Genomic DNA, 55,613 nt, shown 5'->3' with positions numbered 1-55,613 from the left:
CCGGCGCTGTGGACTACACCAATCCCGGGGCCGGCCGCGCACTCCTTTACTCGGATCGTCCGGCACGTTCCTGCCGGTGAAGGGACACACCATGGCATCGGTCACCTACGACCAGGCGACCCGGGTCTACCCGGGCGCCGACAAGCCCGCCGTCGACAAGCTCGACATCGCCATCGAGGACGGCGAGTTCCTCGTCCTCGTCGGACCCTCCGGATGCGGGAAGTCCACCTCGCTGCGGATGCTCGCGGGGCTGGAGGACGTCAACGAGGGCGCCATCCGCATCGGCGACCGGGACGTCACCCATCTGCCGCCCAAGGACCGGGACATCGCCATGGTGTTCCAGAACTACGCGCTCTACCCGCACATGACCGTCGCCGACAACATGGGCTTCGCCCTCAAGATCGCGGGCGTGCCGAAGGCCGAGATCCGGCAGAAGGTCGAGGACGCGGCGAAGATGCTCGACCTGACGGAGTACCTGGGCCGCAAGCCCAAGGCGCTCTCCGGCGGTCAGCGGCAGCGGGTCGCGATGGGGCGCGCGATCGTGCGCGAACCGCAGGTCTTCCTGATGGACGAGCCGCTGTCCAACCTCGACGCCAAGCTGCGCGTCCAGACCCGTACCCAGATCGCCGGCCTCCAGCGCCGCCTGGGCATCACCACGGTCTACGTCACCCACGACCAGGTCGAGGCGCTGACCATGGGCGACCGGGTCGCGGTCCTCAAGGACGGGCTGCTCCAGCAGGTCGACTCGCCGCGCAACATGTACGACCGGCCGGCCAACCTCTTCGTCGCCGGCTTCATCGGCTCGCCGGCCATGAACCTCGTCGAGGTGCCGATCACCGACGGCGGCGTGAAGTTCGGCAACAGCGTCGTCCCGGTGAGCCGGGAGGCGCTGGCCGCCGCCGAGGGCGACCGGACGGTGACGGTCGGCATCCGGCCCGAGCACTTCGACATCGTGGCCGGGAGCGGCGGGGCCGCCGCGTCGCTGGCCAAGGAGTCGCCGGACGCCCCGGCCGGCCTGGCGGTCACCGTCAACGTCGTCGAGGAGCTGGGCGCCGACGGCTACGTGTACGGGACGGCCGAGGTCGGCGGTGCGATGAAGGACCTCGTCGTACGGGTCAACGGCCGCCAGGTCCCGGCCAAGGGCACCGAACTGCACGTCGTGCCGCAGCCGGGCGAGACCCACGTCTTCTCCACCTCGACAGGCGAGCGGCTGACCGACTGACGGACGCGGCAGCCGCCCGGTCGGTGTTCGGCGCGGCGGCGGTGCGGGGTAGGCACGCCCCCGCACCGCCGCCGCGGCGCGTAACGGGGCCGCCGCGGGCCCGTGTTCCCGGCCCGGACGCGGGGTTCCGCGCGCCGTCGCGGAACCCCCTGAAACCGGTCCGGGAAGCGGCTTTTCGTACCAGTGCGTCAACCCAACAACCGCACCGACGAGCCATTCCGTCCCCCGATAAGGTGACCAAATGTCGCCAAATCATCACTCCTCGCTACCATCACGACCGTGAACTCCGCAGCCCGCCGTATCGGCCGAACTCTCGCCCTCGTCCTGCCCGTGGTCCTCGTGCTCTCCGGGACGCTCGCGGTCACCCGCGTCCCGTGGTCGTCGAAGGCCGCCGAGTCGCAGGTGCTCGCCGCGTCCTCCGGGAAGGTCTCCACCAAGGCCGGCACCCGGACCGCCCAGGACGTCCTCCGGGACCGCCTCCTGGTCGAACTCCAGGAGAAGGACCCCGGCGTCGCCCTGACGCACCTCCAGGAGGCCACCACCGCCCGGCCCTCGCTGGCCAGGCACTGCGCCTCCATCGCCCGTGCCCTCGGCCGCGCCGCGGTCGCCAAGTACGGGGCCGCCCACCGCGCCCAGGCGTACTCCCGCCCGGTCTGCGACACCTCCTTCGCGTCCGGCGTGGCCGCCGCCCAGTGACCGCTCCTTCGCACCGCATAGGGTGCGAACCATGACCGGCACTTCGCATCCGCACCCCACGCAGGCCGTGGTCCTGGCCGGCGGCCAGGGCTCGCGCCTCCGCCCGTACACCGACGACCGACCCAAGCCGATGGTCGAGATTCCCGGTACCGGAACCCCGATCATCGGCCATCAGCTGACCTGGCTCGCCGAGCAGGGCGTCACCGACGCCGTGATCTCCTGCGGCCACCTCGCCGAGGTCCTCCAGGAGTGGCTGGACCGCACCGAACTCCCCCTGCGGGCCACGACCGTTGTCGAGACCGAGCCGCTGGGCCGCGGCGGCGGCCTGAAGTACGCCGCCGGTTTCCTGCCCCGCCCGGACGAGCCCTGGTACGCCACCAACGGCGACATCTGGACCCGCTTCCCGCTCCGTGAGATGGCCGACTTCCACCACGAGCGCGACGCCACCGCCACCCTGGCACTGGCCCGCCCGCGCATCCCCTGGGGCGTCGTCGAGACCGACGCCTTCGGCCACGTCCTCGACTTCATCGAGGCGCCGCCCTCCCCGTACTTGATCAACGCGGGCGTCTACGTCTTCTCCGCCGCCTTCACCGCGCTGCTGCCGGACCGCGGTGACCACGAGCGCACCACCTTCCCGCGCCTGGCCCGGGAACGCCGGCTGGCCGGCTACCCGCTCCCCCAGGGCGCCTACTGGCGCGCCATCGACACCGCCAAGGACCTCACCGAGGCGGCCAAGGAGCTGGCGGCCCAGGGCCTTTGACGGCCGTCCGCCGACCGCCCGCGCCCGCGGCACCGGGCTCACCGGCGCACCGGATGCACCGGGCGCACCGACGACGCCCACCAGCACGGACGCCCCGACGCCGGCCCCTGAGCGCCCCGCGAGCCGCCTCCCCGGCGCCACGGAGGCCCCGCGTCCCCCGCCCGGCCCCCCCGGCCCCCAGCGGCCGCCCGGCCCCCCGGACGCGCCCCTACCGCCTCCCGACCCCCTCCCCCCCCACACACCGATGCCGCACCCCACCTCCTCGGTGCGGTGCGGCATCAGCCGTGGCCCGGGTGGGCCGGGGCTCGGTCACCTCACCCCAGCAGGCCGCCCAGTGTGCTGCCGCGGCCGGAGTCGCCGCCGGGGGTGCCGCTGCTGGAGCTGCCGGTGCTGCCGCTGCCGGTGCCGCCCGAGGTGGCCGGGGCCTGGCTGCGGGGCGGGACGCGGGTGGTCGGCGCCGACTGCTGCGGGGCGCTGGTGGTCGCGCCGGGGCGGCGGGTGGAACCGCCGGTGCGGCTGCCGGCCGTCGGCGTCCCGGGGGCCGACGCGGACGGCGTACCCGGCGTGTGCGCCTTCTGGGAGGCGCTGGTCGACGGGGTGCCGTGGCGGCCGGGGGTGTGGTGGCCGGGGCGCGGGGCGCGGTGGCCGGGGGTGGGCAGCGGCGAGCCGGGGAGGTTGTTGATCGCGGGCTCGCCGGGCCGCGGCACGGTCGGCACCCGCGCGGTCCGTACGGCGCCGCCCAGCAGCGAGCCGACGAGCAGGGTCAGCCCGACCACCATCGTGGTCATCACGGCCCCGCGGCGCAGCACCCGGCGGCGCAGCGCGCCGATCTCGACGCGCGGGCCCAGCCGCCGCCACGCCTCCCCGGCGAGCCGGGCGTCCATGGAGTAGACCGGGGCACCCGCGATGATCAGCGGGCTCCAGGCGGCGAGGTAGATGATGTCGGGCGCGTCGTAGGCGGGGACGGTGCGCCAGCTGACGGTCATCAGCAGCGTGGCGGAGAGCAGCGCGCCGAACGAGGCGGCGACCCGCTGCCACAGTCCGCAGATCGTCAGCACGCCCACCACGACCTGGAGGAACGCCACGGTCAGCCCGGCGCCGACCGGGTGCGCGACCGCGAAGTCCCGCAGCGGGACGGCCAGTTCCCAGGGGTTGAGGGAGAGCAGCCAGGTGACCATCGAGCCGCGCCGGCCGCCGTCGAAGTAGACGGGGTCGCAGAGCTTGCCCATCCCGGCGTAGACCGAGATCAGGCCGAGGAAGATGCGCAGGGGGAGAAGGACGACGCCGAGGTTCATCCGGCGGCCGGGGTAGTACGCGTGCCGGACGCTGTCGCCGCCGCGGCGCCGGGAGCCGGTGTCGTAGAGGTCGCGGGCCTCGAACCGGTCGTCGTCGCGGCCGTCGTCGGCGTCGTCGTAGCGGCGGACGGCGAGCGGGCCGGGGAGCGCGCGGGTGCCGCGCGGCAGGGTGTCCTCGCCGTCGGCGGGGCCGCGCTGGCCGACGACCGTGGAGGCGGGGGAGTCGCCGAGCCGGATCCGGGGCAGGACCTGGGTGGTGCCGACGTCCTCGGCCGGTACGGGGTCCGGGCCGTTGCCCGCCTCGCGGACCGCGTGCAGGAGCTGGGTCGTGGCGCCGCCGGTGCCGCCCGGTCCGGTGCGACCGCTCCAGACCACGGGCGTGCGGCGTCTGGGCGGCGCTCCGCGGAGGGCGGGGACGCGCGCGGTCTCGGCCAGCGGGCGGGCCGCCGCGGGGGCGGCGAGCTGTACGCGGAAGCTGGCGTGGTTGACGATGACCTGCGCGGGATCGCACGGCACCTTGACCGAGCTCAGGACCGGCTCGTCGTCGAAGCCCGACGAGCGTCCCCCCGTAGGTGTGCGGGGTGTTCTGGTGTCCACGCTCATCTAACCGAGTGACCCCCGGTTAAGACACTGCCTTGACCCGCCCGATCTGTCCGAGACCCGTCAAAAGATCACGGGACAGGGCGGGGACGCACGGAGCGTGACCGTCTGCCCCGGGCCGGGCGGCGGCGGGCCGACCCGGCCGGGGCGTCGTGCCGGGTGCACCGGCGGGCGGCCGTCAGCCGCGGCGGCGGGCCGCCTCCCACAGGACGACACCGGCCGCGACGCCGGCGTTCAGCGACTCCGCACCGCCCGGCATCGGGATCCGCACCCGGACGTCGCAGGTCTCGCCGACCAGCCGCGACAGGCCCTTGCCCTCGCTGCCGACGACGATGACGACCGGACCGTCCAGCACCTGGAGGTCCTGGAGCTCCACCTCGCCGTCCGCGGCCAGGCCGACCACCGTGAGCCCGGCCTTCTGGTACGACTCCAGGGCGCGGGTGAGGTTGGTGGCGCGGGCCACCGGCGTACGGGCGGCGGTGCCCGCCGAGGTCTTCCAGGCGCCGGCGGTCATCCCGGCCGCCCGGCGCTCCGGCACCACCACGCCGTGCCCGCCGAACGCCGACACCGACCGGACCACGGCACCGAGGTTGCGCGGGTCGGTGACGCCGTCCAGGGCGACGATCAGCGGGTCCTCGCCGTCGTCGAAGGCGGCCGCGGCGAGGTCCTCCGGGTGCGCGTACTCGTACGGCGGGATCTGGGCGACCAGGCCCTGGTGGTTCAGGCCGTTGGTCATCCGGTCCAGCTCGGGGCGCGGGGCCTCCAGGAGGTTCAGTCCGCGCTCGGTGGCGAGCTGGAGCGCCTCGCGGACCCGCTCGTCGTTGTCGATGAACTGCTGCACGTACAGCGTGGTCGCCGGGACGCCCTCGCGCAGCGCCTCGACGACCGGGTTGCGGCCGACGACCAGCTCAGCGGTGCCCTTGGCGCCGCCCCGGCGCGGCGCGGGCCGGCGGTTGGCGGCCTGCTTGGCCTTGGCGTTGGCGGCGCGGTTCTTGACGTGTCCCTTGCGCGCGGACGCGGGCGGGGTCGGGCCCTTGCCCTCAAGAGCCCGGCGCCGCTTACCGCCACTGCCGACCTGAGCGCCCTTCTTGTTCGACGTGCGGCGGTTCCTGCGCTGGCTGTTGCCGGCCATGGGTCACCTGTTTCTTCACTGCTCTCGACGTCTCGCGACGTGGAGTGGGTACGTACGTATGGTCGTAAGTGTCGCCCGCGGCCACGGGGAAGGGCGAATCCGGCTGGTGGCCGGGGGTGTGTCCGTCCCCGGGGCGGTGCCCGGGGGCGGTCTCAGGACAGCGACCAGCGGGGGCCGGAGGGGGTGTCCTCGATGCTCAGGCCGGACTGCTGGAGCTGGTCGCGGATGGCGTCGGCGGTGGCGTAGTCCTTGCGGGCGCGGGCGGACTGCCGCTGCTCCAGGACGAGCCGGACCAGGGAGTCCACGACCCCGTGCAGGTCCTCGCCGCGGTCGGTGCCGCCGCCGGTCCAGCGCTCGTCCAGCGGATCCAGGCCCAGCACGCCGAGCATCGCCCGCACCTCCGCCAGCCGCGCCACCGCCGCTTCCTTGTCATCCGCGGTCAGTGCGGCATTGCCCTGCCGCACCGTGGTGTGCACGATCGCCAGCGCCTGCGGAACACCCAGGTCGTCGTCCATCGCCTCGGCGAACGCCGGCGGCACCTCCGCCGCGGGCGCAACGGCCTCACCGGCCTTCTCCACCACCCGCTGCACGAAGCCCTCGATCCGCGCGAACGCCGACTCGGCCTCCCGCAGCGCCTCCTCGCTGTACTCGATCATCGAGCGGTAGTGCGGGGTGCCCAGGTAGTAGCGCAGCACGATCGGCCGCCAGCGCTTGACCATCTCCGAGACCAGCACCGAATTGCCCAGCGACTTCGACATCTTCTCGCCGCTCATCGTCACCCAGGCGTTGTGCGCCCAGTACGCGGCGAAATCGTCACCGAACGCCTTGGCCTGCGCGATCTCGTTCTCGTGGTGCGGGAAGACCAGGTCCACCCCGCCGCCGTGGATGTCGAAGGCGGAGCCCAGGTACTTGTGGGCCATCGCCGAGCACTCCAGGTGCCAGCCGGGGCGGCCGCGGCCCCAGGGGGTCTCCCAGCTGGGCTCGCCCTCCTTGGCCGCCTTCCACATCGCGAAGTCCCGCGGGTCCCGCTTACCGGTCTCGCCCTCCCCCGACGGCTGCCGGAGGTTGTCCAACTCCTGCTTGGACAGCTGGAGATACCCGGGGAAGGATCGCACGTCGAAGTAGACGTTGCCGTCGGCCGCGTACGCGTGGCCGCGCTCGATCAGGCCCCGCATCATCTCGATCATCTCGGGGACGTGGCCGGTGGCCCGCGGCTCGTAGGTGGGGCGCAGGCAGCCCAGGACGTCGTAGGCCGCGTTGAAGGCGACCTCGTTCTCGTAGCCGATCGACCACCACGGGCGGCCCTGCTCCGCCGCCTTCTGGATGATCTTGTCGTCGATATCGGTGACGTTGCGGACGAACGTCACCTCGTAGCCGCGGTAGGCGAACCAGCGGCGCATGATGTCGAAGTTGAGTCCGGACCGGATGTGCCCGATGTGCGGAGCGGCCTGCACGGTCGCACCACAGAGGTAGATCGAGACACAGCCCGGCCGCAGCGGGGTGAAATCACGGATCTGCCGGGCGCTGGTGTCGTACAGGCGAATCGTCACGGGACCAGGGTAGTCGGAACGCGGCGGTGCCCCGTGCCCTATGGGACACGGGGGCACAGAAGCGTCACGGACGCCCGGTTCGCCCGGGATTTCCGGCGGTTTCGCGACGTTTTCCGCGGCCCGCCGGCGGGGTCAGATCCGGCCGACGACCTTGCGCGGGGTGATGCGGACCACCACCCGCTCGCTGTCGTTGGCCGCGTCGGGGTTGAAGTCCGCGTAGTCCTTGCCGGTGTACTTGCGCGACAGCTCGTCGATCAGCTCCTGGCCGCCCTCGGTGGTGAGGATCGCCTCGCCGCGGATCTCGGCGTAGCTGTACGGGGCGTCGAAGGGCTGGAGAACGACCGAAACGCGCGGGTCGCGGCGGAGGTTCTTCTCCTTGCGGCGGCCGACGGTCGTGGAGATCAGCAGATCCTCGCCGTCCCGCTTCACCCACACCGGGGACAGCTGGGGGCTGCCGTCCGGCTGGATCGTCCCCACCGTGACGAAGACCGGGGAGTCGAGGAGCTCCTTGAGCTTGTCGGAGAGCAGTGCAGTCACGAACGTTCCTTCCCGCGGGCCGAACCGATGGCTGTGCGATGGCTTGCCGATGGACAGACCTACCAGACCTACCCTGGATTCCTTCCCAACGCCCCGTGCAGCGCGGGCATTCCCGCGCCGTACCGCCGATCGGCGGCACGACCCGTTCCGGCCGCCCGCCGCCGCCCGGCTCAGCCGGTGCGGACCACCAGGGCAGTGGCGATCGCGGCCAGTCCCTCGGCCCGGCCGGTGAGCCCGAGCCCGTCGGTCGTGGTGCCGGAGACCGCCACCGGCGCGCCGGCCGCCGCCGACAGCGCCCGCTGCGCCTCGTCCCGGCGCTTGCCGATCTTCGGCCGGACGCCGATGACCTGCACGGAGATGTTGCCGATGGCGAAGCCCTCGGCCCGGACGATCCGGGCCGCCTCGGCCAGCAGCGTCACGCCCGAGGCACCGGACCACTCCGGGCGGGAGGTGCCGAAGTGCGCGCCGAGGTCGCCGACGCCGGCCGCGGAGAACAGCGCGTCGCAGGCGGCGTGCGCGGCCACGTCGCCGTCGCTGTGCCCGGCCAGGCCGTAGCCGCCGCTGTCGGCCGGGTCCCAGAGCAGCCCGGCGCACCACAGCTCGCGGCCCGGCTCGAAGGCGTGCACGTCGGTGCCGATGCCGACGAGCGGCAGACCGGGCGGCGCCGGCGGCGGCACGGGCAGGCCGGCGGGCGTGTCAGACATAGCCATCGGTGGCCCTCCTGCGGGCGAGTACGGCCTCGGCCAGGACGAGATCCAGCGGCCGGGTCACCTTGAACGCCTCCTCGTGGCCCGGGACGAGCACCACCGGCTCGCCGAGCCGCTCCACCAGCCCGGCGTCGTCGGTGGCGCCCTCGCCCTCGACGACCGCCTCGTGGGCCTTGCGGAGCGTGTGCGGATCAAAACCCTGCGGGGTCTGCACGGCGCGCAGCAGGGAGCGGTCCGGGGTGCCGGTCACCGGCTCCGGGGTGCCCTGGGGGCGCGGCTCGACCTGCTTGACGGTGTCGGTGACCGGGAGCGCGGGGACCACGGCCGGGGCGCCGCCGCGGACCGCTGCGACCACCGCGTCCACGGTCTCCACCGGCACCAGCGGGCGCGCCGCGTCGTGGACCAGCACCACGTCGATGCCGTCCGGCAGGGCCGCCAGCCCGAGCCGCACGGACTCCTGCCGGGTGGCGCCGCCGGGGACGACGGTCAGCTCGGTGCGGTCGGCGAGCGGATGGGCGTCGAGCAGCCGGCGGACCTCGTCCGGGCCGTCCGGCGGGGCGACCACGACGATGTGCGTGACGGCGCGCGAGGCGGCCATCGCGCGGACCGCGTGGACCAGCATCGGGGTGCCGCCCAGGGTGCGCAGCGCCTTGGGGGTGCCGGGGCCGAGCCGGACGCCGCGGCCGGCGGCGGGGATGACGGCCGCGGTGCGGGCCGGGCGGGAGGGTTCTGACATCGATGGCTCCGAAAGTCCGGGCGGACCCGGAATTGGGGCAGACAGGTTTGTTTCCTCGGGCGGGGTGGGTATGGCCTGGAGGAGTGCCGGGCGTCACGCCCTGACCGGAACCCTTCCGTGACCCCGGTCGGGCAGCAGACCCGAGCCCGGCACGTCACCGAGGGGCTCGGCGGGCTCCGCCGGGGAAGCCGGCCGTTCGGCCACCGGCCCCCTCACGCACCTGCTGCGGGCAGGCCGCCCGCGGCTACCGCCAGATATGCCGCAGCGCCCGGCAACAGACCCTCCGCTGGGGACGGTCGTCACTCGGGCACCGCGGCATTGCTGCTGCGTTGTCACACTGCCGTGTCGTCGGCACACCGCTGCGTCGGGTGCGGCACAGTCAGCGCGCGCGTCGTCAGGACGCGAGGACCTCGTCGAGCAGGGCCTCGGCCTTGTCCTCGTTGGTGTTCTCCGCGAGGGCCAGCTCGCTCACCAGGATCTGGCGGGCCTTGGCGAGCATTCTCTTCTCACCGGCGGAGAGACCGCGCTCGCGCTCGCGCCGCCAGAGGTCGCGCACCACTTCGGCGACCTTGATCACGTCGCCGGAAGCAAGCTTCTCGAGATTTGCCTTGTAGCGCCGGGACCAGTTCGTCGGCTCTTCGGCGTACGGTGCGCGCAGCACCTCGAAGACCCGGTCCAGTCCGTCCTGACCAACCACGTCGCGTACGCCGACGAACTCCGCATTGTCCGCTGGCACACGAACAGTCAAGTCGCCCTGGGCGACCTTCAGCACCAAGTAGGTCTTGTCCACGCCTTTGATCTGGCGAGTTTCGATGGCCTCGATCAGCGCGGCCCCGTGATGGGGATAGACCACGGTGTCGCCAACCTTGAACGTCATGTGACAGGTACCCCTTCCGTGGCTATCCATGCTAACACGGGAACGGGCCGTTCTGAATGGCGTTTTCGCAGGTCAGGGCATATCTCGGGGCTTGACAACAGCGGCCGGGACGTGCTGCGAGGGGGTTCGCGGGGCAGGAATTCGCAGGTCGGAGGGGCTTCGCGGGCGACCGGAAAGCCGCCCGCGGAGCGCCGGAAACGCGATGATCGATGGGCCGAACGTCCCGGTTTGTACCGATCCGCTTGAGCGAGTTCCGCTACTCCGTTCGGACGCTCGGCGGCGGTCCGGGGGTGATTCCGGGAATTGATCAACCGCCCCGCGCGCCGGTGTGTGATCAATTCAGGGTGCCCTGTGCATTCCTTGTGAATACCGCTTTTCACCGGCGGAAACTGGTCGCACACCACTCGAACGGCCGCGTGCCGAATATGCCTCCCACTTCTGCGGGAGAGGGGGTGGCGAGATCGGCGGCGAGATCCGCCGGGATCGGGCCGGGTGCGGTATCCGGAAATGCCGGCCGGGGGCGCCCGCGGCGCGCGGCGGGCCCCCGCGGCGGCGGGGCGGCGGGCACCGGCCGCGGGGGCGTGATCGCTCAGGGGGCGGGTCGGGTGCGGCGCCGTGTGGGCGGCTCGGTAACCTAGCGGCGCTGACCCACCCTTAGGGCGGCTTTACGTGCCCGTCGCCGTGACGCGTACGCAGTGCCGCCCCCAGCCGTCCATCCGCGACCGGGCACGAACGTTCGGCCGCCGTAGCTCGTCAAGGAGATGCCGCCGCCGTGAGCCGCAGCCTTCGACGCGGCGTCCTCGCCGCCACCGTCCTCTCGCTCTCGATCGCCACCCTTTCCGCGTGCGGTGCCGGGAGCGACGCCCAGACGCTACAGGTCAAGCCGGACAACGCCGAGACCAGCGTCGGCGACATCAAGATCCAGAACGCCAACGTCGTCACCCAGCCCGACGTCAACGCCAAGGGCCCGGCCGCGATCACCGCGACGGTCTTCAACTCCGGCACCCAGGACCAGCAGCTGACCGGGATCTCGGTCGACGGCACCGGCCAGTCGGCCACGCTGTCGGGCAAGATCACCGTGCCGGCCGGCGGCTCGGTCGTGCTCGGCGGCAAGGACAACCCCAACGCCCTCCTGCCGACCGGCCGGGAGGCCGTGCAGGACGGCAACGTCCAGCCGCTGACCTTCAGCTTCAGCTCCGCCGGCAAGGTCAAGCTGAACGCCTACGTCGTCCCGGCGAAGAACATCTTCGAGAGCTACGGCCCGTCGCAGGCCCCGCAGCCGTCCACCTCGGCGAGCGGCAAGCCCTCGGAGTCCGGCTCGGCCTCCCCGTCCTCCTCGGGCAAGCCCTCGGAGTCGGCGCACGCCGGCCACTGAGCCCTGCCGGTTCTCCGGACACACCGCCGAGGGGCGTCCCTCCCACCCGGGAGGGACGCCCCTCGGCGCTCGTGCGCGGTGCGTCGGCGGCGCGGCCGCGGCCCGTACGGACCGGGGCGGCCTACGGCTCGAACTTGTAGCCCAGGCCGCGGACCGTCACCAGATAGCGCGGGGCGCCCGGGTCCGGCTCGATCTTGGCGCGCAGCCGCTTCACATGGACGTCGAGGGTCTTGGTGTCGCCCACGTAGTCGGCGCCCCAGACGCGGTCGATCAGCTGCATGCGGGTCAGCACCCGGCCGGCGTTGCGCAGCAGCATCTCCAGGAGGTCGAACTCCTTCAGCGGCAGGTCGACCTTGCCGCCGGAGACGGTGACGACGTGGCGGTCCACGTCCATCCGGACCGGGCCGGCCTCCAGGGCCTGCGGGGCGACCTCCTCCGGCTCGCCGCGGCGGCGCAGCACGGCGCGGATCCGGGCGACCAGTTCGCGGGACGAGAAGGGCTTGGTGACGTAGTCGTCGGCCCCTATCTCCAGACCGACGACCTTGTCGATCTCACTGTCCTTGGCGGTCACCATGATGACCGGGACGTTGGAGCGGCCGCGCAGCTGACGGCAGACCTCGGTGCCGGGCAGGCCCGGCAGCATGAGGTCCAGCAGGACGAGGTCGGCGCCGTTGCGCTCGAACTCGTCCAGGCCGTCGGGGCCGGTCGCCGCGACGGCGACCTCGAAGCCCTCCTTGCGGAGCATGTACGACAGTGCGTCGCTGAACGATTCCTCGTCCTCGACGACGAGCACTCGGGTCACGGAAGGACCTCCGGGGCTGGGTGAGCTGGGAGCGGATCGTTGAAGGTCTCGTACGGTCGGTCCTCGTCGTCGAGGCCCTCCGCGGTGAGGTCCGAGGGCCGTTCGCGGTCGCGTACGGCCCCGGCTTCCGGGAGACGCAGGGTGAAGGTGGAGCCCTGTCCCTCAGCGCTCCACACCGTGACCTCCCCGCCGTGCGAGGCGGCCACGTGCTTGACGATGGCGAGGCCGAGGCCGGTCCCGCCGGTGGCGCGCGAGCGCGCCGGGTCCACGCGGTAGAACCGCTCGAAGATGCGGTCCCGGTCCTTTTCGGATATCCCGATGCCCTGGTCGGTGACCGCGATCTCGATGAGGTCGCCGCCGGGCGAGGGGACCCGGCGTCCGGCGATCCCGACGCGGGTGCGCGCCGGGGAGTAGTTGACGGCGTTCTCGACGAGGTTGCCGAGGGCGGCGGCGAGCTGGCCGCGGTTGCCCCACACGTGCAGGTCGGCGGTGCCCGCGCCGTCCGGGCCGCCGGTGGAGTGGGCGATGGTGATCTGCTTGGTGCCGGCCTGCTGGCGGCAGCGGTCGACCGCCTCGGCGACCAGTTCGTCGACCGGGACCGGCTCGGCGTCCTCCAGCGGGTCGTCGTTCTGCACCCGGGAGAGGTCGATCAGCTCCTGGACGAGGTTGGTCAGGCGGGTGGCCTCGTTCTGCATGCGGCCGGCGAAGCGGGTGACCGCCTCGGGGTCGTCGCTGGCGTCCATCACCGCCTCGGACAGGAGGGAGAGGGCCCCGACGGGCGTCTTGAGCTCATGGCTGACGTTCGCCACGAAGTCGCGGCGGACGGCCTCGATGCGGCGGGCCTCGGTGAGGTCCTCGACCAGCAGCAGGACCAGCCGGGAGCCGAGCGGGGCGACCCGGGCGGAGACCGCCAGGGCGTCCCCGCGGCCGGTGCCGCGGCGCGGCAGGTCCAGCTCGACCTGGCGTATCTCGCCGTCCCGGCGGGTGTCGCGGGCCATCTGGAGCATCGGCTCGACGGCGAGCCGGCCGCCGCGGACCAGCCCGAGGGCGTACGCCGCGGAGCTGGCCTTGACGACCGTGTCGGCCTCGTCGAGGACGACGGCGGAGGAGCGCAGCACCGACAGGACGGTGTCGACACCGGGCGGCAGGACGGCTTCGGTGTGCAGGGACGTCCGGGTGGGCTTGGCCTGATCCCGCTCGCTCCAGCGGAACGCCAGCATGGCGAAGACACCGGTGCACAGACCGGCGACAGCTGCCATCGCGGCGACGGCCGCGTCCACGTTCATGAATCCAGAGTATGTGCCGGGTCCGACACTCCCCCAGCGCTCGGAGCCGCTGCTCGGACACCCTTCGCCCAGAGTTCACCGGGGCGTCGGTGGCGGTTCACCGGTCGCGCCGGGCGGGGCGGGCGAGGGGCCGCCCGGCCGCGGCGGCGACTCCCAGAGTTCACCTCCGGGCCGCCGCCGGTTCACCTCCGGTGGCACCGCAGGTCGTGATCCGGCCGCACATTGAGGGTGCGGGGGCCTGCCGGCGGCCGGTCCGTGGGAGCGTAGGCGCGAGGCCACCCCCACCACACCCACGCACCATCCCCCACACCCCGGATCCCCGGGAGCACCCGAACCCTCGAAGCGAGAGAAGGTCACTGATGCGGGACGCGTACCACGAGGAACTGGACTCGATCAGCGAGAGCCTGGTCGAGATGGCCCGGCTCGTCGGCTCCGCGATCGGGCGCGCCACCACGGCGATACTCGACGCGGACCTGAAGCTGGCCGAGAACGTCATCGCCGCCGACGAGAAGGTCGACGACCTCCAGCGCGATCTGGAGGCGCGGGCGATCACCCTGCTGGCCCGCCAGCAGCCGGTCGCCACCGATCTGCGGATCGTCGTCACCTCGCTGCGGATGAGCGCCGACCTGGAGCGCTCCGGCGACCTCGCGCAGCACGTCGCCAAGCTGGCCCGGCTGCGGTTCCCGGACCGGGCGGTGCCGCGCGATCTGCACGCCACCATCCTGGAGATGGGGCAGCTGGCGCAGCGCCTGATGGCCAAGGCCGGCGAGGTGATCATCACCAAGGACGTGGACCTCGCGCTCCAGCTGGAGCAGGACGACGACGCCATGGACATGCTGCACCGCACGCTCTTCCAGCACCTGATGGACGACCGCTGGAAGCACGGCATCGAGACGGCCGTGGACGTGACCCTGCTGGGCCGCTACTACGAGCGCTTCGCGGACCACGCGGTCTCGGTGGCCAAGCGCGTGGTCTACCTGGTGACCGGTGAGCACGCCGACGAGATCGCCCCGCCGACGGCGGTGGAGGGCGCGTAACGTGCGCCCACGCGCCGTTGACGCGCCTGTGCACCCGGGCTTGCAATAAGCACCAGGTGACCCCTAGGAGGCGAATACATGGCACTCATGGCGGACTCTCCGAACCCCGCGCCGCAGAACGAGCCGGCGGCCGTCGACCGGCCGCTGCTCCCGCTCCTCGGCGCCTGCGGCTGCGGCTCCGGCTGCGGCTGCGGCTGCCAGTCCGGCGGCCCCTGCCAGTGCGGCGGCAACTGCTGACCCCGCGCCCCCACGGCAGCGACCCGTCCACCGGCACCACACCCGCCCGGTGACCCGCGGCCCCGCCGCCCGATCAACCCGATCGGACGGCGGGGCCGCGGCGTGCGGGGCGCGAGGGGGGCTTACTTCTTCTTGCCCTGGTTCTTCACGGCCTCGATGGCGGCGGCGGCGGCCTCGGGGTCGAGGTAGGTGCCGCCCGCGCGGACCGGCTTGAAGTCCGCGTCGAGCTCGTAGGAGAGCGGGATGCCGGTGGGGATGTTCAGGCCGGCGATGTCGGCGTCGGAGATGCCGTCGAGGTGCTTGACCAGCGCGCGGAGGCTGTTCCCGTGGGCGGCGATCAGGACCGTCTTGCCGGCCTTGAGGTCCGGGACGATGCCGTCGTACCAGTACGGCAGCATGCGCGTGACGACGTCCTTGAGGCACTCGGTCTGCGGGCGCAGCTCCGGCGGCAGGTCGGCGTAGCGGGCGTCGGCGAACTGGGAGAACTCGGCGTCGCGGTCCAGCGCGGGCGGCGGGGTGTCGTACGAGCGGCGCCAGAGCATGAACTGCTCCTCACCGAACTCGGCCAGGGTCTGCGCCTTGTCCTTGCCCTGGAGGGCGCCGTAGTGGCGCTCGTTCAGCCGCCAGCTGCGGTGGACCGGGATCCAGTGGCGGTCGGCGGCCTCCAGGGCCAGCTGCGCGGTGCGGATGGCGCGCTTCTGGAGGGAGGTGTGGACGACGTCGGGGAGCAGGCCGGCCTCCTTGAGCAGCTCTCCGCCGCGGACCGCCTCCTTCTCGCCCTTGTCGTTGAGGTTGACGTCCACCCAGCCGGTGAACAGGTTCTTCGCGTTCCACTCGCTCTCGCCGTGGCGGAGCAGGATCAGCTTGTACGGTGCGTCGGTGGCCATGGCCCCGAGCGTAATCGACGCCGGCGGCGACTCCGCGCACGCCCGCCACCTGCACAGACCCGTGATCTCCGGGTGCGCCGACGTGTGACGCTTCCGGTCAATCGAGTGGCCGCGCGACCCGGCGGTCAGTAGGTTGCGCTTGGCGTCTTCGCCACTTACCTCGTCGATTCCGGTACCGCCGCCGTCCACGGCCGGCCACAGGGGGGAATGTCATGTCTGCGTCGATGTCGGGGGAACGTCCCGGGGGCGGGAGCCGGCTGCGGCGGGCCGTCGCACAGAGCGTGTCCGGGCTGCCCCGGCAGTTCTGGTGGCTGTGGACCAGCACGCTGATCAACCGGCTGGGGTCCTTCGTGGCCACCTTCCTCGCCCTCTACCTCACCGTGGAGCGCGGCTACTCGGCGTCGTACGCCGGGCTGGTGGGAGCGCTGTACGGGCTGGGCGGGGTGGTCTCGTCGGTCGGGGGCGGGGTGCTCGCCGACCGGCTCGGGCGGCGGCCGACGCTGCTGATCGCGCAGCTGTCGACGGCGGCCTCGGTGGCGCTGCTGGGCTTCATGACCGACCCGGTGGCGATCGCGGCGGTGGCCTGCCTGGTCGGGATGGCGAGCAACGCCTCGCGGCCCGCGGTGCAGGCGATGATGGCCGACATCGTCGCGCCGGAGGACCGGGTCCGCGCGTTCTCGTTGAACTACTGGGCGATCAACCTCGGTTTCGCGGTCTCCTCCACGGCCGCCGGGCTGATCGCCGAGCACGGCTACCTGGCACTCTTCCTCGGGGAGTCCGCGCTCGTCCTGGCCTGCGCGGTGGTGGTCTTCGTCAAGCTGCCGGAGTCGCGCCCCCAGGAGGCGGACGGGCCCGGGGACGCCTCGGACGGCGGGGCCGGCGGCCGGGAGCGGGTCTCGATGCTGACCGTGCTGCGCGACGGCCGCTTCATGACCGTCGTCGGACTGAACCTGCTGCTGGCGCTGATCTTCCAGCAGGCGTACGTGTCCATGCCGGTGTCGATGGGTCAGGACGGCTTCTCCAGCGCGGACTTCGGGGTGGTCATCGCGGCCAACGGGGTGCTGATCGTGCTGCTCCAGATCCCGGTCACCCGCTTCATCGAGCACCGCAGCCCGGCGCTGCTGCTGATCGGCTCGGCGCTGCTGGCGGGCTACGGCTTCGGGCTGACGGCGCTGGCCGGGTCGGTCGCCATGTACGCGGTCGCGGTCGCCGTCTGGACGCTCGGCGAGATCATCAACTCCCCCACCCAGATGGGGCTGGTGGTGCGCCTGTCGCCGGTGCAGGGGCGCGGCCGCTACCAGGGCATGTACGCCCTGTCGTGGTCGGTCGCCTCGCTGACCGCGCCGCTGCTCGGCGGCACGGTCATCGACCACTACGGCGCCGGCACCCTGTGGGCGGGCTGCGCGGCCGTCGGCACGGTGGCGGCCCTGGGCTACGCGCTGCTGCTCCGCCGGCTGCCGGGGCGGGCGTCCGACGGGGGATCCGGGGAGCCGCGGGCCGAGGGGCGCGGTACCGGGGAGCGGGCGGACGGGGAGCGGACCGGTGCCGGGGCGGCGGGCCGGGAGGCGGACGCGCCGGTGGCGTCCTAGCGGACCGGGGGCGTCCTGGCGGAGGGGGGCGGCCGCGGCCGCGTGCGGCGCGGTCCGGCCTGGGGGGGGTGGCCCCACCCCGCAAGGGGGGTTCGCCCCGTCGACCGGGGTGGGCGGGCCGGGGGATGCTGCCGGGGACGGGCAAGGGCGCGCCGCGGGTGCGGGGCGGGGCCGCCGCGTTCGACCGGATGAACTCCTTCGCCGACCACGTCCCGCCCGGCAAGGTGCCTTGGGGCGCCACCCTCACCCACGCGCACACCGGCGCCCCGGTGGCCGGTGCCGCCGGACGGCGCCTGCCGGTGGTCCTCTACTCCCCCGGCGCCGGCGACCCGCGCGGCCTGGGCAGCACGCTCTGCGACGAACTGGCCTCCCGCGGCTATGCGGTGGTGGCGCTCGACCACACCTACGAGGCGCCCGCCGTGCAGTTCCCCGGCGGCCGGGTGGCACGCAGTGTGCTGCCCGGCGAGGTGGCGCGGGCCCGGCGGACCGGGCGGATGACCGAGCTGCTGGAGAAGGTCGGCGCGGTACGGGTGGCCGACACCCGGTCCGTCCTGGACATCCTGGCGCGCGGCGGCCGGGACACCGCGCTGCCGCCGGCGCTGCGTGGGCGGCTGGACCTGTCCGCGGTGGGGATGGTCGGGCACTCGGCGGGCGGTTTCACGGCGGCCCAGACCATGCACGACGACCCGCGGCTGAAGGCGGCGGTGAACATGGACGGGGTGATGGGCTACACCCAGCGCGACGACGACCCTTCCCATCCGTCCACCGTGGGGCGGGACGGGGTGGACCGGCCGCTGCTGCTGATGGGCACGGCCGGGGACGACCACCACTCGGTCGCGTCCTGGGACGCGGTGTGGCGGCACAGCGCGGCGCGCGGCGCCTGGCTGCGGGACCTGACGCTGCTCGGCGGGCGGCATGCCGGTTACACCGACGCGGAGTCGCTGGTCCCGCAGCTCGCGGGCCGGGTGGGGCTGTCGCGGGCGGAGGTGGCGGACCTGGTCGGGACGGTCGCCCCGGCCCGGGCGGTCGCCGCGGAACGGGCGTACGTCACCGCGTTCTTCGACCGGTGGCTGCGCGGCCGGGCCGGGCGGCTGCTGGACGGGCCGTCGGCGCGCTACCCGGAGATGCGGTTCGTGCCCTGAAGCCCCGGGCCGCCCGGCCGGGGCTACTCCCCGGCGCCGTCCCGGGTGAGCCGTTCGAACGCCGCGAGGTTGCGGGTGGACTCGCCGCGCGCCACCCGCCAGGCGTACTCCTTGCGGATGGCGGAGGCGAAGCCCAGTTCCAGCAGGGTGTTGAAGCTGCCGTCGGCGTTCTCCAGGACGGTGCCGAGGAGGCGGTCCAGCTCCTCGGGGGTGACGGCGGCCAGCGGGAGGCGGCCGACGAGGTAGATGTCGCCGAGCTGGTCGATCGCGTAACTGACGCCGTACAGGCGGGTGTTGCGCTCCAGCAGCCAGCGGTGCACCGCCTCGTGGTTCTCGTCCGGGCGGCGGACGACGAAGGCGTTGAGGGACAGCGAGTGGCGGCCGACCTTCAGCGCGCAGGTGGTGGAGAGCTTGCGGGTGCCGGGCAGCTTGACGACGTAGCTGCCCTCGGCGGGCGACTCCCACTCCAGACCGGCGTCCGCGAGGGTGGCCTCGATCACCGCGGCGGCGTCCCGTGCCTTCTGCTCGCCCGTGGCGGGCTTCCGTTCCTCACCCATGCAGGGATCGTAGGGGACGGCGGCGCTCCTGGAGGGCGGCGGCGTAGACGTCCGCGGTGGCCGCGGCGGCGGTGTCCCAGCCGAAGGACACCGCGTGCCGGGCCGCGGCGGCGCCCATCGTGGTGGCCAGCGCCGGGTCGTCGGCGAAGCGGCGCAGCGCGCGGGCGTAGTCGGCCGGGTCGTGGCCGGCGACCAGGAAGCCGCTGACCCCGTCCCGGACGGCCACCGGCAGGCCGCCGACCGCGGCCGCGACGACCGGGGTGCCGCACGCCTGGGCCTCGATCGCCACCAGCCCGAACGACTCGCTGTACGAGGGCATGACCAGCACGGACGCGGCGCGGTACCAGTCGGCGAGCTGGTCCTGGCCGACCGGCGGGCGGAACCGCACCAGATCGGCGATGCCCAGCCGGGCGGCGAGCTTCTGGAGCCCCTCGGGCTTGGCCAGGCCGCTGCCGCTGGGCCCGCCGACCACCGGGACGACCAGCCGGGAGCGGAGCGAGGGGTCCGCGTCGACCAGGACGGCCGCGGCGCGCAGCAGGATGTCGGGGGCCTTGAGCGGCTGTATCCGGCCCGCGAAGAGCGGGATGACCGCGTCCGGCGGCAGCCCGAGGCGGGCCCGGGCGGCGGCCCGGCCGGCCGCGACGTCCTCGGCGCCGCCGTCCCCCAGCGGCCGGAAGCGGTCCAGATTGACGCCGGGGTGGACCACCGCGACCTTGCCGGGATCGGCGTCGTAGTACCGGACCAGCTCGTCGGCCTCCTCGGCGGTGTTGGCTATCAGGCGGTCGGCGGCCTCGACGATCTGCGTCTCGCCGATGACCCGGGCGGCCGGCTCGGGGGTGTCGCCGGCGGCCAGCGCGGCGTTCTTCACCTTGGCCATGGTGTGCATGGCGTGGACCAGCGGGACCCGCCAGCGGTCCGCGGCCAGCCAGCCGACGTGGCCGGAGAGCCAGTAGTGGGAGTGGACCAGGTCGTAGTAGCCGGGGCGGTGGCCCGCCCACGCCTGCATCACGCCGTGCGTGAAGGCGCACAGCTGGGCCGGCAGCTCCTCCTTGGCCAGCCCCTCGTACGGGCCGGCGTCGACGTGCCGGACCAGGACGCCGGGGGCCAGCTCGACGGCGGGCGGCAGGGCGCCGGTGGTGGCCCGGGTGAAGATCTCCACCTCGATGCCGAGCGCGGCGAGCTTGCGGGCCAGCTCGACGATGTAGACGTTCATCCCGCCGGCGTCGCCGGTGCCGGGCTGGTGGAGGGGGGAGGTGTGCACGCTGAGCATCGCCACCCGGCGGGGGCGCCGGATCCCGCCCGGCAGGCGCAGCCGCGCCGGGTGCGCGAACTGGCCGCCGGCGCGCCTGGCCGGCGCCGGGGGACCGCCGTGCCGGCCGCGGAGCCGGGACACGTATTGGCTCACTGCGAGCTACCTCCTCGGCGAGGCGGGGACGCGCCTCCGACCCGCTGCAACAACTCCGGACGGCCATCCATTTCCCGTCCGCACCGCATCTTCGAACTTTCTTCGTACTTTGCCAAAGCCTGACCGCCGGTCGCGGCGCGCGGGCCCCGGCGGGCGTCCCGGCCGGCCGTCCGCCGGCACGCCCTACCCTCGATGCATGGCCCGCCGCTCCCCCGTTCCCGCCGCCCGCACCGCCGCAGCCCCGGTCCCCGCACCGTCCCGGCCGGTCGGGAACGCCACCCGCGGCACCACCAACCCCAACCGGCTGCGCCGGATGGACCGCTGGATCGCCGCCGAGCACGCCGCGGTGCTGCGCCGCACCGCCGACCCGGTCGCGGTGGACCTCGGCTACGGCGCCGCGCCGTGGACGCCGCTGGAGCTGCTGGGCAGGCTGCGCACGGTGCGGCCGGACGCGCAGGTCGTCGGCGTCGAGATCGATCCGGCGCGGGTCGCCGCCGCCCTGCCGTACGCCCGCGCGGGGCTGGACTTCCTGCACGGCGGCTTCGAGCTGCCGCTGCCCGGCGGCCCCGGCCGCGCCCCGGTGCTGATCCGGGCGGCGAACGTGCTGCGCCAGTACGACGAGGACGAGGTCGCCGCGGTCTGGCGGCGGCTGTGCGCGCGGCTGGCGCCGGACGGGCTGCTGGTGGAGGGCACCTGCGACGAGATCGGGCGGCGCCACGTGTGGGTCGCGCTGGGCCCCGAGGGGCCGCGCACGGTCACCTTCGCGGCCCGGCTCGGCTCCCTGGGCGCCCCCTCCGACCTGGCCGAACGCCTGCCGAAGGCGCTGATCCACCGCAATGTGCCGGGCGAGCCGGTGCACGCCTTCCTCCGGGACTTCGACCGCGCCTGGGCGAGCGCCGCCCCGCTGGGCGCGCTGGGCGCCCGGCAGCGGTGGCGCGCCGCGCTGGCCCTGCTGGCGGCGGACTGGCCGCTGGCCGGGGACCCGCGGCGGCACCGCCAGGGCGAGGTCACCGTGCGGTGGGAGGCGCTGGCGCCCCGGGGCGGCCCGGCGGTCTGAGGCGGGCCCGGGGGCCTCAGCCGGTGAGCGCGGGTGCGGGCGGTGCGGACCGGGCCGCCCGCGCCGCACCGGCCGTCCGGCCCAGCTCCCGCAGCCGGGCCTCGGACTCCGATCCGCGCGGTGCGGTGTACGTCACCAGCATGTGGTCCGGGTCCGCGGCCGGCCGGAAGCTCTCGAAGGTGACGGTCAGCTCCCCGGCCTGCGGGTGCCGGATCCGCTTCGTCCCGCGCAGGCACTCCGAGACGCCCTGGGCGGCCCACATCCGGCGGAAGTCCGGGCTGCGGTCGAGGAGTTCGTTGACCACCTCGCAGATCCGCCGGTCGTCCGGGTGCCGTCCGCTGTCCGCCCGCAGGCTGCCGACGATCTCCTCGGCCTTCTTCTCCCAGTCCGGGTAGCGCTCGCGGGCCGCGGGGTGCAGGAAGACCAGCAGCGCGGTGTTCCGGCGGGCCGGGTCGAGGGTGTCGAGGTCGAACGAGAGCCGGCCGCCGGGGCCGTTCCAGGCCAGGATGTCCAGGCCGCGGCCGACCACCACGGCGGCGACCGAGGGGTCCATGGCGTCCAGCAGCTGGCGGATCTCCGGGCGGACGGTGCGCGCCGGGGCGGCGGCGCGGGTGCCGCGCGGGCGGTCCGCCGTGCGCCGCCGCGGCCCGGCGATGTTCCGCAGGTAGGCCGCCTCGCCGTCGGTCAGCCGCAGCGCGCGGGCCAGGGCGTCCAGGACGGCGTCGGAGACCGCGGGCGCCCGGCCCTGTTCGATCCGGGTGTAGTAGGCCACGCTGATCGCGGCGAGCTGGGCGACCTCCTCGCGCCGCAGCCCGCGGACCCGGCGGCGGCCGGGCCCCTCGGGCAGACCGACCTCGGCCGGGTCGAGCGCGGCACGGCGCGCCTTGAGGAAGGCGCCGATCTCGTTTTCCCCGTGCAGCATCCGTCCAGTATGCGCCGCCCCGCGGAAACCGAAAGCTCCGGTTCCGGTCCGCGGCCGGTCCGCGGCCCGGTGGGCGGTCCTCCGCCGACCGGTCAGCCGCCCCCGCCGGCCGCCCCGTCCGCCGGCCGCAGGACGCCGAGCAGCACCGCCACCAGCTCCCGGTCCCGGTCCTGGGTGAGCAGTGCCCTGGCGGTCTCCGGGGCCGCCCACCGGAGGCGGTCCACCTCCTTGTTGGGGACGAACCCGCCGCCGGTCGCCTCGGCCGCCCAGTAGCGGACCTCCTTGGGCCGGGTGCCGACGCGGTAGCGGACGGTGGGCAGCTCCGGGCCCGTCGCACAGGTCATCCCGGTCTCCTCCAGCACCTCGCGCAGCGCGCCCCGCCGGGCGTCCTCGCCCGCCTTGAGCTTGCCCTTGGGGAACGACCAGTCGCCCCACTTGGGCCGGTGGACCAGCGCCAGTTCGATGCCGCCGCCGGCCGCGCGGCGCCACAGCACGCAGCCGGCCGCCCGGATCGGCCGGCCCCCCACCGCCCGGTCCCGCTCCGCCCCGCCGCCCTCGCGGTCCGCCCTCCTGGCCATCGCGCTCCTCCGCCCCTCGTCAGGCACCGCGCTCGGCGGCCGGCCCGCCGGTCAGCCAGACCCGGCCGAAGGCGTAGCGGGCCGCCTCGACCTCGTGCCGCTGGTCGGCGTGCAGCACCCCCAGCGCGTACGCGGTGGCCGGGGCGATCCGCGGGGTGCGGGCCGCGGCGGCGGCAGCGGCGGCCGCCTCGGCGGCGTCCCGGTGGCGCTCCAGGGCGCGCCCGGCGTCGGCCAACCGCGGATCGACCTCCTCCGGGGCGACCACCTCCTGGGCGTAGTGGCTCAGCCGCACCAGCAGCCGGGCCTGGTGCCAGGGCGCGTCCTGCCGGTCGTCGGCGGCCAGCGCGGCGGCGTTGTACGGGTGGCCGGCGCGGGCCAGCGGGAGGGTGGCGACCGCCTCGGCGAGCCGGCGGTGCGCCTGCTCGGCGAGCGGCGGCAGCGCCTCCGCGGCGGCCGCCTCGCCGGCCCGGCGGGCCGGCGGTGCCTCCGAGGCGAGCACCGCGACCGCGTCCGCGACGGCGTGGAATCGGGACGAGCCGAGCGCCTGGAGGGCGGCGGAGTGCGCCCGGGAGCGGGCCAGGGTGAGCTGCCGGTCGAGCAGCGCCCCGGCGCGGGCCGCCCCGGCGGCGAGCGCGTCCCGGTCGTCCGGACCGGTGGGGGCGGCCGGGACGGTGGCGGTGGCCGGTCCGGCGGGCACCGCGGCGGCGCCCCGGCCGGTGCGGGCGTCCCGCCCGGGGCGGCCGCCCCGGGCGCCCCGCTCCGGTGGCCGCTCGGCCCGCCCGTCCCGCCCGGTGAGCCGCTGGAGCGCCCCCATCAGCCGGTCGCGGCGCGCCGCGCACGCCTGCTCGCGGGCCAGCGTGCCGCTCAACCAGCCCAGTTCGGCCTGGAGTTGATCGGCCCAGACCTCCTCGGTCAGCGGCCGGAAGGTGTGCAGCGTGGCGCTGATCCGGCGGGCGGAGCGGCGCAGCTGCCGGGCCGCCTCGCCCGCGCCCGCCGCGTCCGGCCCGGCCTCCCGGTGCAGCCGCAGGCTCCGCAGGAAGTCCGCGGCCTGCCGGTGCAGATAGCCGGCCAGCACCTCCCCCGCGGTCCGCCCGGCCAGCCCGGCCCCGGCGCCGGGGCCGTCCCCCGGACCGTACGGCCCCGGCCCCCCGGCCGCCCGGCCCGCGCCCCCGGTGCCGCCCGCGCCGCCCGCGCAGGGGCGCACCGCCCCGTACACCCCGTCCCCATACGCCCCGTCCCCGTACACACCGTCCCCCGGCCCGACCGCCACCGCCGTGCGGGCCCCCGGCCACCGGCCGGGCTCGTCACCGATACCGATACCGCTTCGCATTCCGCCCCCGGGCCGCGGCCCCCCGGCCGGCGGGTCATGTCGCTGGGCCACGCCGGCGCCTCCGGGCGTCGATGAGCATTTCCTGTACGTTCCGCAGCGGAGTGCCGTCCGCGTCCACCGCGTGCCGGGTCCAGTCGCCGTCCGGGCCCAGGTGCCAGGACGAGGTGGCGTCCGACGTGCCGGTCTCCAGCAGGCGGTTCAGCGCCGCCCGGTGGGCCGGGTCGGTGACCCGCACCAGCGCCTCGATCCGCCGGTCGAGGTTGCGGTGCATCATGTCCGCGCTGCCCAGCCACACCTCCGGCTCGCCGCCGTTGCCGAAGGCGAAGACCCGGGAGTGCTCCAGGAAGCGGCCCAGGACGCTGCGGACCCGGATGTGCTCGCTCAGCCCGGGCACCCCGGGGCGCAGCGCGCAGATGCCGCGCACCCAGATGTCGACCGGCACCCCGGCCTGCGAGGCGCGGTACAGCGCGTCGATCACCGCCTCGTCGACCATCGAGTTGACCTTGATGCGGACGTAGGCGGGGCGGCCCGCCCGGTGGTGCGCGGCCTCCTTGCCGATGCGCTGGACCAGGCCGTCGCGCAGCGAGGTCGGCGCGACCAGCAGCCGGCGGTAGGTCTCCCGCCGGGAGTAGCCGCTGAGCCGGTTGAAGAGGTCGGAGAGGTCGGCTCCCACCTGCGGGTCCGCGGTCAGCAGCCCCAGGTCCTCGTACAGCCGGGCCGTCTTGGGGTGGTAGTTGCCGGTGCCCACGTGGGAGTACCGGCGCAGCGTCTCGCCCTCCTGGCGGACCACCAGCGAGAGCTTGCAGTGCGTCTTGAGTCCGACCAGCCCGTAGACGACGTGGCAGCCGGCCTCCTCCAGCTTGCGCGCCCACTTGATGTTGGCCTGCTCGTCGAAGCGCGCCTTGATCTCCACCAGGACGAGCACCTGCTTGCCGGACTCGGCGGCGTCTATCAGGGCGTCCACGATCGGGGAGTGGTCGGAGGTGCGGTAGAGGGTCTGCTTGATGGCGAGGACGTTCGGGTCGGCCGCGGCCTGCTCCAGGAACGCCTGCACGGAGGTGGAGAAGGAGTCGTAGGGGTGGTGCAGCAGCACGTCCCGGGCGCGCAGCGCGGCGAAGACGTCGGGCGCGGACGCCGACTCCACCTCCGAGAGGTCGCGGTGGGTGCCGGCCACGAACTTGGGGTACTTCAGCTCCGGCCGGTCCAGCGCCCCGATCCCGAACAGCCCGGTCAGGTCGAGCGGGCCGGGCAGCGGGTAGACCTCCGCCTCGGAGACCTTCAGCTCCTGGACCAGCAGGTCCAGCACGGCCGGGTCGATGGTCTCCTCGACCTCCAGCCGGACCGGCGGCCCGAAGCGCCGCCGCATCAGCTCCTTCTCCAGGGCCTGGAGGAGGTTCTCCGCGTCGTCCTCCTCCACCTCCAGGTCCTCGTTGCGGGTCACCCGGAACATGTGGTGGGCCCGCACCTCCATCCCCGGGAACAGCTCCTCCAGGTGTGCGGCGATCACGTCCTCGATGGGGACGTAGCGCTGCGGGGACGCCTCCAGGAAGCGGGAGAGCAGCGGCGGGACCTTCACCCGCGCGAAGTGGTCGTGGCCGCTGACCGGATTGCGGACCACCACGGCCAGATTCAGCGACAGCCCGGAGATGTACGGGAAGGGGTGCGCCGGGTCGACCGCGAGCGGGGTGAGCACCGGGAAGATCTGCTGCCGGAACAGGGTGAACAGCCGGGCCTGCTCCTTCTCGGTCAGTTCCGGCCAGCGGACCAGCCCGATGCCCTGGTCGGCCAGCGCGGGCGCGACGTCCTGCTGGAAGCAGGCGGCGTGCCGGGCCATCAGCTCCCGGGACCGGGTCCAGATCAGGTCCAGCACCTCGCGGGGCTGGAGGCCGGAGGCGGAGCGGGTGGCGACCCCGGTGGCGATCCGGCGCTTGAGTCCGGCGACCCGGACCATGAAGAACTCGTCGAGGTTGCTGGCGAAGATCGCCAGGAAGTTGGCCCGTTCGAGCAGCGGGGTGGCCGGGTCCTCGGCCAGCTCCAGCACCCGCTCGTTGAACGCCAGCCAGCTGCGCTCCCGGTCCAGGAAGCGGCCGGCGGGCAGCTCCGCGCCGTCCGCCCCCGGCGCGCGGCGGTCCTCGTAGGCGTCCGGATCGGCGTCCAGGTCGGGCTCCAGGCCGGGGACGGTGGGCCGCACGGCGTGCGGGCGGTGCGCGGCGATCGAACCGACCGAGGGCTGCACCGAGGGGCCCGCCGCCCTCGCTGCCTCCTGGGACGGCGACTCGGACCGGTCCGGGGCCGGTGCGCTGCGCTGCTGGGTCATGTCCTTATTCTTCCGCGCCGGGGCCTTTCCAGGCGCGCCGGAGAGCGGCGGAACGGATCGGGTCCGCGAGTGGGGGACGTGGGGGACAGCGGGCTGCATTCAGTGATGTTCGCAAGCGTGATTGAACCGCCGGTAACGCGGACATGGCGACCAGGCAAGCGGGACGCTACCCGCCGGTATCCCACCCGCCCGCCGATCCGGGAAAGTCGGCTGCGCGGCCCGCCCCCGCTCCCTACGCTGAGCGCGTGCTCAGACCTTCCACGACACCGCCGCCCCTCCCCCCGCCGCCCCCGCTCCCGTACGCCCCCGCCTACCCGCTGCGCACCCCCCGGCTGGACCTCCGCCCGGTACGCCACGACGACTTCGACGCGATCTACGCCTACCAGCGCCGCCCCGAGGTCTGCCGCTACCTCTACTGGGGCCCGCACGACGAGGCCGGCTCCCGCGCCTCGGTCGCCGACAAGGCGTCCCGCACGACGCTGCGCGCGTCCGGCGACCACCTCCAGCTCGCCGTCGTCGTCCACGAGACCGGCACCCTGGTCGGCGACGTCACGTTCGTCTACACCAGCCGCGAGCACCGCCAGGGCGGCATCGGCTACGTCTTCCACCCCGACCACACCGGCCGCGGCTACGCCACCGAGGCCGCCGGCGCGCTGCTGAAGCTGGCCTTCGAGGAGCTCGGACTGCACCGCGTCCAGGCCGAGTTGGACGGCCGCAACACCGCCTCCGCCCGGCTGCTGGAGCGCCTGGGCATGCGCCGCGAGGGCCATCTGCGGGAGAACGAGTACCTGGACGGCGAGTGGACCGACGAGGTGGTCTACGCGATCCTGGCGCGCGAGTGGCGCGCCCGGCAGGCGGCGCACGCCGCGCCCTGAACGGCAGCGGCGCCGGCGGGCCCGCCCGGGCCCGCCCCGCCGTGCGGTCACGCCGTCCGCCACGCCTCCGCGCAGGTCGCCGCGCCGGTCGCCGCGCGCCCACCGGGCACGTCCCCGCGCCCGGCCCCGCTCACGTCTCCGAGCGGTACATCAGGTCCGTCTCGTGCGTGACGAACCCCAGCCGCTCGTACACCGTCACCGCCGGGACGTTGTCGGCGTCCACGTAGAGCATCGCGGTGCCCAGCCCCTGGCCGGCGAGGTGCCGCAGGCCGACCGCGGTGAGCGCCTTGCCCAGCCCGCCGCCCTGCTCGCCCGGCCGCACCCCCAGGACGTAGACCTCGCCCAGGCCCTCCTCGGCGTGCACCTTCGTCCAGTGGAAGCCGACCAGCCGGCCGTCCTTCTCCGCCAGGAAGAAGCCCTTCGGGTCGAACCACGGCTGGGCCTTGCGGTCGTCCAGGTCCCGCTGGGTCAGCGCGCCCTGCTCGGGGTGGTGCGCGAACGCCGCCGCGTTGATCTCCAGCCACGCCGCGTCGTCGGTGTCCGGCTGGAACGTGCGCACCGCGACCCCCGCCGGGAACACCGGCTCGGCCAGGTCCAGATCGGCCAGCGGGCGCCGCATCTGGCGCAGCTCCCGGAACATCGTCAGCCCCAGCGTCTGCGCCAGGTGGCGGGCCGCCGGGTGCCCGCCGTGCGCCCACACCCGCAGCCGGCGCCCGGACTGGACGAGCAGTTCGCCGCCCAGCGCCCGGCCGTGCCCGCGGCCGCGGTGGCCCGGGTGGACGACCAGCTCGGCGGCCGGCGCCTCCACCGGATCGGTGTCCTCCAACTGGCCGTAGGCGACCAGGTCCTCGCCGCTCTCCCCCGGCACGTACACCAGCAGGTGCCGTACGCCCGCCCGCCCGCCGCCCCGGAGCTGGAGCCGGCCCTGCTCGGACACGGCCGGCTGCCCGTCCGTCCGCGCGGCCCGTTCGATCAGCTCAAGGACGGCCGCGGCCGCCTCCGGCGCGAGCTCGTCGACCACCTGGATCCTGCGGCCGCTCCGGCCCATGTCCTGTGCAGCGTCAGTCATGCCAGAAGCGTACGACGCGGCCCGCGCGTCGGGCGGGTGCCGCGGAGGGCGGCACGGCCGGGCGGCACCACCGGGCGGCCACCGAGTCGTAACCTCCGGGGCCTACCCCTTCTACGCGCGTCGACCATATGCTGCCGTCCGCTGCGCACCATCCACGGAGGGGAACCATGCCACCGACAGCCCAACGAGGCCGCCTGACCCGCAGATTGGCGGCCGGCGCCGCCGTGCTCGCCACCACCGCGGGCCTGGCCCTGACCGCCACCGCCGCACCCGCCGGCGCCGACAGCGCCCGGGCGCACCGCCCCGGCGGCACCGTCGACGTCCAGCTGCTGTCCTTCAACGACTTCCACGGCAACCTCGAACCGCCGCAGGGCTCCTCCGGCACCGTGGAGCAGGCGCAGCCCGACGGCACGAAGAAGACCGTCCCGGCCGGCGGCGTGGAATACCTCGCGCAGGCGCTGCGCACCGCCCGCAAGGGCCACCCGTACTCCGTCACCGCCGCGGCCGGCGACCTCATCGGCGCCAGCCCGCTGCTGTCCGGCCTCTTCCACGACGAGCCGACGATCGAGGCGATGAACGGGCTCGGCCTCGACGTCACCTCGGTCGGCAACCACGAATTCGACGAGGGCCGGGTGGAGTTGACCCGGATGCAGCGCGGCGGCTGCCACCCCAAGGACGGCTGCTACGAGAAGGGCAAGACGTTCGCGGGCGCGGACTTCCCCTACCTCGCCGCCAACGTCACCGACGACCGGACCGGCAAGCCGATCCTCAAGCCGTACACCGTCTGGCAGCACAACGGCGTGAAGATCGGCTTCATCGGGGTGACGCTCAAGGGCACCCCGGACATCGTCAACGCCGACGGGGTCAAGGGCCTCACCTTCCACGGCGAGGTCGAGACCATCAACAAGTACGCCAAGGTCCTGGACCGCCAGGGCGTCAAGGCGATCGTCGCGCTCATCCACGAGGGCGGCATGCCCGCCTCCACCTCGTACAACTACGACTGCGACAGCCCCGGCCCCGGTGACGGCATCTCCGGGCCGATCACGGAGATCGCCAAGCAGGTCACGCCGAAGGTCGACGCGCTGGTCACCGGCCACACCCACCAGTCCTACACCTGCACCATCCCGGACCCGGCCGGCCACCCGCGCACCGTCACCTCCGCCGCGTCCTACGGCCGGCTCTACACCGACACCACGCTCACCTACGACCGCCGCACCCGCGACATCGTCCGCACCGCGGTGCACGGCGCGCACGCGGTCAACCACGTCGTGGACCGCACGGGCCCCAAGGCGCCGGACATGACGTCCCTCATCGCCCGCTGGAACAAACTCGCCGCCCCGGTGGCGGGCAAGCCCGTCGGCTACATCTCCGCCGACATCAACGGCCGCGGCGCCGGCACCCCCGAGCAGCCGCTCGGCGACCTCATCGCCGACGCCCAGCTGGCGGCCACCCGCGACCCCGGCAAGGGCGGCGCCCAGCTCGCCCTGATGAACCCCGGCGGGATCCGCTCCGACCTCGCCTACAAGGCGTCCGGCGGCGAGGGCGACGGGGTGGTCACCTACGCCGAGGCGTTCACCGTCCAGCCGTTCACCAACATGACCAACGTGGTGAGCCTCACCGGCGCGCAGCTGCTGGCCGCCCTCCAGCAGCAGGTCAGCGGCGCCAACGCGGCCTCCCCCAAGATCCTCCAGGTGTCCGACGGGCTCACCTACACCCTGGACCTGACCAAGCAGGGCGCCGACCGGGTGCGCGCCGACACGGTCCGGCTCAACGGTGCCCCGCTCGACCCGGCGAAGACCTACCGCGTAGCCATGAACGAGTTCCTGGCCGGCGGCGGTGACGGCTTCCCGGCCCTGAAGCAGGGCACCGACAAGTACGTCGGCCCCTCCGACCTGGACGCGCTGACCGCGTACCTGACGGCCCGTTCGACGCCGTCCGCCCCGCTGGCCCCGCCGAAGGCGGACCGCATCACCGTGCTGAAGTAGCGCCCGCGGCGGCGCCACCGCCCCGCGCTCCTCGCACCCGATGCCCCCGCACGCGCACTCCGTGCGGGGGCATCGCCGCTCCTACGACGCGCGGAAAGCGCCCTCCACCACCCCGGCGACGAACGCCCGCCACCCCTCGGCGGAACTGACCACCACGGGCCCGCCCGCCTGCTTGCTGTCCCGAGCGGCAACGGTGTCGCCGAGCAGCGCCACCTCCACGCACTCACCGTTTCCTGCGCTGTAACTCGACTTGAACCACACTGCGTCGGCTGCCTCAACGCTGCTCATACTCTCCCGCCACCTCTGCGATCAGGCGCCGCGACGCCGAATCATCGAGCGCCTTCTCCCAGATGTCTCGGAACGCCGCGTCGTACTCTTCTACTTCCTTCGGCTTGTCCAGATACAAACTCCCTGTAAAGCCTTCCACATAGACGGTGGCGGGTTCCGTTTCACTCCCGTCCGCGTTGAGGGGGAAGCGCAGAAGGTTGAATCCCCCTGAAGCGACGCCGAGGTGCATTCCTCGGGCGAACGGCACGACGCGAATGGCGACGTTCGGACGTTCCGACATGTAGATCAGGTGGGCGAGTTGCCGCATCATCACGTCGGACCCGCCGATGGGACGCCGCAACACCGTCTCGTTCAACGCGACGCGCAGCTCAAGCGGATCAACAGGCCGAGTGAGGCTCGCCTGCCGCTCCATGCGCAGGCGTACTCGTCCGTCCAAGTTCTCCTGGCTGATGCCGCGCAGGTGGCCACGGATGACCGCCTCCGCATAGCCCTCTGTTTGCAAATGCCCTGGGATGAGCTCGCTCTGGTACAGGGACGTGCTGGCCGCAGCGTCCTCCAAACCCACGTAGAGCTGAAATCCCTCCGGGATCACATCGCCGTACGCATGCCACCACCCGCGCGCCTTGGTTTCCTTGGCCAGGCCCATCAGGGCCTCGGTCAGGTCCGCAGGCGCGCCGTAGACCGTGCACATCGTCTGGACGTCGTGGCTGCGTAACGAGACCTGACCCGTCTCGATACGCCACATCTTCGCTTCCGACCACTCAAGGGCGCGGGCCGCGGCGCGCACCGTGAGGCGGGACTTGCCCCGCAACTCTCTCAGGTGACGTCCCAGTTGACGCCTCGGCACCGTCGATCCCGTAGGCCCGTCAGCCATGAGCCCACCCCCTGCACTCAGCTCGAAGGATTCCCGACACCCGAGATGCAAGCAGCCGGATACCCCGTCCGCAATGACGGTCTTCCGTTCGAACAATCAGTCTCGAATCTCCGAAGAGAAGTCTTGCTGATCCCGTCCGGCGCTCGGCAGGCTGAACCCATCGTCGCTCTCCGCGTTCGCGCGACTGCGCAATGCGGCCATGTTTGAGCGCTCATCCGTCCTGCCGAGACTGACTGAAGGGCACCCCCATGCCGACCTATGGACCGCCGGCCCCCGCGCCCTGGCCCGCTCCGCCGCAGCCGTACCCCGGGTGCGTGCGCTGCGGAGAGCTCGACGCCCGGCGCGGCATCGCCCGGGACACGTGCGACCGCAGCCTCGAAACGGACTGCAACGTCCTGCTGCGGCGGCACCTGCGGGAGGCGCACTCGTGATCGTCTCGCTGACCGTGCCCGGGGCGGAGGTCCGGCCCGGGGACCTCGTGGCCGTCGGCGGCATTCCGCACACCGTGGTGGACACCCGCGAACTCGGCGGCTTCCGCAAGCGACTTCAGTTCGCCGACGGTAACGCGTACGTGCTCGCCCGGACGGCACTGATCGAGGTCGCGCGGCCGCACGGGCCGCGGGGCGCCGCCCCGACGGGCCGTCAGGGCGCTTGGCGGCGCCCGGGCTGAGCTCCGGGGCCGGACGCCTTTCGGCTATCTCACATTCCAGCGGCCGGACTTGCGCTGCCGGGACCCGCTCGTGGTGGGATGTGCTGATGCGAACCCCCACACGCATATCGCCGCCCCCGCCCCCGTCCCCCCACTCGTCCCTCCACCAGGAGCGGGCGCAGGGGGACACCAGAGAACTCCCGCCCGTCAATCCGTACGCGGATCTGGCCGCGCTCGCCGATCCCGAGCCGGAGCCGGGCGCCCCGGACGGCGGTGCCGGGACGCCGCCGCGGCGGCGCGCCTACCTCAACGAACGGGACGACAGCGACGATCCGCTGGGGCTGGGCCTGCGTTCGGACGACGAGGACGACGAGGACGACGCCTGGTCGCCGCCGGACCACCGGAAGCGGAAGCGGGGCATCAGCCGGTTCGCGGCCGTGCCCCGCACCCTGAAACTGCTGGTCGCGGTGGCGGTCTGCACCGGTGTCCTGGCCCTGGGCGACCGCTTCGCCGTGCTCTACGCGCAGAACAGGGCCGAGGAGCAGGTGCAGACCGCGCTGCACCTGCACGCCCGGCCCGAGGTCGACATCCACGGCTTCCCGTTCCTGACCCAGGTGCTGGCCAAGCGGCTGGACCGGGTGGACGTGGTGATCCCGGACGTGGCCGCGGACCGGGTGTCGCTGGCGAAGGTGGCGGCGACCGCCCGGGACATCCGGCTCGACGGCGATCTGCCGACCGCCCTCAAGGGCGCGACGGTGGGTGAGATGCACGGCACGGTGCTGCTCGCCTTCGACGACATGAACCGCGAACTGGGCGCTTCGCAGGTGAAGTTCAGCGAACGGGGCCGCAACGGCGTGCGCGCGGTCGGCGAGCTGCCGATCGCGGGCCAGACCCTGCGGGTGCAGGCGGAGGCGCGCATCCGGCGCAACGGGGACCGCGGGGTCTCCACCGAGATCGGGCAGATGCGGCTGGACATCGGCGACGTGGCGGTCTACCGGCCGGGCACCGGCAAGGACGAGGGCCTGCGGCTGACCCGGAAGGGCGCCGCGGAGCTGAGCCGGCAGGCCGCCCGGATCAAGGCGATGCTCAGCATCCCGGCCATCGCCGAGCGGATCGGGATCCCGAAGGGGTACCTCGACGCGGCGCTGCGCAGCGACGACAAGCTGCACGAGCTGACCGGGTCGCCGCGCTTCGTCCACCAGCTGATGCAGGTCAACCTCGTCGACGTGGTGCTGGACCACCCCTGGCTGCTCCAGAAGGTCGGCATCGACCCGAAGGTGCTCGGCGCCCTCACCGACCTGACCAAGCCGCAGCTCGCGGACCGGCTGTCGCTCTCCTTCCAGCTCCCGAAGACCCCGGGCGATGTGCGGCTGCGCAACATCACCGTCGTCCCCGAGGGCATCCAGGCCGAACTGACCGGCTCCGGCCTCCCCTTCGGAGACGCGGCGAAGGGGAAGTAAGGGGTGGGGCGGTGCGGCGCGGGGAGCCGGCGGGACTGCGGCTCCCCAGCGCACCGGCCGGCGGCCACCACGCCCCCGGGCCGCCGCTACCCCTCAGCCGCCCCGGCCTCCCCGGCCTCCGGCCCCGGCCCCGGCCCCGGCCCCGGTATGTCCGGCGGCGGGGTGGGCGCGCCCGGGAGGGTGAGCAGGGCCTCGGTGCCGCCGCCGGGGGCGTTGCGGAGCCGGACGCCGCCGCCGGCCTGCTCGGCCGTGCGGGCCACGATGGACAGGCCCAGGCCGCTGCCCGGCAGGCTGCGGGCGGAGGGCGAGCGCCAGAACCGCTCGAAGACGTGCGGGAGCTCGTCGGGCGGGATGCCGGGGCCGTGGTCCCGGACGGTCAGCGCGCCGCCGGCCAGCCGGACCTCGACCGTGCCGCCGGGCGGGCTGAACTTCACCGCGTTGTCGAGGAGGTTGACCACCGCCCGCTCCAGCGCGGCCGGCTCGGCCCGGACGTACCAGGCGCCGAGGTCGGCGGTGAAGGTGAGGGAGGGGCCGCGCAGCCGGGCCCGGTCGAGCGCGGCGCCGGCGATGTCGTGGAGGGCGACCACCCGGGCCGCCGGCGTGCCGCCGCCGGCGCCGGTCTCCGGCGGGCGGGAGAGCACCTGGAGGTCGCCGATCAGCGCCGCCAGCTCGCCCATCTGGGCCTTCACCGAGGCGAGCAGGGCCTCCTTGTCGGCGGCCGGGATCGGCCGGCCGGAGCGCTCGCTGCGCTCCAGGAGGTCGATGTTGGTGCGCAGCGACGTCAGCGGCGTCCGCAGCTCGTGGCCGGCATCGGCGATCAGCTGCTGCTGGAGGTCGCGGGAGGCGGCCAGCGCGGCGGTCATGGCGTTGAAGGACCGGGAGAGCCGGGCGATCTCGTCCTCGCCGTCGGCGGGGATGCGGATGGTGAGGTCCTGGGTGCGGGCGACGTGCTCGACCGCGGCGGTCAGCCGGTCGACGGGGGTGAGCGCCGCCCTGGCCACCCACAGGCCGGCCGTCGCCGCGCCCAGCACCCCGACCCCGGCGACGATCAGCAGCACCAGCGCCAGCTGGTTGAGCGGGTCGGTGACCTGGTCCATCGGCGCGGCGACCGAGATCGCCAGCCGGCCGCCCAGCGCGTCGGTGACCGGGCCGTGGTACGGGACGGTGGAGACCCGCATCTCGGTGCCGTTCTCGTCCTTGGTGGTGTGCACCGCGCCGGCCAGCCGCCCGGCGGCGACCGCCTGGTCGGTCCGCTGGGCGGGGATCGGCGACTTGCTGGGCGAGGTGCACACCGAGCCGGCGGGGGTGACCAGCTGGATGGTGTACGGGGTGGGCTGGAAGCGGACGTTGAGCGGCTGGCCGGCGCACAGGGCGCTGATCGCCTGGACGTAGTCGGAGTTGACCTCGACGGTGCTCAGGGTGGTGTCGAGCTGCTCGGTGAGCCGGTCGCGGGTGATCAGCCAGCAGGCGGCGGCGGACAGCGCCACCGCGAAGGCGACCGCGACCGCGGTGAGCAGCGCCAGCCGGGAGCGCAGCGGCAGCCGGCGGAAGCGCGTCAGGCCGGCGGGCCCGTGCGGCGGGCGGCTGCCCTCCGCCTCCGGTGGCCGGCGGTCCCCGTCGGTGCCGTTCATTCCGCGCCGCCCTCCAGCCGGAGCACGTAGCCGACCCCGCGCACGGTGTGGACCAGGCGCGGCTCACCGCCCGCCTCGGTCTTGCGGCGGAGGTACATGACGTAGACGTCGAGGGAGTTGGAGGTCGGTTCGAAGTCGAAGCCCCAGACGGCCTTGAGGATCTGCTCGCGGGTGAGGACCTGCCGGGGGTGGGCCAGGAACATCTCCAGCAGCGTGAACTCCGTGCGGGTCAGCTCGACCGGGCGGCCGCCACGGGTGACCTCGCGGGTGGCGAGGTTCATCCGCAGGTCGGCGAAGGTCAGCAGCTCGCTCTCGTCGGGCCCGGCGGCGCCGGCCGCGGCGGCGTACGAGCTGCGGCGGAGCAGGGCGCGGATCCGGGCCAGCAGCTCGTCCAGCTCGAAGGGCTTGACGAGGTAGTCGTCGGCGCCGGCGTCCAGGCCGGTGACCCGGTCGCCGACGGTGTCCCGGGCGGTGAGCATCAGGATGGGCACCGTGACGCCGCCGGCCCGCAGCCGGCGGGCGGCGGTCAGGCCGTCCATCCGGGGCATCAGCACGTCCAGCACGATCAGCTCGGGGTCGTAGGAGGCGACCTTCTCCACCGCGTCCAGGCCGTCGACGGCCTGCTCGGTCCCGTACCCCTCGAAGGCGAGGGAGCGCTGGAGGGCTTCGCGGACCGCGGGCTCGTCGTCGACGATCAGGATGCGGGCGGGGTGATCACCGTGCTCGGCGGGGCTCATGTGCGTGACTACCTCGGTGTGCGGGGTGCGGACGACCGGCGGGGGCTTTCTGACGCCTTCAGCCTGACACGGAAGCCCGCACCGGCGGACGCCCTGTGGACAACCACCTGTGGAGCGCCGCCGGTGGACGACCGCCGGTGGGCACCCACCTGCGGACCACCGCGGCGGGCGTCCCGGCGCGCGCCCCGGTCAGACCCCGCTGTTCCCGCCGCCGCTGCCGCCGCTGCGCAGCGCGTCCAGGTCGGCCTTGACGGTGTTGATCGGTATCGCGAAGCCGAGGCCGACGCTGCCCGCCTGGCTGCTGTCCGACGAACCGGGCGCGTACATGGCCGAGTTGATGCCGATGATCTGGCCCTGGAGGTTGATCAGGGCGCCCCCGGAGTTGCCCGGGTTGAGCGCGGCGTCGGTCTGGATCGCCTTGTAGGTGGTCTTGGAGGAGCCGGTGTCGCCGTTGTACTGGTTGCCGCCGAACTCGAACGGCCAGCCACCGCCGCCGCCCCCGAAGAAGCCGCGGCCCCCGCCCGGCCCCTGGCCCTGGTCCTGGCTCCGGCCGTCCTCCTTGGGGACGGTCACATCGCGGTTGAGCGCGGAGACGATACCGCTGGTCACCGAGCCGGTGAGGCCCTCGGGCGAGCCGATGGCGACCACCGGGTCGCCGACCGCGAGCTTGTCCGAGTCGCCGAGCACCGCGTGCGTCAGCCCCTTGGCGCCCGCCACCTTGACCAGGGCGAGGTCCTTGGCGGGGTCGGTGCCGACCACCGTCGCGGTCTTCCTGCTGCCGTCGCTGAAGACGACGCTCACCGTGCGGGCGCCGGCCACCACGTGGTTGTTGGTGATGATCTCGCCGCTGCTGGTGATCACCACGCCGGAGCCGGTGGACTCGCCGCCCGCGGTCCGCGCCTTGATCTCGACGATGGCGGGGCTGACGGCCTTGGCCACCCCCGCGACACCGGAGCCGCCGCCGGAGTTCTGCCCGGCGTTGACCAGCGGGGTGGAGACGCCGCCGGTCTGGCTGCTCTGCTGGGTGGCGCCGGCGATCAGCGCCGCGCTGCCGCCGCCGATCAGCCCCGAGGCCAGCGCCACCGCCGCGATCAGCGCGATCGGCCGCCGCGCCCCGCGCCGCGGCTCCCCGGCCACCGGGCCGTCCGCGGCGGGCTGCCCGGGACCGTACGGGGGCGGCGGCGGGACGGCGCCGTGCGCCCGGTCCGCCCCGGGCCCGGCGGCGTACGCCGTCCCGTGGTCGCTGCCGTGGCCGGTGCCGTACTCGGTGCCGTAGGCGTACGGCCGGTCCTGGGGCATCTCCTCGCCGCTGCGGCGGTAGCTCTCGGTCATGGCTATGACTGTGCGGCCGCTGCATGAGAACCGTCTGAGAGCGTCCTGAGAGACCCGACAGAAGTCGGTATGCCCGGTATAAGGACGCCCGCGGGCCGTGGTCCGCTCAGCCCCCGCACCCGCACGACCGCCGCACCACCAGCCGCGAGGGGAACTGCCGCAGCCGCTCGCGGCGCGACCCGACCACCCGCAGCCCGTCGTCCAGCACCAGGTCCACCGCGGCCCGGGCCATCGCCTGCCGGTCCGAGGCCACCGTCGTCAGCGGCGGATCGGTCAGCGCGGCCTCCTTGACGTCGTCGAAGCCGGCCACCGCCAGCTCGCCCGGTACGTCGATCCGCAGCTCGCGGGCGGCCCGCAGCACGCCGATCGCCTGGTCGTCGGTGGCGCACATGATGGCCGGCGGCCGGTCCGGCCCGGCCAGCACCCGCAGCGCGACCTGGTAGGCGTCGTAGCGGTTGTACGGGGCCTGGAAGTAGCGGCCCTCCGGGCTCCGCCCCGACTCCAGCATCGCCCGCCGCCAGCCTTCGACGTGGTCGGTGACCGGGTCGCCGGACTTGGGGGTCTCCTCCGTGCCGCCCAGGAAGGCGACGTAGGGGTGGCCGTGCTCCAGGAGATGCCGGGTCGCCAGCTGCGCGCCCCAGATGTCGTCGGTCATCACCGCGACGTCGTCGATGGCGTCCGGCCGCCGGTGCAGCAGCACCACCCGGGCGTCCCACGCCTCGATCTCCGCGGCGGCGTGCTCGCTGGGGCCCTGGCTGATCAGGATCAGCCCGGCCACCCGCATCCCGAGGAACGCGCGGAGGTAGTGCACCTCGCGCTCGTCGAGGTAGTTGGCGTTGCCGACCAGCACCATCTTGCCTCGCTCGGAGGCGGCCTGTTCGACGGCGTGCGCCATCTCCGCGAAGAACGGCTGCCGGGTGTCCGGCACGATCAGACCTATGAGGTCGGTGCGGCGGGACGCCATCGCCTGCGCGACCCGGTCGGGCCGGTAGCCGAGCTCCTTGATGGCGGCGAGTACCCGCTCGCGCGTGGCCGGGGCGACCGGCCTCGGTCCGTTGTTGATGACGTAACTGACCACGGCGGTCGAAGTCCCCGCCAGTTTTGCTACGTCATCCCGCGTCACCTTGGCCACGCGCGGCAGTCTACGCGGGTGGTCCTACCTCCGGGCAGGCTGCGCGGAGGCGGATCCGGCGCCCGACGAGGACGAACGCGCCGGGGCCCGCCCGCCGCTCCGCCCGCCGCGGCCGCCGTCCTTCGCCCCGGCGGTGCCGTCCTCCTGCGCCTGGGCCTCGGCCGCGGCCCGCTCCACCTTCTCCGGCACCACGAAGCGGTAACCGACATTCCGGACGGTGCCGATCAGCGACTCGTGCTCGGGGCCGAGCTTGGCCCGCAGCCGCCGCACGTGCACGTCCACCGTGCGGGTACCGCCGAAGTAGTCGTAGCCCCACACCTCCTGGAGCAGCTGGGCGCGGGTGAAGACCCGGCCCGGGTGCTGCGCCAGGTACTTGAGCAGCTCGAACTCCTTGAAGGTCAGGTCCAGGACCCGGCCCTTGAGCTTGGCGCTGTAGGTGGCCTCGTCCACGGAGAGGTCGCCGGTGCGGATCTCGGTCGGGCCGTTGTCGGTGGTGATCTGCTGGCGGCCCATCGCCAGCCGCAGCCGGGCCTCGACCTCGGCCGGGCCGGCGGTGTCCAGCAGCACGTCGTCGATGCCCCAGTCGGCGGTGACGGCGGCCAGGCCGCCCTCGGTGACCACCAGCACCAGCGGACACCCCGGCCCGGTGGACCGCAGCAGCTGGCACAGTGACCGTACGTGCGGAAGGTCACGGCGGCCGTCGATCAGTATGACGTCGGCTCCTGGGGTGTCGATCAGGGCCGGACCCTCGGCGGGGGCCACCCGGACGCTGTGCAGCAGCAAGCCGAGCGCCGGAAGCACCTCCGTCGATGGCTGGAGGGCATTGGTCAGGAGCAGAAGCGAACTCACTTCCGACCACCTACCCGGTTTCCGGCGAGCTCGATCCTGTAAGGCTCGCTGTCCTGCACGCTTCGCTTGCCCATGACGTCTGGTTCCTCCTCGGTCCCTGCGACGGGGGCACCCCCCGGACCGGCCGGGGGTGTCTGCGGCACTGCTTCGTACGGGGTGCTTCCGGTCACACGCTTTGCGTGCGGGAAAGCACAAAAGGACCCGGGGGCGACGCTGCCCGGATCCTTCTTGCCCAGCAGAATAGCTCACCTGACGTGCGGACCCGAGGCCGATTTTGCACGTTCTTGTGTTCCGTCGATCACTTCGAGTGGTCACCGCGCGACCCGTTGACGGTCCGGCGCGCCCCTCACCGGGGTGCCCGCGGCCCCGGGATTCCGGGCCGGGAAGCCCTCCGCGCACCCCCTGGCGAGGGCCGCCGCCGGCCCCGGGCGGCGGGCGCTCCCCCGGCCGGCGCCGGCTCGCCCGAATGGCCCGAACCCGGCCGTCCCGGCCGCCGGCCCGCCCCTCCCGACCCGGGGGTCGGTTTCCGGCCAGGGGGAGCACGGCGGGCGCACGGTTGCGTGCGCCGACGGCGCCGCCGCGGCGGGTGCGCCCGGCGCGGCGGGCGCCCTACTCGGCCTCCGCCACCGCCTCGGCGAACTGGGCCGCGTAGAGCCGGGCGTACGCGCCCCCGGCGGCCAGCAGGGCGTCGTGGCCGCCCTGCTCCACGATGGCGCCGTTCTCCATCACCAAGATCACGTCGGCGTCCCGGATGGTGGACAGGCGGTGGGCGATCACGAAACTGGTCCGGCCGGTGCGCAGCTGGGCCATCGCGTGCTGGATGAGGACCTCGGTGCGGGTGTCGACCGAGCTGGTGGCCTCGTCCAGGACCAGGATCGCCGGTTCCGCCAGGAAGGCCCGGGCGATGGTGATCAGCTGCTTCTCGCCGACCGAGACGTTGCCGCCCTCCTCGTCGATGACGGTGTCGTAGCCGTCGGGGAGGGTGCGCACGAAGCGGTCGACGTGGGTGGCCCGGGCGGCCTCGACGATCTTCTCCCGGGGGGGCCCTCGGGGGCACCGTAGGCGATGTTCTCGGCGATGGTGCCGCCGAACAGCCAGGTGTCCTGGAGGACCATGCCGATGTGCCCGCGCAGCTCCTCGCGGGACATGGTGGCGATGTCCACCCCGTCGAGGGTGATCCGGCCGCCGCGCACCTCGTAGAACCGCATCAGGAGATTGACCAGCGTGGTCTTGCCGGCGCCGGTCGGCCCGACGATGGCGACGGTCTGGCCGGGGCGGACGGCCAGCGAGAGGCCGTCGATGAGCGGCTTGTCCTCGTCGTAGCGGAACGAGACGTCCTCGAAGGCGACCCGGCCGGTGACGCGCTCCGGGCGGGCCGGAAGCTCCGGGTCCGGGTCCTGCTCGGGGGCGTCGAGCAGTTCGAAGACCCGCTCGGCGGAGGCGACACCGGACTGGACGAGGTTGGCCATCGAGGCGACCTGGGTCAGCGGCTGGCTGAACTGGCGGCTGTACTGGATGAACGCCTGCACGTCGCCGATGGACAGCGCGCCGGACGCCACCCGCAGACCGCCGACGACGGCCACCAGCACGTAGTTGAGGTTGCCGATGAACATCATCGCGGGCTGGATGATGCCGGAGATGAACTGGGCCCGGAAACCGGCCTCGTACAGCGCCTCGTTCTGCGCGCGGAACAGCTCCGCGGACTCCTTCTGGCGGCCGAAGACCTTCACCAGGGAGTGCCCGGTGTACATCTCCTCGATGTGCGCGTTGAGCTTGCCGGTGGTCTTCCACTGCCGGACGAACTGCGGCTGGGCGCGCTTGCCGACCCGGGTGGCGACCAGCACCGAGACCGGGACGGTGAGCAGTGCGACCAGCGCCAGCAGCGGCGAGATCCAGAACATCATGGCCAGCACGCCCACGATGGTCAGCAGCGAGGCCACGATCTGGCTCAGGGTCTGCTGGAGCGTCTGCTGGATGTTGTCGATGTCGTTGGTGGCGCGGGAGAGCACCTCGCCGCGCTGCTGCCGGTCGAAGTAGCCGAGCGGCAGCCGGGCCAGCTTCTCCTCGACCTCCTCGCGCAGCCGGTAGACGGTGCGCTGGACGACCCGGGTGGCGATCCGGGCCTGGACGAAGCCGAAGAGGGCCGAGCCGGCGTAGATCAGCGCGACCCAGAGCAGGACCGTGCCGACCGCGCCGAAGTCGATACCGCGGCCGGGGACGACCGGCATGGTGGCGAGCATGTCGGCGAGCCCGCCCTGCCCGTGCGCCCGCAGCTGCGCGGCCGCCTCCGCCGGGCTCAGGCCCGCCGGCAGCCGGCGGCCGATGATCCCGGACATGATCAGGTCGGTGGCCCGGCCCAGCACCTTGGGGCCGGCGACGGTCAGCGCCACGCTCGCCACGCCCAGCAGCAGCGCGAGCGCGATGGCGCCGCGCTCCGGCCGCATCCGGGCCAGCAGCCGCTTGCCGGAGCCCTTGAAGTTCAGCGACTTCTCGACCGGGCCGCCCATCATCCGGGCCATCGGGCCGCCACCGGGGGCCGGACCGCGCCGGGGCGCGGCGGCCGGGGCCGCGCCGGAGCCGCCGGCGGGGCCGGCCGCCGTCTGCTTGTCCGCGGTGGTCACGCCGCCTCCTGCTCGGTGAGCTGGGAGAGCACGATCTCCCGGTACGTGTCGTTGCCGGCCATCAGCTCGGTGTGGGTGCCGGTGCCCACGATCCGGCCCTCGTCCAGGACCACGATCCGGTCGGCGCCGCGGATCGTGGAGACCCGCTGGGCGACGATCACCACGGTGGCCCGCCCGGTCTCCCGGGCCAGCGCGGCGCGCAGGGCCGCGTCGGTGGCGTAGTCCAGGGCCGAGAAGGAGTCGTCGAAGAGGTAGATCTCCGGTTTGCGGACCAGCGCCCGGGCGATCGCCAGCCGCTGCCGCTGGCCGCCGGAGACGTTGCCGCCGCCCTGCGCGATCGGCGCCTCCAGGCCGCCCGCCATCCGCTCGACGAAGTCCCGGGCCTGCGCGGTCTCCAGGGCGTGCCACAGCTCCTCGTCGGTGGCGTCCGGGTTGCCGTAGCGCAGGTTGCTGGCGACCGTCCCGGAGAAGAGATACGGCTTCTGCGGCACCAGGCCGACGACCGACGCCAGCGTCTGCGGTGCCAGGGTGCGCACGTCCGCCCCGTTGACCAGGACGGTGCCGGCGGTGGCGTCGAAGAGCCGGGGCACCAGCCCCAGCAGGGTGGACTTGCCGGAGCCGGTCGAGCCGATGACGGCGGTGGTCTCACCGGGGCGGGCGGCCAGCGTGATGTCCTTCAGGACCGGCTGCTCGGCGCCGGGGTAGCGGAACTCCACCCCGCGCAGCTCCAGTTCGCCGTGGCGGCGCAGCTCGGTGACCGGTTCGGCGGGCGGGACGACGCTGGACTCGGTGGCCAGCACCTCCTGGATGCGCTCGGCGCAGACCTCGGCGCGCGGCAGCATCATCACCATGAACGTCGCCATCATGATCGACATCAGGATGTACATGAGGTAGCTGAGGAACGCCGTCAGCGCCCCGATCTCCATCCGCTCGGCGTCGATGCGCAGCCCGCCGAACCACACCACCGCCACGCTGGAGAGGTTCACGATCAGCATGACCAGCGGGAACATCATCGACATCAGCCGGCCGGCGCGCATCGACACGTCGTAGAGGTCGGTGTTGGCGGCCGCGAAGCGGGTGCGTTCGTGCCCGTCGCGGACGAAGGCGCGGATCACCCGGATACCGGCGATCTGCTCGCGCAGGACGCGGTTGACGGTGTCGATGCGCTCCTGCACCCCGCGGAACAGCGGCCGCATCCGGCGCACGATCAGTGAGACGAGGATCCCGAGGACCGGGACGATGACCAGGAGGAGCGCCGACAGCGGCACGTCCTGGTTGAGCGCCATGACGACACCGCCGACGCACATGATCGGCGCCGAGACCATCATCGTGAACGTCAGCAGGACCAGCATCTGGACCTGCTGGACGTCGTTGGTGGTGCGGGTGATCAGCGAGGGCGCGCCGAAGGTGCCCATCTCCCGGGCGGAGAAGGACTGCACCCGGTCGAAGACCGCGGCCCGGACGTCCCGGCCCAGGGCCATGGCCGTACGGGCGCCGAAGAAGACCGCGCCGGTCGCGCAGACGATCTGCACCAGCGTGACCGCGAGCATCAGGCCGCCGAGCCGGAAGATGTAGCCGGTGTCCCCCTGCACGACACCGTTGTCGATGATGTCGGCGTTGAGGGTGGGCAGGTAGAGCGTCGCCAGGGTCTGGATCAGCTGGAGCGCAATGATCAGGGATATGGAGCGCCTGTAGGGCCGCAGATGCGCCCGCGCGAGTCGGACCAACACAGGCCGGAGCCTATGCGAACGTTTGCCGCCGGCCATCGTATTTATCCGAACCGTGCGGGAAACGGCCCGACCGCCCCGCTCTCCACCGCGACTTGCCCTTGAACCGGTCCGGTTCCGGCGTACGCCATCATGGAGGCGGCAAGAGCCCCCCGACACGAAGAGGCCGCCGTGACAAGAACTGGCACCGTGCGCTACTGGGCCGCGGCCAAGGCCGCCGCCGGCACGGCAGAGGAGCCGTACGCGGCGGCGACGCTCGCCGAGGCGCTGGACGCGGCGCGCGCCGCGCACGCCGCCGACCCCGAGTTCGCCCGCGTCCTGCTGCGCTGCTCGTTCCTGGTGGACGGCGTCCAGGTGGGCTCGCGCGACCACGCGGAGGTGCCGCTGACCCAGGGCGGCACGGTCGAGGTCCTGCCGCCGTTCGCCGGAGGATGAGCAGAGGGTCATGAGCGACAACCAGCCGCACCCCCACCAGAGCCCGTACGACCCGTACGGCACCCACGCCCCGCAGGACCCGCACCAGGCCGCCCAGGGGTACCCGGGGCACCGGGCCCCCCAGGCCCACCAGGGGTACGCCCCGCAGCCCGCCCCCGGCTCCCCGTACGGGCAGCAGCCCTACGACCCCGCCGTGCAGCAGCCGCAGCAGTCACCCCAGCAGCCGCACCCCCAGCCCTACCCGCACCACCACCAGCCCCCGTACCCCCAGCACGCGCAGTACCCGCACGTGCAGCACCCCCAGCCCGCGCAGTACCCCCAGCAGCCTCCGGCGCCCTACGGCTACGAGGCGTACGGCCAGGCACCGCAGCAGCAGCCGGGCACGCCGCCGGCCGCCCACGAGCCGGCCCGCGGACCGGCCGTCCACGCGGCCGCGCATGCCGCCACCGCCGCGCCCGGGCCCGTGCCGGCCGGCCACCCGGCGCCCGGCCCCGCCGCGCCCGCACCGGCCGCCGCACCGCCCCCCGCCGCCCCCCTGAAGCCCAACCAGCTCGCCCGCGCCGAGGGCCGTTCGCCGATCATCCCGCCCGGGATCCAGCCGGCCGCGGTGACCGCGCTGCTCGCCCTGCTGCTGGCACTGGCCGCCCCGCTCTCCCGCCCGGTGCTGGCCGTCCCGGTGGTGCTGCTCCAGGCCGTCACCGCGGCCGGCTGGTTCCGGCTGAACGGCATGTGGCCGGCCCGGCAGGGCATCGCGCTGGCCTTCCTGGGTGGCGTGGCCACCGACGCCGGCCTGCTCGCCACCCCGCCGGAGGACGCGCCGCTGGTGGCCCTCGGCACGCTCGGCGTGTGGTGCCTGCTCGTCCTCGTCCTCCAGCTGCGCAACCGCAGCAGCGCCGACGAGCGGATGTACGCGCTCACCGCGGGCCTGACCTCGTCCGCGCTGGCGGTGCTCGCCGCGGGCCAGCTGGCCGCGGAGCCGGACGCGGTGGTGGTGGGCGCCGCCGCGGTGGCCCTGGCGGTGCTCCTCCGCGCGCTGCCGCTGCCCGGTCCCGTCACCCTGGTACTGGGGCTGCTGGCGGGCGCCGGCGGCGGCTGGGCCGCGGCGCAGCTGACCGGCCTGGGCACCACCGCGGGCGCGCTGCTCGGCCTGGCCGCCGCCGGCTGCGCCCTGATCGGCCTGCGGGTGGCCAGTTACGACTACCCGTCGAAGTTCGTGCACATGACCGCGGGCGTGGCCCTGCCGCTGGCCCTGGCGGCCCCGGCGGTCTACGTCCTGGGCCGGGCCCTGGGGTAGCCGGGCCCGCCGGCCACCCCCCGCGGCGGCGGCCGTACGGAGCGCACGATCCGGCGCCCGGTACGGCCGCCGTTGCCGTTCGCCCGACCCGGTCGTCTAGGGTTCCCCGGAAGCGCGGGCTGGGGGCCCGCGCCCGTACTGGACCGGACGAACCGGCCGGGAGCCGTCCCGGCCGCCACAAGTGGGGGTTGGTTCGATGCGCGCACTGAAGGTGCTGCTCGTCCTCGTCGTCATATTCGGCGGGCTGTTCGTGGCGGCCGACCGCTTCGCGGTCAACTTCGCCGAGAACAAGGCCGCGGACAAGCTCCGCAACATGCAGGGCGTCACCTCCACGCCGGAGGTGTCCATCAAGGGCTTCCCGTTCCTGACCCAGGTCGCCGGGCGGAACCTCGACGAGGTGGACGCCGACCTCGATCACGTCGCGGCCCGCTCCGAGGGCCGCACGCTGACCCTCAAGCACCTCTCGGCGCAGTTCCGCGACGTGGCGCTGACCAGCGACTACACCTCGATCGAGAGCGCCGCGTCGGCCACCGCCACGGCCGAGATCTCCTACGCGGACATGACCAACGCGGCCGGCGGCGGCGTCAAGATCTCCTACGGCGGCGAGAAGGACGGCCGCGCCCGGGTGAAGATCTCGCCCAACGTCCCGCTGCTCAGCTCCTTCGACGTCACCGGCTCGATCAGCGTGCACGGCAACACCGTCCAGGTGCGGGCCGACAGCCTGCCGGCGATGTGCCGGGCGCTCCCGGGCTGCGAGAGCAAGGTGCGGGCGCAGACCGACCACGGCTGGAAGCTGGACCAGCTGCCCGGCAACCTCAAGCTGGAGAAGGTCACCACCACCGCGCAGGGCATCTCCGTCACCGCGTCGGGCACCGACGTCAAGCTCACCGGCTGAGCCGGCCCGGCCGGCGGCGGCCCTCCCCACCGGACCGCCGCCCGTCCACCTGCTGAGACACCCGGGTCCGTACGCCAGACCCCCCACCGGCGACGGCGCCCCGCCGGGCCGCGCGCACCCGCGCGCCCGGCCCTCTCATCCCGCATCGCGGACAATCTCATCTCGCCATATGACACACCGGTGACACGCCGCACTCTCCGTCCCTACGATCGGAGCCATGCAGAGCGCATGGAGCGGTCTCCGTCCACGGGGACAGGCGGTACTGACGAAGCGGCGGGCAGTCGACCTGTGCCGTGTCGCCGCCATGCTCTGTCGCCCTTCCTGACGGGCCCTTCGCACCCCGTCGCCCTCCCGGCCGGCCCGCCTCCCGGTGCCGCGCCCCCACGAGTTCCCCGCACAGCGCCGCGCGCCTCTTTGGTCGCGCCGCGCCCGCTGGTGTACCCGTGCACCCCTCAGACCTGCCCCCGCAACTGCCCCGGAGGAGAGAAGCAATGAGCCGTAGCGACGTCCTGGTAGACGCCGACTGGGTCGAGGCCCACCTGGACGACCCGAAGGTCGTCATCGTCGAGGTCGACGAGGACACCTCGGCCTACGACAAGAACCACATCAAGAACGCGGTCCGGATCGACTGGAAGCAGGACCTCCAGGACCCGGTCCGCCGCGACTTCGTCGACCAGGAGGGCTTCGAGAAGCTGCTCTCCGCGAAGGGCATCGCCAACGACGACACCGTCGTCCTCTACGGCGGCAACAACAACTGGTTCGCGGCCTACGCCTACTGGTACTTCAAGCTCTACGGCCACGACAGCGTCAAGCTCCTCGACGGCGGCCGCAAGAAGTGGGAGCTGGACTCCCGCGACCTGGTCGACGGCTCCGAGGTCCCGCAGCGCCCGGCCACCGACTACAAGGCCAAGGCCCAGGACACCTCCATCCGCGCCTTCCGCGACGACGTGGTCGCCGCGATCGGCGCCAAGAACCTGGTCGACGTCCGGTCGCCCGACGAGTTCAGCGGCAAGCTGCTGGCCCCCGCGCACCTCCCGCAGGAGCAGTCGCAGCGCCCCGGCCACGTGCCCAGCGCCCGCAACATCCCCTGGTCGAAGAACGCCAACGACGACGGCACCTTCAAGTCGGACGAGGAGCTGACGGCCCTCTACGAGCAGGAGTCCGTGGACCTGTCCAAGGACACCATCGCCTACTGCCGGATCGGCGAGCGCTCCGCGCTGACCTGGTTCGTCCTGCACGAGCTGCTCGGCCAGTCCAACGTCAAGAACTACGACGGCTCCTGGACCGAGTACGGCTCGCTGGTCGGCGTCCCGATCGAGCTCGGCGCCGGCAAGTAGTCCCGACCAGCCCTCCCCTCCCTACCCCTCAAGGAAGTACCGCTATGTGTGGAGCACAGGCCGGCGGCCCGGACGCCTCGACCATCAAGCCCGGTGAGACCACGATCCAGGGCAGCGTGACCCGCGACGGCGAGCCCGTCACCGGTTACGTCCGCCTGCTGGACAGCACCGGCGAGTTCACCGCCGAGGTCCCCACCTCGGCGACCGGACAGTTCCGCTTCTACGCGGCCGAGGGCACCTGGACGGTGCGCGCCCTCGTGCCGGGCGCCACCGCGGACCGCACGGTCGTCGCCCGGAAGGGCGGGCTGGCGGAGGTCGCCATCGCCGTCTGACGGCACGCGCGCGACGGACCCGCGACCCGGGTCCGTACGGCCGAAGGGCCGCACCCCAGGGGTTTGGACGCCTTGGCTGTGGGGTGCGGCCCTTCGTGCCGCCGCGGCGCCCACCGGTCCCCGCACGGACCGTGGGCGCCGCACTTCTTTCCCGCGGGCCGCGGTCTTACCGTGGAGGTATGTACGCGCCCGCGCGCCGCCGGCCCACCCCGCCGCAGCGCCGCCACCGCCGGTACTTCGCCCTGATGGGCGTGTGCCTGGCGCTGTTCGTGCTGGCGTGGAGCGTGGTGCGGCTGTGGTCGGTGCCGGCCGCGGTCGCGATGTGCGTGGTCGCCATGGTCATCCCGCCGGTCGCGGCGGTCGTCGGCAACCGCCGGGAGCCCGGCGAACGCTGGTGGGACGAGTCCGGGGACCCGGAGTCGGACCGCTGGTGGCGCGAGCTGGACGACCGGGACGACGAGCAGCGCCGCCGGGGCTGACGCCGCCGGCGGCCACCGCCGCGCTCCGCACGGGCCCGCGCCGGGCCCGCCCGGCTCAGTAGACCAGCGCCTGGACGCCGTCCGGCATGATCTCGCTGACGAAGAGCTGCGAGCCGGCGATGCCCGCGCCCTCGATCAGGTCCTTGTCCTCGATACCGCGCCGGGCCGCGCACTGCGTGCAGACCGTGATCGCCCCGCCGCCCGCGCGGATGCCCTCGATCAGCTCCGGCAGCGGCGCCGCGTGCGGCAGCTCGAACTCCGCCGCCCGCCCGGGCAGCGCGAACCACACCGATTCCCCGGTCAGCCACAGCGACACCTCGACGCCGCTGGCCACCGCCACCGCCGCCACCGTGAACGCCTGCGAGCACCGCTCGGGCGCGTCCGCGCCCGCCGTCACCTTGATCACCAGCTTCTTGGCCATGCCCCCAGCGTAGGCGCGGCGGGCGCCGGGGGCCGCGAACGGCGGCCGGTGGACCTCACAGCGCCGCCGCCGGTGGCGCCGACTAGACTCGCAGGCGGTCCGTAACCCTCACCCTCCGCCCAAGGAGCGCGCTCGTGCTTGAGGCATTCTTCACCACCCTGCTGGTTCTGGTCGCCGTCGGCGTGATCGCCTTCGCCGGGCTGACCTGGAAGAAGCTGTACCAGGGCCAGCGCTGACCGCCCCCCTTGCCCACCCCTCACAGGAGCGCCTCGCGCGCCCCTGCCCCGACACGACAGATCGCCTGAGCTCATGATCGAGATCCCGTCCGACCTGAACCCGTCGCTGGTGCCGCTCGCCTTCCTCCTCGGCCGCTGGGAGGGTGCGGGGGTCTTCGACTTCCCCGGCGCCGAGAAGTGCAACTTCGGCCAGGAAGTCACCTTCAGCCACGACGGCCGCGACTTCCTCGAATACACCTCCCGCACCTGGGTGCTCGACAGCGAGGGCAAGCAGGTCCGCCCGCTGGAGACCGAGACCGGCTTCTGGCGCGTCGGCGCGGACCGCAAGGTCGAGGCCGTGATGACCCGCGACCAGGGCGTCGTCGAGATCTGGTACGGCGAGCTGGCCGACAAGAAGCCGCAGATCGACCTGGCCACCGACGCCATCGCGCGGACCGCGGCGGCCGGCCCGTACACCGGCGGCAAGCGGCTCTACGGCTACGTCAAGGGCGACCTGATGTGGGTCGGTGAGCGCGCCACTCCCGAGGTGCCGCTGCGCCCCTACATGTCCGCGCACCTGAAGAAGGTCGCCGACCTCAAGGAGTGGGCCGAGAGCCTGCCCGACGACATGCCCGACGGCGTCTCCTTCTTCCGCCCGGACGGCACGCCGTACGAGGGCTGACGGCCCGGCCGGGGCCGCCCCGGCACCCCGACAACTGCATGACGCGCCCCGCGGGGGAAGTCCGGTGAGAGTCCGGCGCTGACCCGCAACGGTAAGCGGACGCCCCTGCCCGGGGCGCGCTCCGCGAGCCCGATCGCCCGCGGCGGCGCCGGATCCACACCAACTCGCCGTGGACTGCGAGGGGATGCCGCCGCCGCCCGGCTCCGGGCCGCCGCTCCTTTCCGTACGCACGCGGCCCGAGCCGAAGGCTTCACCACCCTTGGCGCGCACCGCCGACCCCGCCCTCCGCACCGGCCCCCGGACCGCCCGCACGCTCCCCCTGGCCGCCGCCCTCACCACCGTGCTGCTCGCCTCCCTGCTCTGCGGGACCGCGCTCGGCGCCGCCGGCATCGGCTGGCCGCAGGTGCTGCGCCACCTCGGCGCGGGGCTGACCGGCGGCACCCTCCGGCCGGACGAGGCCGCCGCGTACACCATCGTCTGGGAGCTGCGGTTCCCGCGCGCCGTGCTCGCCGCGGTGGTCGGCGCCGGCCTGTCCGCCATCGGCGTCGCCGTCCAGGCGCTGGTCCGCAACGCGCTCGCCGACCCGTTCGTGCTGGGCATCTCCTCCGGCGCGGCGGTCGGCGCCAACGCCGTCCTGCTCTTCGGCGCGCTCGCCTCGCTGGGCGTCTGGGCGCTGTCGGTCTCCGCGTTCGCCTCCGCGCTGCTGGCCATGGCCCTGGTCTACGCCGCCGCCCGCACCGCGCACGGGCTGACGCCGATGCGGCTGGTGCTCACCGGCACCGCGATGTACTACGGCTTCTCCGCGGTCACCACCTTGATGGTGTTCACCGCCGACCGCGGCGAAGCGGCCCGCTCGGCCATGATGTGGCTGCTCGGCAGCCTCGGCGGCGCCGGCTGGGGTTCGGTCCCGATCGCCGCGCTCGCCGTCGCCGCCGCCCTGGTCCACCTGCGGTGCTCGGCCGGCCGGCTGAACGCGCTGGCGATGGGCGACGAGACCGCCGCCGCGCTCGGCGTGGATCCCGGGCGGCTGCGCCGCGAGCTGTTCGTGGTGGCCGCCGCGGCCACCGGCGCGGTGGTCGCGGTCAGCGGCGCGATCGGCTTCGTCGGGCTGATGGTGCCGCACGCCACCCGGATGCTGGTCGGCGCGGACCACCGCCGGGTGCTGACCGTCGCCCCGCTGCTCGGCGCGGTCCTGCTGGTCTGGGTCGATGTGCTCTCCCGGGTGCTGCTGGCGCCCGTGGAACTCCCGGTCGGGGTGGTCACCGCGGTGCTCGGCGTGCCCTGCTTCGTGCTGCTGATGCGGCGGCGCGGCTACACCTTCGGAGGCGGTGCCTGATGCGGCTGGACATCACCGGAGTGTCGGTGGAGGTGGCCGGGCGGCGCCTGGTCCACGACATCACCCTCACCGCGGGCAGCGGGCGCCTCATCGGGCTCGTCGGCCCCAACGGCAGCGGCAAGTCGACCCTGCTGCGCTGCGTCTACCGGGCGCTGCGCCCGGCCGCGGGCGCGGTCCGCCTGGACGGCACCGACCTGCACGCGCTGCCCGCCCGCGAGGCCGCCCGCCGGCTGGCCGCGCTGCCCCAGGAGGGCGGCACCGACTTCGACTTCACCGCCGCCGAGGTCGTCGCGATGGGCCGGCTGCCGCACCAGCGCGGCTCCGGCGCGGCCTCCGCCGCCGACCGGGACGTCTGCGCCCGGGCGCTGGCCCGGGTCGGCGCCGCCCACCTGGCGCGGCGCGGCTTCCTCGGCCTGTCCGGCGGCGAGAAGCAGCGCGTCCTGATCGCCCGCGCGCTCGCCCAGGAACCGCGGGTGCTGGTCCTCGACGAACCCACCAACCACCTCGACATCGCCCAGCAGTTGGAGGTCCTGGCGCTGGTCCGGGACAGCCGCCTGACCGTGCTCGCCGCGCTGCACGACCTGAACCTGGCCGCCGTGCACTGCGATGAGCTGTACGTCCTGTCCGGCGGCCGGATCGCCGCGTCCGGCCCGCCGCACGACGTCCTCACCCCGCCGCTGCTGGCCGAGGTCTTCGGCGTCCGCGCGCACCGCGTACCGCACCCCGAAACCGGCGCCGTCCAGCTGCTGTTCGACCGCCTCCCGCAGACAAGGACCCCCGCATGAGCGCCGCCCGCACCCGCCGCCCCGCCGCCCTGCTCGCCGTCCTCGCACTCGCCCTGGCCGCCACCGGGTGCGGTGCCCGCGTCGCCCAGGACCCCGCCGGTCCCGGCGGCCGCGCCGCCGGCGACCACCCCGTCACCCTCACCAACTGCGGTGTCCCCACCACCTATCCGCGCGCCCCGCGCCGGGTCGTCACCAACGACGTCGGCATCACCGAGATCATGTTCGCGCTGGGCCTGGAGGACCGGATGGCCGGTTACGTCATGCCCGACGACAAGGGCGACCTGAGCAAGGTCCCCTGGCGGGCCGCCTACCGCAAGGTCCCCTGGCTGTCGAGAAAGACCCTCACCCGGGAGATCGCCCTCGACGCCCGCGCCGACCTCGTCTTCGCCGGCTGGAACTACGGCTTCGGCGAGGGCAGCGGCCTCACCCCGGCGTCCCTGAAGAAGGTCGGCATCGACTCCTACGTCCTGACCGAGTCCTGCCACCGCGGCGCCGGCGGCAGCGCCCGCGGCGTGCTGCCGCCGCTGGAGGCCCTCTACACCGACCTGGCGGCCCTCGGGAGGCTCTTCGGCGTCGAGGACCGCGCGCGGGCGCTGATCCGCACGTACCGCGAGCAGGTCGCCGCGGCCGCCGCCGATGCCCCGGCCCACCGCCCCACCGTCTTCCTCTACGACGACGGCCGCGACAAGCCGCTGACCGCCGGCCGCTACGCCGGGCCGCACGACATCATCACCAAGGCCGGCGGCGAGAACGCGATGGCGGACCTCGCGGACTCGTGGACCACCGTCGGCTGGGAGACCGTCGTCGACCGCGACCCGGACGTCATCGTGATCAACGACTACGGCGACACCACGGCCGCGCAGAAGAAGGCGTTCCTGGAGTCGTACCCGCCGCTCGCCGGCGTCTCCGCGATCAAGCACCACCGGATCTACGTCATGGACTACGCCGAACTGGTCGAGAGCCCCCGCAACCCGGGCGCCGTCAGCGACCTCGCCCGCTATCTGCGGGGCGTGCGCACCGGCTGACCGCCCTCCTACACTGGCCGTGTGGTGACCACCGACTGGCAGAGCGACCTCCGCAGGCGCGGATACCGCCTGACCCCGCAGCGGCAACTGGTCCTGGAGGCGGTCGACAGACTCGAACACGCCACCCCGGACGACATCCTCACCGAGGTGCGCAAGACCGCGGGCGGCATCAACATCTCCACCGTCTACCGCACGCTGGAGCTGCTGGAGGAGCTGGGGCTGGTCAGCCACGCCCACCTCGGGCACGGCGCGCCCACCTACCACCTGGCCGACCGCCACCACCACCTCCACCTGGTGTGCCGGGACTGCACCGACGTCATCGAGGCGGACCTGTCGGTCGCCGAGCCGTTCACCGCGACCCTGCGGGAGCGGTTCGGCTTCGACACCGACCTGAAGCACTTCGCGATCTTCGGCCGGTGCGCGGCCTGCACCGAGCGGGCCGCGGCGGGCGGCGGGACCGCCGAGGGGAACGGGTAGCACCCCCGCCGCTGGCCGTAGGCTGGCACCATGCTGCGACATTCATCCGCCAGCCCCCTGCTGTCGCTGCCCGGTGCCGTCCCCGCCGAGGCCCCCGACGAAGGCGTCGCCGCGCACTACGGCGATCTGTTCCGGGAGCAGCGCGCGCTCGCCGACGGCGCCGGCTTCGTGGACCTCTCGCACCGCGGTGTGGTCACCGTCAGCGGCCCCGACCGGCTGAGCTGGCTGCATCTGCTGCTGACCCAGCACGTCAGCGAACTCCCGCCCGGCCGGGCCACCGAGGCGCTGATCCTCTCCGCGCACGGCCACATCGAGCACGCCGTCCAGCTCGTCGACGACGGCACGACGACCTGGATGCACACCGAGCCCGGCAGACAGGAGGCGCTGCTCGCCTACCTGGAGAGCATGACGTTCTTCTACCGGGTCGAGGTCGCCGACCGCACCGGCGAGTTCGCCGTCGTGCACCTGCCGGCCGGCTCGATCACCGAACCGCCCGAGGGCACCGTCGTCCGGGAGACCCCGCACGGCCGCGACCTCTTCCTGCCCCGCGCGGACCTGGAGTCCTTCGCCGCGGCGCACGGCCCGGCGATCGGCGTACTGGCCCTGGAGGCGCTGCGCGTCGAGGCGCACCGCCCGCGGCTGGGCCTGGAGACCGACCACCGCACCATCCCGCACGAGGTCGGCTGGATCGGCGTCGCGGTCCACCTCCAGAAGGGCTGCTACCGCGGCCAGGAGACCGTCGCCCGGGTCCAGAACCTCGGCAAGCCGCCGCGCCGCCTGGTCTTCCTGCACCTGGACGGCAGCGACGTCCACCTCCCCCCGCACGGCACCCCGGTCCGGCTGGCCGCCGACGGCGAGGAGGGCCGCCAGCTCGGCTTCCTCACCACCTCGGCCCGCCACCACGAACTGGGCCCCATCGCCCTGGCCCTGATCAAACGCAACGTCCCCACCGACGCCCCCCTCCTCGCCGGCACCACAGCAGCCTCCCAGGAGGTGGTGGTGGAGCCTTAGGGGACGGGCCTTCGCCGGGCGGGCCTTCGCGGGCGGGCCCGGCGGGGGACGGGCCTTCGCGAGGGCGGGCCCCGGCGCTCAGACCTCCAGCAGGACCGTGAACGGGCCGTCGTTGGTCAGGGAGACCTTCATGTCGGCGCCGAAGCGGCCGGTCGCGACCTGGGCGCCGAGCGCGCGGAGCCGGGCGACCACCTCGTCGACGAGGGGTTCGGCGACGGGGCCGGGGGCGGCGGCGTTCCAGGTGGGGCGGCGGCCCTTGCGGGCGTCACCGTAGAGAGTGAACTGACTGATCACCAGGAGCGGCGCCCCGTTGTCCGAGCAGGACTTCTCGCCCTCCAGGATCCGCACCGACCACAGTTTGCGGGCGAGTTGCGCGGCCTTGGCCGGGGTGTCGTCATGGGTGACGCCGACCAGCACGCACAGCCCTTCCCCGACGATCTCGCCGACCGTCTCGCCCGCCACCTCGACGCGGGCGCCGTTCACTCTCTGCACCACGGCTCGCATACCCGCCATCATGCCGGGCCGCCGCGGCGCCTCGGAGCCGGTACCCCCACAAGGGCCGTTCGAGTGCCATGGCCCTGCACACGGGCCGTGCGGAGTGGCACGATGCGTGCACGCGGTGCGTTTCACGGACACCATGCCCTGGATGCGGCACCGGACGAGGGGACGGAAACGATCCATGACCACACTCGGCGCCGGCCGGACACCCGGCCCCGTGCCAACCGCCCGAACGGCTCCGGCGGGCAGCCCGTCGCCGGCCCGTCCCGCCCCGGCCTCCGGCCGCACCAGACCGCCCGCCCCGGAGTCCCCGCTCGCCCCGGAGGCGCCGCACGCCCTGACGACGACCGCCTCCCCCGCCCCGGCACCGGCCCGCGCCGAGCCGGTTCGCACCAAGGATGACCCCATGCTCCAGGCAGGCCAGGCCCAGCCCGCCCGCCCCCCGCAGCAGCGCGACCGCTTCCGTCCGGCCGGCCCCCCGGAGCTGTCCGGGCTGAGCCTGCCCGAGCTGCGGGTGGTGCGCCGCGAC

At 73.9% G+C, this 55,613-nt stretch carries 54 protein-coding genes and 1 pseudogene (1 of these 55 only partly in view); 27 read left to right on the top strand and 28 right to left on the bottom strand.

Annotation, left to right across the window (positions count from 1 at the left end; translation table 11 throughout):
- Positions 1–91: 91 nt before the first annotated feature.
- The 3 genes from MUU72_RS16265 to MUU72_RS16255 all read left to right on the top strand — a co-directional run bounded on the left by MUU72_RS16265 (position 92) and on the right by MUU72_RS16255 (position 2,678).
- The gene (locus tag MUU72_RS16265) at positions 92–1,222 is read left to right on the top strand and encodes an ABC transporter ATP-binding protein (protein ID WP_248013968.1); all 1,131 of its coding nucleotides are present in this window, start codon (positions 92–94) and stop codon (positions 1,220–1,222) included.
- A gap of 279 nt (positions 1,223–1,501) precedes the next feature.
- Complete coding sequence (locus MUU72_RS16260; RefSeq protein WP_248013967.1) at positions 1,502–1,918, top strand: hypothetical protein; 417 nt, start codon at positions 1,502–1,504, stop codon at positions 1,916–1,918.
- A 31-nt stretch (positions 1,919–1,949) separates the two neighbouring features.
- A complete protein-coding gene (locus MUU72_RS16255; protein ID WP_248013966.1) occupies positions 1,950–2,678 on the top strand; it encodes a nucleotidyltransferase family protein in 729 nt (242 codons plus the stop codon).
- 314 nt (positions 2,679–2,992) lie between these two features.
- Here the strand turns inward: MUU72_RS16255 and MUU72_RS16250 are convergent, their stop codons facing one another.
- The 7 genes from MUU72_RS16250 to MUU72_RS16220 form a co-directional block, all read right to left on the bottom strand.
- Positions 2,993–4,576: a DoxX family protein gene (locus MUU72_RS16250; RefSeq protein ID WP_248013965.1), complete on the bottom strand. Its 1,584-nt coding sequence runs from the start codon at positions 4,574–4,576 to the stop codon at positions 2,993–2,995.
- Between the two features lie 175 nt (positions 4,577–4,751).
- On the bottom strand, positions 4,752–5,705 hold the full coding sequence (rlmB, locus tag MUU72_RS16245) for a 23S rRNA (guanosine(2251)-2'-O)-methyltransferase RlmB (protein ID WP_248013964.1): 954 nt from the start codon (positions 5,703–5,705) through the stop codon (positions 4,752–4,754).
- A 152-nt stretch (positions 5,706–5,857) separates the two neighbouring features.
- Entirely contained in the window at positions 5,858–7,255 is a 1,398-nt protein-coding gene (cysS, locus tag MUU72_RS16240; RefSeq protein ID WP_248013963.1) for a cysteine--tRNA ligase, read from the bottom strand.
- 132 nt (positions 7,256–7,387) lie between these two features.
- The gene (locus tag MUU72_RS16235) at positions 7,388–7,792 is read right to left on the bottom strand and encodes a PPOX class F420-dependent oxidoreductase (protein ID WP_248013962.1); all 405 of its coding nucleotides are present in this window, start codon (positions 7,790–7,792) and stop codon (positions 7,388–7,390) included.
- Between the two features lie 170 nt (positions 7,793–7,962).
- Positions 7,963–8,496 carry a 2-C-methyl-D-erythritol 2,4-cyclodiphosphate synthase gene (gene ispF / locus MUU72_RS16230; RefSeq protein WP_248014006.1) on the bottom strand — a complete coding sequence of 178 codons (534 nt, stop codon included), beginning with the start codon at positions 8,494–8,496 and terminating at the stop codon, positions 7,963–7,965.
- Complete coding sequence (gene ispD / locus MUU72_RS16225) at positions 8,489–9,235, bottom strand: 2-C-methyl-D-erythritol 4-phosphate cytidylyltransferase (protein ID WP_248013961.1); 747 nt, start codon at positions 9,233–9,235, stop codon at positions 8,489–8,491. The genes ispF and ispD overlap by 8 nt, the downstream gene beginning before the upstream one ends.
- Before the next feature lie 394 nt (positions 9,236–9,629).
- Positions 9,630–10,112: a CarD family transcriptional regulator gene (locus MUU72_RS16220; protein WP_003953493.1), complete on the bottom strand. Its 483-nt coding sequence runs from the start codon at positions 10,110–10,112 to the stop codon at positions 9,630–9,632.
- A 772-nt stretch (positions 10,113–10,884) separates the two neighbouring features.
- On the opposite strand from MUU72_RS16220, the gene MUU72_RS16215 reads away from it, so the two are divergent.
- Positions 10,885–11,487 carry a copper chaperone PCu(A)C domain-containing protein gene (locus MUU72_RS16215; RefSeq protein ID WP_248013960.1) on the top strand — a complete coding sequence of 201 codons (603 nt, stop codon included), beginning with the start codon at positions 10,885–10,887 and terminating at the stop codon, positions 11,485–11,487.
- Positions 11,488–11,608: 121 nt separating this feature from the next.
- Here MUU72_RS16215 and phoP read toward each other — a convergent pair whose 3' ends face one another.
- The gene (gene phoP / locus MUU72_RS16210) at positions 11,609–12,280 is read right to left on the bottom strand and encodes a two-component system response regulator PhoP (protein WP_466869767.1); all 672 of its coding nucleotides are present in this window, start codon (positions 12,278–12,280) and stop codon (positions 11,609–11,611) included.
- Between the two features lie 5 nt (positions 12,281–12,285).
- Positions 12,286–13,575, bottom strand: a complete 1,290-nt coding sequence (gene phoR / locus MUU72_RS16205) for a two-component system sensor histidine kinase PhoR (RefSeq protein WP_248013959.1) — start codon at positions 13,573–13,575, stop codon at positions 12,286–12,288.
- A gap of 359 nt (positions 13,576–13,934) precedes the next feature.
- Here phoR and phoU point away from each other — a divergent pair, with 359 nt between their 5' ends.
- Both phoU and MUU72_RS16195 read left to right on the top strand, forming a co-directional pair.
- A complete protein-coding gene (phoU, locus tag MUU72_RS16200; protein ID WP_248013958.1) occupies positions 13,935–14,612 on the top strand; it encodes a phosphate signaling complex protein PhoU in 678 nt (225 codons plus the stop codon).
- An 87-nt stretch (positions 14,613–14,699) separates the two neighbouring features.
- Entirely contained in the window at positions 14,700–14,849 is a 150-nt protein-coding gene (locus MUU72_RS16195) for a hypothetical protein (RefSeq protein ID WP_248013957.1), read from the top strand.
- A gap of 122 nt (positions 14,850–14,971) precedes the next feature.
- On the opposite strand, the gene MUU72_RS16190 is transcribed toward MUU72_RS16195, so the two are convergent.
- Positions 14,972–15,736 carry a phosphoglyceromutase gene (locus MUU72_RS16190; RefSeq protein ID WP_248013956.1) on the bottom strand — a complete coding sequence of 255 codons (765 nt, stop codon included), beginning with the start codon at positions 15,734–15,736 and terminating at the stop codon, positions 14,972–14,974.
- 212 nt (positions 15,737–15,948) lie between these two features.
- Between MUU72_RS16190 and MUU72_RS16185 the strand changes: the two genes are divergently transcribed.
- Together MUU72_RS16185 and MUU72_RS16180 are read left to right on the top strand one after the other, a co-directional pair.
- Positions 15,949–17,325 (top strand): MDR family MFS transporter, encoded by a 1,377-nt coding sequence (locus tag MUU72_RS16185; protein ID WP_372503123.1) that lies wholly within the window; start codon positions 15,949–15,951, stop codon positions 17,323–17,325.
- Between the two features lie 125 nt (positions 17,326–17,450).
- A complete protein-coding gene (locus MUU72_RS16180; RefSeq protein ID WP_248013955.1) occupies positions 17,451–18,467 on the top strand; it encodes an alpha/beta hydrolase family protein in 1,017 nt (338 codons plus the stop codon).
- 23 nt (positions 18,468–18,490) lie between these two features.
- On the opposite strand, the gene MUU72_RS16175 is transcribed toward MUU72_RS16180, so the two are convergent.
- Together MUU72_RS16175 and mshA are read right to left on the bottom strand one after the other, a co-directional pair.
- Positions 18,491–19,024 carry a type III secretion system chaperone family protein gene (locus MUU72_RS16175; protein ID WP_248013954.1) on the bottom strand — a complete coding sequence of 178 codons (534 nt, stop codon included), beginning with the start codon at positions 19,022–19,024 and terminating at the stop codon, positions 18,491–18,493.
- Positions 19,017–20,429, bottom strand: coding sequence for a D-inositol-3-phosphate glycosyltransferase (gene mshA / locus MUU72_RS16170; RefSeq protein WP_372503122.1), 1,413 nt, complete (start codon positions 20,427–20,429; stop codon positions 19,017–19,019). The genes MUU72_RS16175 and mshA overlap by 8 nt, the downstream gene beginning before the upstream one ends.
- A 196-nt stretch (positions 20,430–20,625) precedes the next feature.
- Here mshA and MUU72_RS16165 point away from each other — a divergent pair, with 196 nt between their 5' ends.
- Entirely contained in the window at positions 20,626–21,486 is an 861-nt protein-coding gene (locus MUU72_RS16165; protein ID WP_248013953.1) for a class I SAM-dependent methyltransferase, read from the top strand.
- 16 nt (positions 21,487–21,502) lie between these two features.
- On the opposite strand, the gene MUU72_RS16160 is transcribed toward MUU72_RS16165, so the two are convergent.
- The 4 genes from MUU72_RS16160 to MUU72_RS16145 form a co-directional block, all read right to left on the bottom strand.
- Positions 21,503–22,408, bottom strand: a complete 906-nt coding sequence (locus MUU72_RS16160) for a helix-turn-helix transcriptional regulator (protein ID WP_248013952.1) — start codon at positions 22,406–22,408, stop codon at positions 21,503–21,505.
- A gap of 92 nt (positions 22,409–22,500) precedes the next feature.
- Entirely contained in the window at positions 22,501–22,986 is a 486-nt protein-coding gene (locus tag MUU72_RS16155) for an NUDIX hydrolase (protein WP_248013951.1), read from the bottom strand.
- Between the two features lie 19 nt (positions 22,987–23,005).
- Positions 23,006–24,316, bottom strand: a complete 1,311-nt coding sequence (locus tag MUU72_RS16150) for a CHAD domain-containing protein (RefSeq protein WP_248013950.1) — start codon at positions 24,314–24,316, stop codon at positions 23,006–23,008.
- A gap of 34 nt (positions 24,317–24,350) precedes the next feature.
- Complete coding sequence (locus MUU72_RS16145; RefSeq protein ID WP_248013949.1) at positions 24,351–26,633, bottom strand: RNA degradosome polyphosphate kinase; 2,283 nt, start codon at positions 26,631–26,633, stop codon at positions 24,351–24,353.
- A 245-nt stretch (positions 26,634–26,878) separates the two neighbouring features.
- On the opposite strand from MUU72_RS16145, the gene MUU72_RS16140 reads away from it, so the two are divergent.
- Positions 26,879–27,508 carry a GNAT family N-acetyltransferase gene (locus tag MUU72_RS16140; protein ID WP_248013948.1) on the top strand — a complete coding sequence of 210 codons (630 nt, stop codon included), beginning with the start codon at positions 26,879–26,881 and terminating at the stop codon, positions 27,506–27,508.
- A gap of 130 nt (positions 27,509–27,638) precedes the next feature.
- On the opposite strand, the gene mshD is transcribed toward MUU72_RS16140, so the two are convergent.
- Positions 27,639–28,556 carry a mycothiol synthase gene (mshD, locus tag MUU72_RS16135; RefSeq protein WP_372503125.1) on the bottom strand — a complete coding sequence of 306 codons (918 nt, stop codon included), beginning with the start codon at positions 28,554–28,556 and terminating at the stop codon, positions 27,639–27,641.
- A gap of 188 nt (positions 28,557–28,744) precedes the next feature.
- Between mshD and MUU72_RS16130 the strand changes: the two genes are divergently transcribed.
- Positions 28,745–30,562: a bifunctional metallophosphatase/5'-nucleotidase gene (locus MUU72_RS16130; RefSeq protein ID WP_248013946.1), complete on the top strand. Its 1,818-nt coding sequence runs from the start codon at positions 28,745–28,747 to the stop codon at positions 30,560–30,562.
- 81 nt (positions 30,563–30,643) lie between these two features.
- Here MUU72_RS16130 and MUU72_RS16125 read toward each other — a convergent pair whose 3' ends face one another.
- Both MUU72_RS16125 and MUU72_RS16120 read right to left on the bottom strand, forming a co-directional pair.
- A complete protein-coding gene (locus tag MUU72_RS16125) occupies positions 30,644–30,850 on the bottom strand; it encodes a DUF397 domain-containing protein (protein WP_248013945.1) in 207 nt (68 codons plus the stop codon).
- A complete protein-coding gene (locus MUU72_RS16120) occupies positions 30,837–31,724 on the bottom strand; it encodes a helix-turn-helix domain-containing protein (RefSeq protein WP_248013944.1) in 888 nt (295 codons plus the stop codon). Before MUU72_RS16120 ends, MUU72_RS16125 begins: the two co-directional genes overlap by 14 nt.
- A 427-nt stretch (positions 31,725–32,151) precedes the next feature.
- On the opposite strand from MUU72_RS16120, the gene MUU72_RS16115 reads away from it, so the two are divergent.
- Positions 32,152–32,394, top strand: a complete 243-nt coding sequence (locus tag MUU72_RS16115) for a hypothetical protein (RefSeq protein ID WP_248013943.1) — start codon at positions 32,152–32,154, stop codon at positions 32,392–32,394.
- A gap of 86 nt (positions 32,395–32,480) precedes the next feature.
- Positions 32,481–33,833: an LmeA family phospholipid-binding protein gene (locus tag MUU72_RS16110; protein ID WP_248013942.1), complete on the top strand. Its 1,353-nt coding sequence runs from the start codon at positions 32,481–32,483 to the stop codon at positions 33,831–33,833.
- Positions 33,834–33,919: 86 nt separating this feature from the next.
- Here MUU72_RS16110 and MUU72_RS16105 read toward each other — a convergent pair whose 3' ends face one another.
- The 7 genes and pseudogenes from MUU72_RS16105 to MUU72_RS16075 all read right to left on the bottom strand — a co-directional run bounded on the left by MUU72_RS16105 (position 33,920) and on the right by MUU72_RS16075 (position 43,865).
- Positions 33,920–35,464, bottom strand: coding sequence for a sensor histidine kinase (locus tag MUU72_RS16105; protein ID WP_248013941.1), 1,545 nt, complete (start codon positions 35,462–35,464; stop codon positions 33,920–33,922).
- On the bottom strand, positions 35,461–36,201 hold the full coding sequence (locus MUU72_RS16100) for a response regulator transcription factor (protein ID WP_248013940.1): 741 nt from the start codon (positions 36,199–36,201) through the stop codon (positions 35,461–35,463). Before MUU72_RS16100 ends, MUU72_RS16105 begins: the two co-directional genes overlap by 4 nt.
- Positions 36,202–36,390: 189 nt before the next feature.
- Complete coding sequence (locus MUU72_RS16095; protein WP_248013939.1) at positions 36,391–37,533, bottom strand: S1C family serine protease; 1,143 nt, start codon at positions 37,531–37,533, stop codon at positions 36,391–36,393.
- A gap of 106 nt (positions 37,534–37,639) precedes the next feature.
- Positions 37,640–38,665, bottom strand: coding sequence for a LacI family DNA-binding transcriptional regulator (locus MUU72_RS16090; RefSeq protein ID WP_248013938.1), 1,026 nt, complete (start codon positions 38,663–38,665; stop codon positions 37,640–37,642).
- A gap of 24 nt (positions 38,666–38,689) precedes the next feature.
- Positions 38,690–39,514, bottom strand: coding sequence for a response regulator transcription factor (locus tag MUU72_RS16085; protein WP_248013937.1), 825 nt, complete (start codon positions 39,512–39,514; stop codon positions 38,690–38,692).
- 609 nt (positions 39,515–40,123) lie between these two features.
- A pseudogene (locus MUU72_RS16080) lies at positions 40,124–42,033 on the bottom strand (ABC transporter ATP-binding protein).
- Between the two features lie 98 nt (positions 42,034–42,131).
- Positions 42,132–43,865, bottom strand: coding sequence for an ABC transporter ATP-binding protein (locus MUU72_RS16075; protein WP_248013936.1), 1,734 nt, complete (start codon positions 43,863–43,865; stop codon positions 42,132–42,134).
- Positions 43,866–44,051: 186 nt separating this feature from the next.
- Between MUU72_RS16075 and MUU72_RS16070 the strand changes: the two genes are divergently transcribed.
- The 7 genes from MUU72_RS16070 to MUU72_RS16045 all read left to right on the top strand — a co-directional run bounded on the left by MUU72_RS16070 (position 44,052) and on the right by MUU72_RS16045 (position 48,634).
- On the top strand, positions 44,052–44,297 hold the full coding sequence (locus tag MUU72_RS16070) for a MoaD/ThiS family protein (protein WP_308403827.1): 246 nt from the start codon (positions 44,052–44,054) through the stop codon (positions 44,295–44,297).
- A gap of 10 nt (positions 44,298–44,307) precedes the next feature.
- Positions 44,308–45,591, top strand: coding sequence for a hypothetical protein (locus tag MUU72_RS16065; protein WP_248013934.1), 1,284 nt, complete (start codon positions 44,308–44,310; stop codon positions 45,589–45,591).
- Positions 45,592–45,787: 196 nt separating this feature from the next.
- Entirely contained in the window at positions 45,788–46,486 is a 699-nt protein-coding gene (locus tag MUU72_RS16060; RefSeq protein ID WP_248013933.1) for an LmeA family phospholipid-binding protein, read from the top strand.
- Between the two features lie 217 nt (positions 46,487–46,703).
- Complete coding sequence (locus MUU72_RS35885) at positions 46,704–46,811, top strand: Ms5788A family Cys-rich leader peptide (RefSeq protein ID WP_372503121.1); 108 nt, start codon at positions 46,704–46,706, stop codon at positions 46,809–46,811.
- 166 nt (positions 46,812–46,977) lie between these two features.
- Positions 46,978–47,823 (top strand): sulfurtransferase, encoded by an 846-nt coding sequence (locus MUU72_RS16055; RefSeq protein ID WP_248013932.1) that lies wholly within the window; start codon positions 46,978–46,980, stop codon positions 47,821–47,823.
- 44 nt (positions 47,824–47,867) lie between these two features.
- Positions 47,868–48,155, top strand: a complete 288-nt coding sequence (locus MUU72_RS16050) for a DUF1416 domain-containing protein (RefSeq protein ID WP_066973622.1) — start codon at positions 47,868–47,870, stop codon at positions 48,153–48,155.
- Positions 48,156–48,334: 179 nt separating this feature from the next.
- On the top strand, positions 48,335–48,634 hold the full coding sequence (locus tag MUU72_RS16045) for a DUF3099 domain-containing protein (RefSeq protein ID WP_248013931.1): 300 nt from the start codon (positions 48,335–48,337) through the stop codon (positions 48,632–48,634).
- A 55-nt stretch (positions 48,635–48,689) separates the two neighbouring features.
- Here the strand turns inward: MUU72_RS16045 and MUU72_RS16040 are convergent, their stop codons facing one another.
- On the bottom strand, positions 48,690–49,055 hold the full coding sequence (locus MUU72_RS16040; RefSeq protein WP_248013930.1) for a DsrE family protein: 366 nt from the start codon (positions 49,053–49,055) through the stop codon (positions 48,690–48,692).
- A gap of 309 nt (positions 49,056–49,364) precedes the next feature.
- Here MUU72_RS16040 and MUU72_RS16035 point away from each other — a divergent pair, with 309 nt between their 5' ends.
- The 6 genes from MUU72_RS16035 to ygfZ all read left to right on the top strand — a co-directional run bounded on the left by MUU72_RS16035 (position 49,365) and on the right by ygfZ (position 54,586).
- Positions 49,365–49,952, top strand: coding sequence for a heme-binding beta-barrel domain-containing protein (locus MUU72_RS16035; RefSeq protein WP_248013929.1), 588 nt, complete (start codon positions 49,365–49,367; stop codon positions 49,950–49,952).
- Between the two features lie 259 nt (positions 49,953–50,211).
- On the top strand, positions 50,212–51,288 hold the full coding sequence (locus tag MUU72_RS16030) for a FecCD family ABC transporter permease (protein ID WP_248013928.1): 1,077 nt from the start codon (positions 50,212–50,214) through the stop codon (positions 51,286–51,288).
- Positions 51,288–52,073: an ABC transporter ATP-binding protein gene (locus tag MUU72_RS16025; RefSeq protein WP_248013927.1), complete on the top strand. Its 786-nt coding sequence runs from the start codon at positions 51,288–51,290 to the stop codon at positions 52,071–52,073. The genes MUU72_RS16030 and MUU72_RS16025 overlap by 1 nt, the downstream gene beginning before the upstream one ends.
- The gene (locus MUU72_RS16020; RefSeq protein WP_248013926.1) at positions 52,070–53,098 is read left to right on the top strand and encodes an ABC transporter substrate-binding protein; all 1,029 of its coding nucleotides are present in this window, start codon (positions 52,070–52,072) and stop codon (positions 53,096–53,098) included. The genes MUU72_RS16025 and MUU72_RS16020 overlap by 4 nt, the downstream gene beginning before the upstream one ends.
- A 21-nt stretch (positions 53,099–53,119) precedes the next feature.
- Positions 53,120–53,575, top strand: coding sequence for a Fur family transcriptional regulator (locus MUU72_RS16015; protein ID WP_248013925.1), 456 nt, complete (start codon positions 53,120–53,122; stop codon positions 53,573–53,575).
- Between the two features lie 30 nt (positions 53,576–53,605).
- Complete coding sequence (gene ygfZ, locus MUU72_RS16010; protein WP_248013924.1) at positions 53,606–54,586, top strand: CAF17-like 4Fe-4S cluster assembly/insertion protein YgfZ; 981 nt, start codon at positions 53,606–53,608, stop codon at positions 54,584–54,586.
- Between the two features lie 78 nt (positions 54,587–54,664).
- On the opposite strand, the gene dtd is transcribed toward ygfZ, so the two are convergent.
- Complete coding sequence (gene dtd / locus MUU72_RS16005; protein ID WP_248013923.1) at positions 54,665–55,090, bottom strand: D-aminoacyl-tRNA deacylase; 426 nt, start codon at positions 55,088–55,090, stop codon at positions 54,665–54,667.
- Positions 55,091–55,490: 400 nt separating this feature from the next.
- On the opposite strand from dtd, the gene MUU72_RS16000 reads away from it, so the two are divergent.
- Positions 55,491–55,613, top strand: the 5' end (the start) of a protein-coding gene (locus MUU72_RS16000) for an RsiG family protein (protein WP_248013922.1). It continues 423 nt past the right edge of the window; only the first 123 of its 546 coding nucleotides appear in the window; it begins with the start codon at positions 55,491–55,493; its stop codon lies off the right edge, out of view.

The sequence above is a fragment of the Streptomyces rhizoryzae genome, assembly GCF_023155275.1.
Classification (GTDB): domain Bacteria; phylum Actinomycetota; class Actinomycetes; order Streptomycetales; family Streptomycetaceae; genus Streptomyces; species Streptomyces rhizoryzae.
This window is presented reverse-complemented; position numbering and strand designations above follow the sequence as displayed.

Coding starts and splice junctions, on each gene's coding strand:
- MUU72_RS16265 (WP_248013968.1), top strand. CDS start 92: ATGGCATCGGTCACCTACGACCAGGCGACCCGGGTCTACCCGGGCGCC.
- MUU72_RS16255 (WP_248013966.1), top strand. CDS start 1,950: ATGACCGGCACTTCGCATCCGCACCCCACGCAGGCCGTGGTCCTGGCC.
- MUU72_RS16250 (WP_248013965.1), bottom strand. CDS start 4,576: ATGAGCGTGGACACCAGAACACCCCGCACACCTACGGGGGGACGCTCG.
- rlmB (WP_248013964.1), bottom strand. CDS start 5,705: ATGGCCGGCAACAGCCAGCGCAGGAACCGCCGCACGTCGAACAAGAAG.
- ispF (WP_248014006.1), bottom strand. CDS start 8,496: ATGTCTGACACGCCCGCCGGCCTGCCCGTGCCGCCGCCGGCGCCGCCC.
- ispD (WP_248013961.1), bottom strand. CDS start 9,235: ATGTCAGAACCCTCCCGCCCGGCCCGCACCGCGGCCGTCATCCCCGCC.
- MUU72_RS16220 (WP_003953493.1), bottom strand. CDS start 10,112: ATGACGTTCAAGGTTGGCGACACCGTGGTCTATCCCCATCACGGGGCC.
- phoR (WP_248013959.1), bottom strand. CDS start 13,575: ATGAACGTGGACGCGGCCGTCGCCGCGATGGCAGCTGTCGCCGGTCTG.
- phoU (WP_248013958.1), top strand. CDS start 13,935: ATGCGGGACGCGTACCACGAGGAACTGGACTCGATCAGCGAGAGCCTG.
- MUU72_RS16195 (WP_248013957.1), top strand. CDS start 14,700: ATGGCGGACTCTCCGAACCCCGCGCCGCAGAACGAGCCGGCGGCCGTC.
- MUU72_RS16190 (WP_248013956.1), bottom strand. CDS start 15,736: ATGGCCACCGACGCACCGTACAAGCTGATCCTGCTCCGCCACGGCGAG.
- MUU72_RS16185 (WP_372503123.1), top strand. CDS start 15,949: ATGTCTGCGTCGATGTCGGGGGAACGTCCCGGGGGCGGGAGCCGGCTG.
- MUU72_RS16180 (WP_248013955.1), top strand. CDS start 17,451: ATGCTGCCGGGGACGGGCAAGGGCGCGCCGCGGGTGCGGGGCGGGGCC.
- MUU72_RS16175 (WP_248013954.1), bottom strand. CDS start 19,024: ATGGGTGAGGAACGGAAGCCCGCCACGGGCGAGCAGAAGGCACGGGAC.
- MUU72_RS16165 (WP_248013953.1), top strand. CDS start 20,626: ATGGCCCGCCGCTCCCCCGTTCCCGCCGCCCGCACCGCCGCAGCCCCG.
- MUU72_RS16160 (WP_248013952.1), bottom strand. CDS start 22,408: ATGCTGCACGGGGAAAACGAGATCGGCGCCTTCCTCAAGGCGCGCCGT.
- MUU72_RS16155 (WP_248013951.1), bottom strand. CDS start 22,986: ATGGCCAGGAGGGCGGACCGCGAGGGCGGCGGGGCGGAGCGGGACCGG.
- MUU72_RS16150 (WP_248013950.1), bottom strand. CDS start 24,316: ATGCGAAGCGGTATCGGTATCGGTGACGAGCCCGGCCGGTGGCCGGGG.
- MUU72_RS16145 (WP_248013949.1), bottom strand. CDS start 26,633: ATGACCCAGCAGCGCAGCGCACCGGCCCCGGACCGGTCCGAGTCGCCG.
- mshD (WP_372503125.1), bottom strand. CDS start 28,556: ATGGGCCGGAGCGGCCGCAGGATCCAGGTGGTCGACGAGCTCGCGCCG.
- MUU72_RS16130 (WP_248013946.1), top strand. CDS start 28,745: ATGCCACCGACAGCCCAACGAGGCCGCCTGACCCGCAGATTGGCGGCC.
- MUU72_RS16125 (WP_248013945.1), bottom strand. CDS start 30,850: ATGAGCAGCGTTGAGGCAGCCGACGCAGTGTGGTTCAAGTCGAGTTAC.
- MUU72_RS16120 (WP_248013944.1), bottom strand. CDS start 31,724: ATGGCTGACGGGCCTACGGGATCGACGGTGCCGAGGCGTCAACTGGGA.
- MUU72_RS16110 (WP_248013942.1), top strand. CDS start 32,481: ATGCGAACCCCCACACGCATATCGCCGCCCCCGCCCCCGTCCCCCCAC.
- MUU72_RS16105 (WP_248013941.1), bottom strand. CDS start 35,464: ATGAACGGCACCGACGGGGACCGCCGGCCACCGGAGGCGGAGGGCAGC.
- MUU72_RS16100 (WP_248013940.1), bottom strand. CDS start 36,201: ATGAGCCCCGCCGAGCACGGTGATCACCCCGCCCGCATCCTGATCGTC.
- MUU72_RS16095 (WP_248013939.1), bottom strand. CDS start 37,533: ATGACCGAGAGCTACCGCCGCAGCGGCGAGGAGATGCCCCAGGACCGG.
- MUU72_RS16065 (WP_248013934.1), top strand. CDS start 44,308: ATGAGCGACAACCAGCCGCACCCCCACCAGAGCCCGTACGACCCGTAC.
- MUU72_RS16060 (WP_248013933.1), top strand. CDS start 45,788: ATGCGCGCACTGAAGGTGCTGCTCGTCCTCGTCGTCATATTCGGCGGG.
- MUU72_RS35885 (WP_372503121.1), top strand. CDS start 46,704: ATGCAGAGCGCATGGAGCGGTCTCCGTCCACGGGGACAGGCGGTACTG.
- MUU72_RS16055 (WP_248013932.1), top strand. CDS start 46,978: ATGAGCCGTAGCGACGTCCTGGTAGACGCCGACTGGGTCGAGGCCCAC.
- MUU72_RS16050 (WP_066973622.1), top strand. CDS start 47,868: ATGTGTGGAGCACAGGCCGGCGGCCCGGACGCCTCGACCATCAAGCCC.
- MUU72_RS16045 (WP_248013931.1), top strand. CDS start 48,335: ATGTACGCGCCCGCGCGCCGCCGGCCCACCCCGCCGCAGCGCCGCCAC.
- MUU72_RS16040 (WP_248013930.1), bottom strand. CDS start 49,055: ATGGCCAAGAAGCTGGTGATCAAGGTGACGGCGGGCGCGGACGCGCCC.
- MUU72_RS16035 (WP_248013929.1), top strand. CDS start 49,365: ATGATCGAGATCCCGTCCGACCTGAACCCGTCGCTGGTGCCGCTCGCC.
- MUU72_RS16025 (WP_248013927.1), top strand. CDS start 51,288: ATGCGGCTGGACATCACCGGAGTGTCGGTGGAGGTGGCCGGGCGGCGC.
- MUU72_RS16020 (WP_248013926.1), top strand. CDS start 52,070: ATGAGCGCCGCCCGCACCCGCCGCCCCGCCGCCCTGCTCGCCGTCCTC.
- ygfZ (WP_248013924.1), top strand. CDS start 53,606: ATGCTGCGACATTCATCCGCCAGCCCCCTGCTGTCGCTGCCCGGTGCC.
- dtd (WP_248013923.1), bottom strand. CDS start 55,090: ATGCGAGCCGTGGTGCAGAGAGTGAACGGCGCCCGCGTCGAGGTGGCG.